55 protein-coding genes, 1 tRNA gene and 3 pseudogenes are annotated in these 57671 nt (G+C 57.0%); 23 read left to right on the top strand and 36 right to left on the bottom strand.

What is annotated here, in order from left to right; genetic code table 11:
* From C479_RS03860 to C479_RS03875, 4 genes are all read right to left on the bottom strand, one after another.
* Nucleotides 1-589 (bottom strand): RAD55 family ATPase (locus C479_RS03860; protein ID WP_007698131.1); only part of this gene is annotated, 589 nt, incomplete at its 3' end.
* Nucleotides 590-798: 209 nt separating this feature from the next.
* Nucleotides 799-1653, bottom strand: coding sequence for a geranylgeranylglycerol-phosphate geranylgeranyltransferase (locus tag C479_RS03865; RefSeq protein ID WP_007698138.1), 855 nt, complete (start codon nt 1651-1653; stop codon nt 799-801).
* 105 nt (nt 1654-1758) lie between these two features.
* Nucleotides 1759-1941 (bottom strand): DUF7511 domain-containing protein, encoded by a 183-nt coding sequence (locus tag C479_RS03870; RefSeq protein ID WP_007698141.1) that lies wholly within the window; start codon nt 1939-1941, stop codon nt 1759-1761.
* Between the two features lie 180 nt (nt 1942-2121).
* A complete protein-coding gene (locus tag C479_RS03875; protein WP_007698144.1) occupies nt 2122-3018 on the bottom strand; it encodes a universal stress protein in 897 nt (298 codons plus the stop codon).
* A 209-nt stretch (nt 3019-3227) separates the two neighbouring features.
* Between C479_RS03875 and C479_RS03880 the strand changes: the two genes are divergently transcribed.
* A tRNA-Arg gene (locus C479_RS03880) sits at nt 3228-3302 on the top strand.
* A 187-nt stretch (nt 3303-3489) separates the two neighbouring features.
* On the opposite strand, the gene C479_RS03885 is transcribed toward C479_RS03880, so the two are convergent.
* The gene (locus C479_RS03885; RefSeq protein WP_083893792.1) at nt 3490-5988 is read right to left on the bottom strand and encodes an ATP-binding protein; all 2499 of its coding nucleotides are present in this window, start codon (nt 5986-5988) and stop codon (nt 3490-3492) included.
* 118 nt (nt 5989-6106) lie between these two features.
* Between C479_RS03885 and C479_RS03890 the strand changes: the two genes are divergently transcribed.
* From C479_RS03890 to C479_RS15990, 7 genes are all read left to right on the top strand, one after another.
* Entirely contained in the window at nt 6107-8146 is a 2040-nt protein-coding gene (locus C479_RS03890; protein ID WP_007698153.1) for a DEAD/DEAH box helicase family protein, read from the top strand.
* A gap of 74 nt (nt 8147-8220) precedes the next feature.
* On the top strand, nt 8221-8424 hold the full coding sequence (locus tag C479_RS03895) for a hypothetical protein (RefSeq protein ID WP_007698156.1): 204 nt from the start codon (nt 8221-8223) through the stop codon (nt 8422-8424).
* The gene (locus tag C479_RS03900) at nt 8421-10394 is read left to right on the top strand and encodes an AAA family ATPase (protein WP_007698159.1); all 1974 of its coding nucleotides are present in this window, start codon (nt 8421-8423) and stop codon (nt 10392-10394) included. Before C479_RS03895 ends, C479_RS03900 begins: the two co-directional genes overlap by 4 nt.
* Complete coding sequence (locus C479_RS03905) at nt 10391-10831, top strand: hypothetical protein (protein WP_007698163.1); 441 nt, start codon at nt 10391-10393, stop codon at nt 10829-10831. The genes C479_RS03900 and C479_RS03905 overlap by 4 nt, the downstream gene beginning before the upstream one ends.
* A 75-nt stretch (nt 10832-10906) precedes the next feature.
* Nucleotides 10907-12319 carry a DNA-methyltransferase gene (locus C479_RS03910; protein ID WP_241430155.1) on the top strand — a complete coding sequence of 471 codons (1413 nt, stop codon included), beginning with the start codon at nt 10907-10909 and terminating at the stop codon, nt 12317-12319.
* Nucleotides 12319-12921, top strand: coding sequence for a hypothetical protein (locus tag C479_RS03915; RefSeq protein ID WP_007698172.1), 603 nt, complete (start codon nt 12319-12321; stop codon nt 12919-12921). Before C479_RS03910 ends, C479_RS03915 begins: the two co-directional genes overlap by 1 nt.
* Nucleotides 12914-13405: a hypothetical protein gene (locus C479_RS15990; protein ID WP_152415794.1), complete on the top strand. Its 492-nt coding sequence runs from the start codon at nt 12914-12916 to the stop codon at nt 13403-13405. Before C479_RS03915 ends, C479_RS15990 begins: the two co-directional genes overlap by 8 nt.
* 75 nt (nt 13406-13480) lie before the next feature.
* Here C479_RS15990 and C479_RS15730 read toward each other — a convergent pair.
* The 5 genes and pseudogenes from C479_RS15730 to C479_RS16745 form a co-directional block, all read right to left on the bottom strand.
* A pseudogene (locus tag C479_RS15730) lies at nt 13481-13731 on the bottom strand (IS5/IS1182 family transposase); the annotation flags it as partial.
* A gap of 20 nt (nt 13732-13751) precedes the next feature.
* Nucleotides 13752-14047, bottom strand: a pseudogene (locus tag C479_RS16740) (PD-(D/E)XK nuclease family protein); the annotation flags it as partial.
* Between the two features lie 186 nt (nt 14048-14233).
* Nucleotides 14234-17197 (bottom strand): ATP-binding protein, encoded by a 2964-nt coding sequence (locus C479_RS03920; protein ID WP_007698173.1) that lies wholly within the window; start codon nt 17195-17197, stop codon nt 14234-14236.
* Complete coding sequence (locus C479_RS03925; protein WP_007698175.1) at nt 17194-18927, bottom strand: hypothetical protein; 1734 nt, start codon at nt 18925-18927, stop codon at nt 17194-17196. The genes C479_RS03920 and C479_RS03925 overlap by 4 nt, the downstream gene beginning before the upstream one ends.
* Before the next feature lie 1329 nt (nt 18928-20256).
* Nucleotides 20257-20571: a hypothetical protein gene (locus C479_RS16745; protein ID WP_007698184.1), complete on the bottom strand. Its 315-nt coding sequence runs from the start codon at nt 20569-20571 to the stop codon at nt 20257-20259.
* Nucleotides 20572-21933: 1362 nt separating this feature from the next.
* Between C479_RS16745 and C479_RS03935 the strand changes: the two genes are divergently transcribed.
* Both C479_RS03935 and C479_RS03940 read left to right on the top strand, forming a co-directional pair.
* Nucleotides 21934-22092: a hypothetical protein gene (locus C479_RS03935; protein WP_161607158.1), complete on the top strand. Its 159-nt coding sequence runs from the start codon at nt 21934-21936 to the stop codon at nt 22090-22092.
* Nucleotides 22092-23192, top strand: a complete 1101-nt coding sequence (locus C479_RS03940; RefSeq protein WP_007698186.1) for a tyrosine-type recombinase/integrase — start codon at nt 22092-22094, stop codon at nt 23190-23192. The genes C479_RS03935 and C479_RS03940 overlap by 1 nt, the downstream gene beginning before the upstream one ends.
* A gap of 473 nt (nt 23193-23665) precedes the next feature.
* Here C479_RS03940 and C479_RS03945 read toward each other — a convergent pair whose 3' ends face one another.
* Nucleotides 23666-24547 carry a hypothetical protein gene (locus C479_RS03945; RefSeq protein WP_007698187.1) on the bottom strand — a complete coding sequence of 294 codons (882 nt, stop codon included), beginning with the start codon at nt 24545-24547 and terminating at the stop codon, nt 23666-23668.
* A 263-nt stretch (nt 24548-24810) separates the two neighbouring features.
* On the opposite strand from C479_RS03945, the gene C479_RS03950 reads away from it, so the two are divergent.
* The 4 genes from C479_RS03950 to C479_RS03970 all read left to right on the top strand — a co-directional run bounded on the left by C479_RS03950 (nt 24811) and on the right by C479_RS03970 (nt 31007).
* Nucleotides 24811-25551 (top strand): hypothetical protein, encoded by a 741-nt coding sequence (locus C479_RS03950; protein ID WP_152415795.1) that lies wholly within the window; start codon nt 24811-24813, stop codon nt 25549-25551.
* Nucleotides 25552-26294: 743 nt separating this feature from the next.
* Entirely contained in the window at nt 26295-29192 is a 2898-nt protein-coding gene (locus tag C479_RS15740; RefSeq protein WP_083893794.1) for an AAA family ATPase, read from the top strand.
* Nucleotides 29193-29194: 2 nt separating this feature from the next.
* The gene (locus tag C479_RS03965) at nt 29195-30673 is read left to right on the top strand and encodes a hypothetical protein (RefSeq protein WP_049907064.1); all 1479 of its coding nucleotides are present in this window, start codon (nt 29195-29197) and stop codon (nt 30671-30673) included.
* Nucleotides 30674-30797: 124 nt separating this feature from the next.
* Nucleotides 30798-31007 carry a DUF429 domain-containing protein gene (locus C479_RS03970; protein WP_007698202.1) on the top strand — a complete coding sequence of 70 codons (210 nt, stop codon included), beginning with the start codon at nt 30798-30800 and terminating at the stop codon, nt 31005-31007.
* A gap of 171 nt (nt 31008-31178) precedes the next feature.
* Here the strand turns inward: C479_RS03970 and C479_RS03975 are convergent, their stop codons facing one another.
* Complete coding sequence (locus C479_RS03975; protein ID WP_007698204.1) at nt 31179-32189, bottom strand: tyrosine-type recombinase/integrase; 1011 nt, start codon at nt 32187-32189, stop codon at nt 31179-31181.
* Between the two features lie 236 nt (nt 32190-32425).
* Nucleotides 32426-32935 (bottom strand): hypothetical protein, encoded by a 510-nt coding sequence (locus C479_RS03980; RefSeq protein WP_007698206.1) that lies wholly within the window; start codon nt 32933-32935, stop codon nt 32426-32428.
* Nucleotides 32936-33135: 200 nt separating this feature from the next.
* Here C479_RS03980 and C479_RS03985 point away from each other — a divergent pair, with 200 nt between their 5' ends.
* Nucleotides 33136-33975, top strand: a complete 840-nt coding sequence (locus C479_RS03985; protein WP_049907065.1) for a hypothetical protein — start codon at nt 33136-33138, stop codon at nt 33973-33975.
* A gap of 100 nt (nt 33976-34075) precedes the next feature.
* Nucleotides 34076-34825, top strand: a complete 750-nt coding sequence (locus C479_RS03990) for a pirin family protein (protein ID WP_007698211.1) — start codon at nt 34076-34078, stop codon at nt 34823-34825.
* 50 nt (nt 34826-34875) lie between these two features.
* Here C479_RS03990 and C479_RS03995 read toward each other — a convergent pair whose 3' ends face one another.
* A complete protein-coding gene (locus C479_RS03995) occupies nt 34876-35361 on the bottom strand; it encodes an HNH endonuclease (protein ID WP_007698215.1) in 486 nt (161 codons plus the stop codon).
* Nucleotides 35362-35671: 310 nt separating this feature from the next.
* Here C479_RS03995 and C479_RS04000 point away from each other — a divergent pair, with 310 nt between their 5' ends.
* The gene (locus tag C479_RS04000) at nt 35672-36247 is read left to right on the top strand and encodes a hypothetical protein (protein WP_241430156.1); all 576 of its coding nucleotides are present in this window, start codon (nt 35672-35674) and stop codon (nt 36245-36247) included.
* Nucleotides 36244-36900 (top strand): hypothetical protein, encoded by a 657-nt coding sequence (locus tag C479_RS04005; RefSeq protein WP_007698221.1) that lies wholly within the window; start codon nt 36244-36246, stop codon nt 36898-36900. The genes C479_RS04000 and C479_RS04005 overlap by 4 nt, the downstream gene beginning before the upstream one ends.
* 125 nt (nt 36901-37025) lie before the next feature.
* On the opposite strand, the gene C479_RS04010 is transcribed toward C479_RS04005, so the two are convergent.
* The 6 genes from C479_RS04010 to C479_RS04035 form a co-directional block, all read right to left on the bottom strand.
* Nucleotides 37026-38186 (bottom strand): ABC transporter substrate-binding protein, encoded by a 1161-nt coding sequence (locus C479_RS04010; RefSeq protein ID WP_007698224.1) that lies wholly within the window; start codon nt 38184-38186, stop codon nt 37026-37028.
* Nucleotides 38187-38288: 102 nt separating this feature from the next.
* Complete coding sequence (locus C479_RS04015) at nt 38289-39155, bottom strand: ABC transporter ATP-binding protein (protein WP_007698226.1); 867 nt, start codon at nt 39153-39155, stop codon at nt 38289-38291.
* A complete protein-coding gene (locus C479_RS04020; protein WP_007698227.1) occupies nt 39155-40360 on the bottom strand; it encodes a FecCD family ABC transporter permease in 1206 nt (401 codons plus the stop codon). The genes C479_RS04015 and C479_RS04020 overlap by 1 nt, the downstream gene beginning before the upstream one ends.
* A 185-nt stretch (nt 40361-40545) precedes the next feature.
* Nucleotides 40546-41487: a DUF7551 domain-containing protein gene (locus C479_RS04025; protein ID WP_007698231.1), complete on the bottom strand. Its 942-nt coding sequence runs from the start codon at nt 41485-41487 to the stop codon at nt 40546-40548.
* 343 nt (nt 41488-41830) lie between these two features.
* Nucleotides 41831-42298, bottom strand: a complete 468-nt coding sequence (locus C479_RS04030) for an SPW repeat domain-containing protein (RefSeq protein WP_007698234.1) — start codon at nt 42296-42298, stop codon at nt 41831-41833.
* Nucleotides 42299-42510: 212 nt separating this feature from the next.
* Nucleotides 42511-42717 carry a hypothetical protein gene (locus C479_RS04035; protein WP_241430157.1) on the bottom strand — a complete coding sequence of 69 codons (207 nt, stop codon included), beginning with the start codon at nt 42715-42717 and terminating at the stop codon, nt 42511-42513.
* Nucleotides 42718-43148: 431 nt separating this feature from the next.
* Here C479_RS04035 and C479_RS04040 point away from each other — a divergent pair, with 431 nt between their 5' ends.
* Together C479_RS04040 and C479_RS15745 are read left to right on the top strand one after the other, a co-directional pair.
* Nucleotides 43149-43559, top strand: a complete 411-nt coding sequence (locus tag C479_RS04040) for a carboxymuconolactone decarboxylase family protein (RefSeq protein WP_007698239.1) — start codon at nt 43149-43151, stop codon at nt 43557-43559.
* A 16-nt stretch (nt 43560-43575) separates the two neighbouring features.
* Nucleotides 43576-43749: a DUF1059 domain-containing protein gene (locus tag C479_RS15745; RefSeq protein WP_007698251.1), complete on the top strand. Its 174-nt coding sequence runs from the start codon at nt 43576-43578 to the stop codon at nt 43747-43749.
* Between the two features lie 299 nt (nt 43750-44048).
* Here the strand turns inward: C479_RS15745 and C479_RS04045 are convergent, their stop codons facing one another.
* The 5 genes from C479_RS04045 to C479_RS04065 form a co-directional block, all read right to left on the bottom strand.
* Entirely contained in the window at nt 44049-44492 is a 444-nt protein-coding gene (locus C479_RS04045; protein ID WP_152415796.1) for a hypothetical protein, read from the bottom strand.
* Between the two features lie 266 nt (nt 44493-44758).
* A complete protein-coding gene (locus tag C479_RS04050) occupies nt 44759-45424 on the bottom strand; it encodes an SOUL family heme-binding protein (protein WP_007698256.1) in 666 nt (221 codons plus the stop codon).
* A 176-nt stretch (nt 45425-45600) separates the two neighbouring features.
* The gene (locus C479_RS04055; RefSeq protein WP_007698259.1) at nt 45601-46329 is read right to left on the bottom strand and encodes a hypothetical protein; all 729 of its coding nucleotides are present in this window, start codon (nt 46327-46329) and stop codon (nt 45601-45603) included.
* A gap of 6 nt (nt 46330-46335) precedes the next feature.
* Nucleotides 46336-46698: a DUF7344 domain-containing protein gene (locus C479_RS04060; RefSeq protein ID WP_007698261.1), complete on the bottom strand. Its 363-nt coding sequence runs from the start codon at nt 46696-46698 to the stop codon at nt 46336-46338.
* Between the two features lie 112 nt (nt 46699-46810).
* Nucleotides 46811-47272 (bottom strand): SHOCT domain-containing protein, encoded by a 462-nt coding sequence (locus C479_RS04065; protein WP_007698263.1) that lies wholly within the window; start codon nt 47270-47272, stop codon nt 46811-46813.
* A 141-nt stretch (nt 47273-47413) separates the two neighbouring features.
* On the opposite strand from C479_RS04065, the gene C479_RS04070 reads away from it, so the two are divergent.
* Both C479_RS04070 and C479_RS04075 read left to right on the top strand, forming a co-directional pair.
* The gene (locus C479_RS04070; RefSeq protein WP_007698267.1) at nt 47414-48595 is read left to right on the top strand and encodes a thiolase family protein; all 1182 of its coding nucleotides are present in this window, start codon (nt 47414-47416) and stop codon (nt 48593-48595) included.
* Between the two features lie 139 nt (nt 48596-48734).
* Nucleotides 48735-49326: pseudogene (locus C479_RS04075) on the top strand (HdeD family acid-resistance protein).
* Nucleotides 49327-49381: 55 nt separating this feature from the next.
* On the opposite strand, the gene C479_RS04080 reads toward C479_RS04075, so the two are convergent.
* The 9 genes from C479_RS04080 to C479_RS04120 form a co-directional block, all read right to left on the bottom strand.
* Nucleotides 49382-50662: a sulfite exporter TauE/SafE family protein gene (locus C479_RS04080; protein ID WP_007698273.1), complete on the bottom strand. Its 1281-nt coding sequence runs from the start codon at nt 50660-50662 to the stop codon at nt 49382-49384.
* 7 nt (nt 50663-50669) lie between these two features.
* Nucleotides 50670-51329, bottom strand: a complete 660-nt coding sequence (locus C479_RS04085) for a dienelactone hydrolase family protein (protein WP_007698276.1) — start codon at nt 51327-51329, stop codon at nt 50670-50672.
* A 158-nt stretch (nt 51330-51487) separates the two neighbouring features.
* Nucleotides 51488-51922: a hypothetical protein gene (locus C479_RS04090; protein WP_007698279.1), complete on the bottom strand. Its 435-nt coding sequence runs from the start codon at nt 51920-51922 to the stop codon at nt 51488-51490.
* Nucleotides 51923-52027: 105 nt separating this feature from the next.
* Nucleotides 52028-52504: an SMI1/KNR4 family protein gene (locus C479_RS04095; protein ID WP_007698282.1), complete on the bottom strand. Its 477-nt coding sequence runs from the start codon at nt 52502-52504 to the stop codon at nt 52028-52030.
* A gap of 29 nt (nt 52505-52533) precedes the next feature.
* Entirely contained in the window at nt 52534-52827 is a 294-nt protein-coding gene (locus C479_RS04100; RefSeq protein WP_007698284.1) for a colicin immunity domain-containing protein, read from the bottom strand.
* Between the two features lie 62 nt (nt 52828-52889).
* Nucleotides 52890-53228 carry a hypothetical protein gene (locus C479_RS04105; protein ID WP_007698286.1) on the bottom strand — a complete coding sequence of 113 codons (339 nt, stop codon included), beginning with the start codon at nt 53226-53228 and terminating at the stop codon, nt 52890-52892.
* Between the two features lie 38 nt (nt 53229-53266).
* The gene (locus C479_RS04110; RefSeq protein WP_049907066.1) at nt 53267-53605 is read right to left on the bottom strand and encodes a hypothetical protein; all 339 of its coding nucleotides are present in this window, start codon (nt 53603-53605) and stop codon (nt 53267-53269) included.
* A 52-nt stretch (nt 53606-53657) separates the two neighbouring features.
* On the bottom strand, nt 53658-53993 hold the full coding sequence (locus C479_RS04115) for a hypothetical protein (protein ID WP_007698289.1): 336 nt from the start codon (nt 53991-53993) through the stop codon (nt 53658-53660).
* Nucleotides 53990-54961 (bottom strand): hypothetical protein, encoded by a 972-nt coding sequence (locus tag C479_RS04120; RefSeq protein ID WP_007698291.1) that lies wholly within the window; start codon nt 54959-54961, stop codon nt 53990-53992. Before C479_RS04120 ends, C479_RS04115 begins: the two co-directional genes overlap by 4 nt.
* A 733-nt stretch (nt 54962-55694) precedes the next feature.
* On the opposite strand from C479_RS04120, the gene C479_RS04130 reads away from it, so the two are divergent.
* Nucleotides 55695-56528: a DUF6414 family protein gene (locus C479_RS04130; RefSeq protein ID WP_007698296.1), complete on the top strand. Its 834-nt coding sequence runs from the start codon at nt 55695-55697 to the stop codon at nt 56526-56528.
* On the opposite strand, the gene C479_RS15995 is transcribed toward C479_RS04130, so the two are convergent.
* Entirely contained in the window at nt 56515-57117 is a 603-nt protein-coding gene (locus C479_RS15995) for a hypothetical protein (RefSeq protein ID WP_152415797.1), read from the bottom strand. The genes C479_RS04130 and C479_RS15995 overlap by 14 nt on opposite strands.
* Nucleotides 57118-57434: 317 nt before the next feature.
* On the bottom strand, nt 57435-57662 hold the full coding sequence (locus C479_RS04135; RefSeq protein WP_007698299.1) for a hypothetical protein: 228 nt from the start codon (nt 57660-57662) through the stop codon (nt 57435-57437).
* Between the last annotated feature and the right edge of the window lie 9 nt (nt 57663-57671).

The following is a 57671-nucleotide window of genomic DNA, read 5'->3' on the forward strand; positions in this document are numbered from 1 at the left end:
CGCCCTCGCCGTCTTCGATCTCGACGACGACGTCGAAGAGCTGTTTGAGCGTGTTCATCGTCTGGTCGTCGTGGGCGGTCGAGTCGATCACACAGAGACCGAGGGCGTCGGCACTCTGGATACGGCCGGTGAAGACGTGGAGGAATCGGAAGACGGTCTGAAGATCCGAGTACATGAGCAGCGTGGAGATCGAGTGCAAGAGGATGCGATTCTCCGTGAGCGATCGGTTCTCGTAGAACTCCTGGAGGAACTCGGAGAGTTTGATCCCGATCCCGGTCATATCGACCGGCGACGAGGCGTACTTGATGCGCGGATCGTCGTCGACGGTTCCGATCCCGCGCTGTTTCGTCACGCAATCGACGATACCGACGTCCGGGTCGGAGACAGTCACCGCCTCGGTGAGGTCGTCTAACACCTTGTCCGCGCTGTCTTTCGTCGTGACGATGATCGACCCATCACCACGGTCCGCGCCGCTCGCCAACGCCTCGATCGCGAGATCGCGTTTGCCGGTCAGCGGCGGCCCCGCGACGAGAACGTTCGTTCCAGCGTCGAGATCGTCGGCCGATGGGACGTCAGGGAGGTCATACATGGCAGATTACACTTCCTCTCGGCGTCCACCACAGCGAGCGCGTGATTCCACTGGTACCTATCCAGAGTGATACAGTGAACAGGTTATATTCCTTTTGATAACACAGAGGCACTGAATCCCGTTTCTATCGTCAATCACCGTCAGAGAGGGCTAGCGGTGAGTCTGTGGGTTGGCGTTCGCTCGGTTGCCTTCTTCGTGCGAACCGGCGATCACGCCAGGATCGAGGTCGACGCACTCAGTCGACCGATCACGAACGCGAGCGCCGCCAGGAACATGCCGTACTTCAGGTGGTGCTGGCCGCGAGCCGGGTCCGTGAGGCTCGTCCACGCTGCGTAGGTCATGTACGCGATCGCCGGGACGAGTACGAGCAGGTAGGCCAACCCAAACGTGTCGGTCAGGTACGGGATCGGACTCGCGAGAATCGCAATCGCGAGCACCCCGACGGCGATCCAGAGGGCACGTCGCTCACCGATCGCGATCGGAAGCGTGTTGAGCCCTTCGGCGCGGTCGCCCGCGATGTCTTCGACGTCCTTGACGATCTCGCGGCTGACCGTCGAGAGCGCCGCGAGCGCGAAGAGGACCACCGCCGGCCCGATCCGTCCCGCGGCTGCCGCACCGAAGAGGAACGTACTGCCGCCCAGGTAGGCGACGACGACGTTGCCCGCTCCGGGCAGCCCCTTGAACACCTGCGTGTAACTGACCAGGGCGAACAGATTGAACAGGGCGATTCCGATCGCGAGCACCGGGAGCGTCAACGCGAGCACGACGGCCGCGGCGAAGCACGCCAGCGAGTACCACAGCGCCTGGCGTGGCGAGACGGCACCACGTGGAATGGGGCGGTCTGGCTTGTTGTGGGCGTCGATCTCCCGATCGAAGTAATCGTTGATCGCGTTCCCCGCGCCCGTCCCGAAGAACGTCGCCGCCGCGGCCGCGCCGACGGCCAGCGGCGCGTCGACGAGTCCACCCGCCACGAACGCGCCGATCGCCGTGAGGACGGCCGCGGCGATAGCGTTCACTGGACGTAACAGCTCCCACAGTCCCCGTCCGGTCTCGACCGCCGTCATGGGTCTGACTGGCGAGCGGACCGCTAAAAAGGGTCCGATGCCGTGTGGCGGAACCGACGGGTGTGCAACGGATTCGGGATAGTCCCGGCCGCTGGGTCGGCCCCGTTACCGCCAGTCGTCGAGTTCGAAAAGTGTGTCCGCGTCGACGGTGAGCCACTGGGTGAGCCGCTCGTCGCCCTCGGCCGCTACCGGGACGATAGTCCACCGACCGTCCTCGTCGGAGAGGAGTTCGAGGTCATCGCCCGGTGCAGCCATCGACGGATCGACTGCTGCGTCCTTCGCGGACATGGTACCTAGTACCAGACGACGGGAGTACGTAAGGGTCACGGCCTTTCCCACAGTTACCGGAATCCACCACACCCTCAAGTACCAGGGCTGGACCGGCCGTCTGGGATCGGTCGATCGATTCGGATGACACCAATCGAAATCGTACGCGGGTGCTCGGAAACTGTGACCAATGGATTGGAGCTAGGGCGCCCGAGAGACGACGAGCACCGGGACAGAAACCGTGCGCAACACCGTCGAGGCGGCACTGCCCAACAACTGTCGACCGACGGTTGACCGACCACGTGAACCCATGACGACGAGATCGACCGCATTTTCCTCGGCGTACTCGCGGATTCCCGGGGCGACGCCCTGGTGGGACGAGATCCGTTCGACGGCCGTCGTGACGTCGAGGGTCGACTGCTCGGCGTCGAGATCCGCGACCGCGTCGTCGACGATTTCGTGACCACGCGCTTCGAGCCGTTCGAGGAATTCCGACTCGAGGCCACCAGCACTGAACAGACCGCCGGCCGCCTGGACGTCGACGACGTTGAGCACGTGTAACGCGGCGCCCGTTCGCCCTGCAATCGCACTGCCGTAGTCGGCCGCCGCTGCGGCCGGGTCGCTGCCATCGGTTGGCACGAGGACGGTCTGGTAGTCCTCCTCGGCCGGCGTCAGGTCGTCGTCCGCCGGGACGACGAACACCGGGACGTCGCACCCCCGAAGCAGTCGTTCGGTCACGCCGCCCAGCAGCCGTTTCCCCAGCCCCGTCATCCCCTGGCGGCCGACGACGATCGCATCCGCCGCGTTCTCGGTCGCGTACTCGCCGATCGCCGTCGCGGGAGCGCCCTCGACCACCGCGGTCGTGATCGAGCGATCGCGCTCGGCAGCGAGTGCCTCGACGTCTGCAAGCACCTCTTGTCCTCGTGCTCGAAGCCGTTCCCGTTCACTCGACGAGCGCGTGAGGCGGAGCGCCGATTCGTCCACGACGAACAGTGCGTCGACGGCCGCCCCGAACGCCTCGGCGAGATCCAGCCCGCGTGCCGCGGCGTGGCGCGCCTCGTCACTGCCGTCGACGGCGAGGACGATCCGATCGAACATGATACAGCCGACGATTGGTCGCAGAGGACCATGATCGTTTGCACTCCGAACACGACACATTGTCGGAAGCTGAACAAAGATCGACCTGACGAGCAAAGTGCCGTATCGAACCGGCCGGGAATTGTACTCGCGACCGAATCAGAGGCTCGAAAGAGAAACCGTCTTAAAGGTGCGGCGAAAACGTACGTTCGCAACCCAAAACAGACCGAGGGCGCTTAGCTCAGTCTGGACAGAGTACTTGGCTTCGGACCAAGCTGTCGCGGGTTCAAATCCTGCAGCGCCCATTCGTTTTTTGCACGAACCAAATCCAAGGGACGGGAGCGACCCGCTTATAAAGAAGTCGCTCTGCGCGCCGTTGAGTTCGTTCGTTTGCCGAATGGTGGTCGTCGCCATCGTGCGGTTCGCTAGAGCCAACGTTGTTCGCAGTTCACATAAAGTCCCGCTATTGATGATACAGTCCCAGAACGGAACCTAGTCGCTCAAATTAGTATTTTCACGGTCCTGAGGTTCTAATGCCATTTGCTCCAGAATTACGCTTGGCTGTTGGAATAGTTCGAATTCCTGGCTCTGCCGATCGTAATCAATCATTCCTGTCGATACAGCAACTGCTTCGATGACGTTCGCGACTTTATTTTTGGGCACCTCTCTTTCAAGAATGCGTGCATCAGCTAACACCATCCCAATAGAGGGCTTATTAACGCGGTTCTTCTTTTGTGCTTCCCAGCCAATTTGCAATATTTCTCCCATTATTCCTGGCTCAGGCGTCTCTTCCCACTTCTCTTCGACATATTCAACCAAATCATTGGGATGTTCATTGTTTGTGAGGATATCGATGATCTGCTGGTGAGTGAATCGACGACGTTTGTGCCGACGAAGCAGTTTCTCCATGGCCTCATTAGTCATTAGGGAAACATTCTCATCCATCTCACGGAGAAATGCACTATCCTTGTTTCCTTTCCCCTCAAGCTGAAACTCCCTCGCAATCACAACAGCATGGTCACAGCCTGCCTCTTCTTTGTGCCGAGATACCGTTGCTTCCTTCGCATCTTCGTGATCAACAATGCCTTTGGAACCTTTCGCCTCAATAGAGAAGGACATATTTTCCTCACCAGCCTGTGGAATTGTCAGAATCGCATCTGGTTTGTCGGATGCACCTTCGTGTTGAATTGCAACACTGATATGTCGAAACACACCCACAACCACCTTCTCGTATCTAGTCCCACCTTCGAGTGATGCATCATGAATCTCGCTAATGAAGTACTCAATCTCGTCCCTGATGTAGCCCGCAGCACTTCTTAACGAATCGTCAGTGATCGACTTCGAGATATCCAAGAGATTATCTTCAACGCCATGATGTCCAAGATAGCCAGATGCCAGTAGATTGCCTGCAACGGCCTCCCCGAAAACTTGCTTGAGTTCGTCAGACATCTTATTACTTTCTTCAAGAGATTTGAATAGCGGATGTTCTTCATTGATGAATATGGTTTGATCTTCGGAGGAATAGTGGGTGATTTCGTCGGCCTCATCGTAGGAACTGAATTGGACATCGACCGAACCAAGACCTCCATCCGGGAATTGCCCTTTGGAAAGACCTCTGAGCCCTTGAGTAGCATCAAAAGGGGCTAAGGTATTAAGCCGGGTTCCAAAGGATCGTACCGCTTCTCCTGCCTCGGACTCCTCTTCAATCTCTTCCAGTTTCTGTTGGTCTAACCGATTTGCTTTTCTGCGACAGTAGTTGAAGAGACCCTGAATTACTTCCCTTGTGAGTTGAGTTTCAATATGCTCTTCGGACACCTGGTTCCGCTGGACAAGAATGGCATCATCTAGGTCGGGCACCTCAACTTCGGCAAGGAACCTTCCGAAGTGCCCATGGGGAGGATTATCAAGCCCAAATAATGGATCTTCTCGATTGACTAACTTGCCTTTGACAGTGATTCGGAATCCATGGTCTTTTAGCCCCCTTTCTTTCCTTTTCCCTTTCGTCAAAAGATTCTCGTAGTAGGTAGCATTCCCGGTTACAGGCCCTAGCTCCGGAACTTTGAGGCAACGAACTTCTTCGTCAATGTTCTGGTAATCTGCTGTTTTGTCAACTGAGCACTCGTACTTCTCTTTGGGGACATCCTCTAAATCCCCATAATCCTCTTCTTCCCTCCAAAACGATTGGAGTCGGTTTTCGATATCATCTCTAACGTCTTCTTCGATGAGATCTACATTGAAGCGTTCGTCAGTATCCGGTTCCCTCCTCGAGATTTTACTGTTATCTAACGACACTTTAAACTGGGAGGAAAGCGGAATAGAGGTGCGTATCATGTGGTGGAGGTATTGTGGTTTCAATGCACTCCCTGTATACTGTTCCTCGATATGGTCAACGATTGCGAGTGTCCAGGAATTCCATCCCTCCTCCCACGGATTTGGCAAATCCTTTCCTTCTAGGTACTCTCCTACGACATCCTCAGCTTCGTCGAAGCCCAATTTGTAAACATTAAAACGTGGGGGGTTACCCGCACCACGCTCTTTGATCTCCTCTTCCGAGACGGAGATGATTCGAACAACGTTATCCTTTGCAGCAATGTGAGTGAGTTTTCGGCCTAGAGCGAATGCAGCAAGCTTGCCAACGCCAAACTTTCCGATTTGCTTTCGACCGTGCTTTACTCTATCTTCTCCGAGTTCCTCGGCTTTCGGACTTTTTGCTACGCTCCAAAGCCATTCGAAACCATCCATATCCATAGAAGACCCATCATCGAGCACGGCAAGAAAATCAGTTCCTGACTCGGGAGTGTTCACGTAGCACTCGTTCGCACCAGCGTCATAGCTGTTACAAACAAGTTCTTCGACTGCCTTTCGGGGATTGGTGTAGAGCTGTGAAGAAACTTGTCGAATGATTTGGTAGCTAACATCAACCTCGATTTTTTCCTCTTCTTGTTCTCCCTCAGACGCAAAATCTTGTTCCAGATCGCGGGCAGTAGACATATCACCACCAACAAATTCTGGGTAAATCAAACTTTGGAGAAAATGTGGAAATCATTTCAGACCAGTCGGCGTCAAGAACACTCTTATTACGATACCAATAACGTATCTGTTAGTATCGATGGCCTCTGACACCGCGACTTTCAAAGATCTCGACCTCCCTCGCGTACTCAATACCTCAAAAACAGACTTCGTCGACGAGTTCTACGAACCGCTCCTATCCCGCTCTGTCGAATACAAACGCGGTGTCGGATACTTCACCTCCAATTGGATGCAATCCGCCGCACGAGGAATCGCTGAACTAGCCGATAACGGCGGTGCTGCGAAATGGATCACCAGCCCAAAACTCACCGGAGAAGACTGGGAGGCCATCAAGAAAGGGGACGAAGCGCGCAGCGATGAAGTCCTACGGGAAACTCTCGAAGAGACCATCAACGACCTCCGGTACGACTTGGAATACGACACTAGAAACGCCGTCGCTTGGATGATCGCAGACGGCCTCCTTGAAATCAAATTCGCCATCCCCACTGAATCTCTCTCTGGTGGCGACTTCCACGACAAATTCGGAATCTTCTACGACGCAGACGGGAACTGCGTCGGGTTCCACGGCTCACAAAACGACAGCGAGCAAGCTCTTCGAAACTATGAAGCGTACAGTGTTGATTGCGACTGGCTCGGCGAACGGGATGCTGAAGGGGGAGACAGCCACGAACAACGCTTCAAAGACCTCTGGGAAGGTCGAGATTCGAATGTCAGCACGTACTCTATCCCCGATGGCATTGCAGAGGACATCGCAGAACTACGCGACTACGACAACCGTCCATACACACCCTTCGAGGAACCCGACAACTCTACGGTGAAGGCCAGCAACGAAATCACGCTCCGAGACTACCAGCGCGAAGCAGTCGATAACTGGTTCGAAAACGACTGCCATGGGCTCCTTCGGATGGCTACCGGCACCGGAAAGACATTCACCGCGCTTGCTGCGCTCGACGAGTACCTCGAACAGCAAGCCTCGCCGACACTCTGCGTGATTGCTGTACCGGTCACGCACCTTGCCAACCAGTGGGCCGAGGAGATGGAAATCTTCGGGTTCCCTTCCCCACGCTTCCTGTTCGGCACAGCCAACAGCGACTGGAAATCCGACCTGTCCAGAGTCGTTAGCAACATTAGGCTCGAGTTCCGTGATCGGGAGTTCATCATCACCACACACAGGACTCTCAGCGAGGAGTATTTCCGAGAGAAAATCAGCACTGTAGACGAAAATACCGTCCTCGTCGCTGACGAGGTTCACGGTCTCGGCTCCGAGGAACAACGCAAGGGTCTCCTCGACGAATATGATGCCCGCCTCGGGTTGTCGGCCACACCGGAGCGCTACTACGACGAGGAGGGCACTGAGTTCCTGCTGAACTACTTCGGTGACATCGTGTACGAGTACTCCCTCTCAGACGCAGTCCCAGAGTATCTGACGCCATACGATTATGAGCCAATCATTGTTGAGATGACGCAGGAGGAACTGGAGGAATACCGGAAAGAGTCCAAGAAACTCGCGAGTGCCGCAGCGAGCGAAGATATCGAAGAGGAGGTCGTTGAGCATCTCGCCATGAAGCGCGCGTCCATCGTGAAGAGCGCTGAGAACAAATATCGGCACTTACGACGCATCTTGCAGCGTATCGATGATCCGGATCACCTACTGGTGTACACGAACCCGGATCAAATCGATGACGTGCAGCAAATCCTGAACGATGAGGGTGTCTTCCATCATAAATTCACCTACCACGAGGACGAAGACCAGCGTGACGAGCTGTTGGAAGGGTTCGACGCTGGGGACTGGGATGCGCTTGTCGCGATGAAGTGCCTTGACGAGGGCGTAGACGTGCCGGCCACACGCCAAGCAATCCTGATGTCGAACAGCGGCAACCCCATGCAGTTCATCCAGCGACGAGGCCGAGTGCTTCGGCAAGCAGAGGGGAAAGACAAGGCAACCATCTACGATATGGTTGTTGTACCGTCGAAAAACCCATCCGAAGATATCGCAACGTCAGAGCGTAACCTCCTCGAAAAGGAACTAGATCGGTTCGCTGAATTCGCCGAGAATGCCAAAAACCGGCATACGGCGCTGAATGTGATTGACGATATTCGCGTGAAGTACCGCATATAGTCCTTACAGCATCTCGACAAATTTTCGAGGGAATGTATTATCTTACCCTAGTTTCATGTATCGAGTAGTTACCCATGAAGGACTCCGAAGTGCACTCGCTCATTTTGGATAAAACCGATGAGATCGAGGAAGATGAATACCGGTCATTCATTCGTGAAATTTTGAAACACGAACGAACGAAACTCGACCAGGAGCGTCCGAAGTACACCGACAAGTACCACCAGCTTGTGGAGGACTACGCAAACAACGAGTCGCTCGAAGAGTACACTGACGAATGAACAACATCCAAATCTTCAAAATCGAACTCAACAACTACCGGCAGTTTCAGGGCGTCGAAGAAATTCCCCTCGAGACCTCGCCCGATAAGCACATCAACGTCATCGAAGGCCAGAACGGCTCCGGGAAGTCAAACATCCTGAACGCCATCACGCTCTGCTTCTACGACGAAGAGCCACACATCGACGAGAACGACGACCGTGGGCTCGGCGCCGACCCGATAGCCAATCTGAAGGAACTCGAGTCGGTCGACGTCGGAGACAGCGTGCGCGGACACATCGAGATCACGCTCGGGAAAGACGAACCGCAGTACGTCTTCACCCGGAAGTTCCGTACGGCCAAGGTCGGGGAAGACGAGTACAACAGCGTCACCGAGGATCTTCAACTTCGGCAACGGTTCGGAGCCGACTGGCAGAACGTGGAAAACCCGAACACACGTCTTCGCGAAATCCTCCCCACACGAGTACATCAATACTTCCTGTTCGACGGAGAGCAACTCGACAAATTCTTCGAAGAAGGATACACCCAACGCGTAAAAGACGCCGTTCTCGACGTCTCACACATCCAGTTACTCGAACGTGGTATCGACCACCTCAACTCGGTACAAAGCGATCTCGAGAAGGAAGCATCCGACGTAGAGGGCAAACCCCAAGAACTCCACAAGGAGTACGAAGATGCTAAAGACGAACTTGATGAACTCAAAGAGGACGAAAAAGAACTCGAAGAGAACATCGAGGAAGCAAACGAGCAGATCGAGGGCATCGATAAGGAACTAGCCGACAGTACAAACCCTGACGTTCGCGAAAAGCAACAACGACGTCGATACCTTAACGAACGCCTCGAAGACCGGGAAGAGGAACTTCAGAACGCGCGTGAAGACGCAGCTATTTCCCTCTCTCGTGCCGGGCCAGCCGCGTACAACCAAGACGCGCTCGAATACACCATCGAACAGTTCCGTGACCGCGAAGAGAGCGGCCAAGAGCCACCGGACATTCCGGAATGGTGGTTAGACCAACTTCTTGATGACGGCGAGTGCATTTGCGGTACTGACATCGACAGCGAGGAGGAAAAGCGCGAGCACCTCGAGCACTTCAAGGAGAAAATCACCGAGGCCGCATCCAACAGCGTGAATGGCCGACGAAAAGTCCAACGTACGCTCGATCGAGGCGACGACTTGGTGAGTGAAGCCAAGGAACGGAAGCGTCGTGTCGAGGACATCAAAGACGACATCGACGAAATCAACGAGGAATTGAGAGAGATCTCTGCCGAGTTGGAGAGCAAGACCATCCCAGATGACGTGGATGTTTCTGACTTGGAGAAACAACGCAAGCGCATCGACGGTCGCATCAAGGATATGCGGGAAGACCTCGGGCAGCTCCGAGGCAAAATCGAGCAGCAAATAGAGGTTGTGGAGGAGCGTAAGGACGACTGGCAGCGGGAGGTAGAACGGGAGAAGAAACACGAGACTATCCTTCGAAAGATCTCGTTCGTCGAGACCGCACGCGATAAGGTCGAGAGTATTGAGAAGGAGATTCTGGAGCAGGTTCGGACGGAAACTGAGAACTCGCTTCAGACGTTCTTCAACGACCTCATTTGGAAGGAAGAACCGTACGATATCGAACTGACTGACGACTACGAGGTGCACGTGTACGGCCCGAGCGGGGAGAAAAACCTTGGGTCTCTATCCGCAGGAGAACGCCAAGTGTTGGCGCTGTCGTTCATGAGTGCACTCGCACAAATCAGCGGGTTCAGCGCACCAATCCTTATCGACACACCACTGGGTCGTATCTCCAGCAAACCGAAGAAGCGTATCGCACAGAACGTACCGAACTACCTCGAGGATACGCAGGTGACGTTCCTGATGACCGACGAGGAGTACACCGACGAAGTGCGCGCGTTCCTGAAGAACAAGGTCGCGAACGAGTACCATTTGGACTACTCTGACGAAGTGACAGAGGTGCCATCTGCATGAGCGAACAACAGAGCGAGAAGTACGAAGAAACCGACCCACGTCGTGACGTTCACATCGAGAAGGAACGACGGAGTCTGTACGAGGATCTCCGCACCAAGGAAACCTCACCGTTCTACGAGGTGGATCTACACGACCTGTTCACGTTCGCGATGAGTTACGGTCGACGCAAAGCAGGACGAGTAGAACTGGAGGGTGAAGAACATGCGCTGTTCGGTCGTTCCTCGCTCCGAGAGGAACAGGAAGGTGTTATTGAGGCTGTGGCCGTCCGCGAAGAACGGTCTCTTGACGTTCTGCAAGACAAGAGGTTCGTGTACGAGATCGCTGAAGAGTTTGCGAACGGTGGGATTGAGAAGCTCCATGGCAGGGTTTTCGGCCCTGAAGACGACGCGTTGAGCGAATTGACGATAGAAGTTGCGGAGGAATATGACTCAAAATAGACAGTTCTCGGGGAAACTAGCGGCAGCAGAGCAAATACAGAATGTTCACAAGGGTGGAATGAGCCCGATTAGACAATGAGTAAGGATGGATCTGAATCACCGGAGGCTCAATTGACTATGGATCGGCTTGATCCAGGCGTTCGAGAAGTAATCTCGATCATCAGCGAATACCTCGACGACACCAACAATCTCTCGAGCCTCGAAGACTTCACCGATGGGGACTCTCCCTCGGCAAATACGCCCACACCATCTGTCTACAATCACCTTTCAGCAAATCCGGAACTCGCAAAGAAACTTCACGGGGGACTCAAAGATCAACTCAAACACCACGGAGAAGTCAACGTTGAGGACGTTCAAGAGCAACAAGGCCCAATCCCCGAGCCGAACGGAGAACTCCGCGCGGACATCGAGGAAGCGAACGCGACCCAAATCATCCCAAAGGATGCTGACGAGAACGCTAAAACGGAAGACAGCACGCGAATCGATCTCCCCGAGAACTCCGTTGATCTGATCGTCACGTCACCACCATACTGGAAGAAACGTGATTATGGGATAGACGACCAGTTAGGCCAAGAATCAGAGCCTGACGAATACATCGATAATCTGGTTGCTGCACTCGAACAGTGGCGGCCCTTCCTTCGTCCCACAGGGTCGATCTTCCTCAACATTGGCGATACGTACCATAACAAGAGCCGTGTCGGTCTCCCAGGTCGCTTCGTGCCTGCCGCGCAAGAAGCTGGGTGGACAATCCGGAACGACATTATCTGGGCCAAAGACAACGGGATGCCGTCATCAGTGAAGGATCGGCTAGTCCCACGGCATGAACACATCATCCACCTCGTCTGGAACGACGACTACTACTACGACCTTCACGGCTACGCTGACGTCTACGGTAACGGATCGAACCCCGGAGACGTCTGGCGGATGAATCACGACCTCAACTCCGGTGGGCATCTCGCGCCGTTCTCCGACGAACTTGTGCAGCGCGCAATCACACTTGCGTGCCCACCAGCAGTATGCACCAAGTGCGGAGAACCCAGAACTCGTGACCGGAAACGAGGCCTCACCAATCTCGATACTAGTCGTTCACAAGCGAAACGTGCTCTCGAGATTTACGAAGAGTCCGACCTGACAGAAGACCACCTGCGAGCAATCCAGGCAGTCGGTATTTCTGACGCTGGCAAAGCAAAACAGTTCCAGGAGGGCGCTGGTGAAAACTCCAAAGAAGTACAGAAACTCGCAGACGAAGCGAAAGAAGTACTCGGCGGGTACTTCCGTGAATTCACGTTCCCACAGTGGACAACCGCAGGCTGGACTCACTGCGAATGTGAGGAACCGGACTATGAACCCGGTGTTGTGTTCGACCCATTCGCTGGCTCAGGAACCACCATCAGGGCCGCTAATGAACTGCGCTACCACGCATGGGGAACTGACCTTGACACCTCCAACTTCGAAAAGAACCAGTCCTTAGCACGGTATTCCGAATAATGCCAGAATACGTCCTGAAACCCAGCGTCGTCAAAGACTGCTTCTGGCGGCTAGTCGAGGCACCAATACACCGGTTGTTCTCGGGATACCTCTGCCTTCAACAGCAAACTGGGATCGAAGGGCAGACGAACGAACTCTCGTTCCCCTACAACGCCTTCTTCGACACGTATTTCGAGGTTCAAGATGGTGACAAACCATACCTCGTGCCATTCACTCAGGCGAAGAACCCCTCAGATTCGACGCTCTGGAACAACAAGAACGTGTCCGGCACTTATGCTCCATCGTCAATCCGAATGAGCTCGCCACTGATGCAGGTGGCCACGCTCGAGAAAGAGGGGTACCACTCAGAATGGGGCCTGAACGAAGATCACTGGAAACTCGCTCGGTTACATCTTTGTGACGGCGAGCAAATCCCGATCGAATCCCTCGCCGCCTACCTCTTCCGGGATTTCTCGTTCGAGACTGACGAACCGTCAGCGTACACGCTTGTATCGGCTTTCGCAGAAGAGTTCCACTACGACATCGGAGGTAGTGCATTCGCGCATCTGTATGAGACAGGCGACTCAAACATCACAGCGGAGTCCTTCGAACACTATGACTAACCAGAAACAAACGAAACTGGGTGCACAGAACTCGATCCTGTCTGCTGCAAGAGTCCGTCGACTGTCCCCTGAGCAGCTCGGGATCAGCGCTCCGGGCCAGCAGTCCGACCAGATTGATGACTCTGATCAGGGTGAAAAGTTGCATTCTGCGGCGGTTGACGCTGTTGGTGACGATGAGGACGGGATTGGCGCTGCAGTTCTAACGAGTGACGAAACCCTGCATACGGGTATTCCAATAAAAGGGGAGGGGTGGGGAACTCATGCTATTGAACTAGCCGTTTCGAAGGCTGTCTCGAATGGCGCTGACGGAATTTCGAGTGTTGCTGTGTACTCGGTTGATGGCCAGTCCGGGCTTTGCGGTCGATGTCTGCAAGCATTGGCAGACACTCGTGATGGTGAAGTAACAATTGAAGTACTCAGTTCCGAAGGCTTCGAGAACAGTTTCGAATTGACCGACCTCACACCGTGGGTATCACAAAGTTAGTTCCTTATGCGCGACCGCATCCGATCGGCTAGCACGCCACCCTCTACTATTTACGAGCATGTCATAAAGTCCATTTCATAGCTTCTCACAACCCGGATCGTTTCCCTTTTCAAAGTTGGGGACTGAAGCGATGAGCCGGAGGAACAGCGCAAGGAACTCGTGGGTGGACGGGGCCTCAGGCGCGAACATGCCCGAGGCGCGTCCTTAACCGCGTCGTTGGTTCGTTCAGCTCTTGTTCGATGGGTATACGTCTTGTCTAGGATGGATTGCTTCAGCTGAACGACCTCGCTGTGTTCTTCGATACGGTCTTCGACCCAGTACTCGATGAATTAGGTCGTCAGTATTTGGCGTCAGCCGTCCTCTGGTACTCCCAGCACTGGAGTATGTTCCCGACCACATAGGACGTCTACTTCCAGTTGAGGTCAGTCGTCTGAATAATTTCGAGGAACGCGAGTCGATTCTCGGCCTGTTCTCGGCGTCAGGAAGCCAGGCGCCGTGGTGCGATCGCGAACGGTCCAAGTGTGGTTGGTCGAGACGCCGGTTCAGGGCACTCGTCATCGGCGCATCCGGTACGAGCACAAGGTCGAAATTCTTGCATTCTTCGTAGAGAGAATCGATAGACTCCGTTCGTGTAATTGACACGGACTATCGGACCCAGATGGGTTTCAAAAATGTGTCGTCGGAACAGTCCACTCAAACTAGAGTCAGTACAGAAACACCATAGCCTCTAGAAAATGCACAAAACCGGCCCTGTTGAGGTAGTGGGAGTGCGAATCACGTGCGCAGGCACAGTGTCCAGAGGGTGAGAAGGATAATCGATACCGGAGCCTAGCCGTCAATGGGGGTTCGGTCAAATTTTGGCGAGTCACCAATCTTCCGCTCCAACAGGTCTGCAATGTCCTCATTTGCAGTCGCGAAGATCACTTGCCGGTCTTGCTCACCATCTCGGCCTGTTGCCAGCTCAATGAGCAAGTTGAAGAATGAAATCGTGTTAATGTCATCCAGATGTGCGAACGGCTCATCTAGTAGCATCACTGGCGGCGCATGTGCGTGGGTGAGATTGTTCGTCACGAAGATTGCGAGTGCTAAGGCAGCCCGTTGGCCTGAACTCATATCGGTGATCGGCTCTGGCTTCGGGTCGTCCTTCCCCCGGCGAATCACACGAACTTCGTCATCGTCATTGAGTTGCACCTCGTTGAATTGATACGGGCGTTGGAACGCCTGAAATAGCGTCGTTATTGCCGACATGTGTTCCCGGACATATGCTGTGAGGTTCTCGTCACCTCCCGCTTTGTCGAAGACGGTTTGTAATCGCTCAATGCCGTCTTCATAACCTTCCTTCCTGTGTTGATGATGATCCAGATCAGTTTGCTTTTTCTCGATTTGCTCGTTAATCTGCGCGACCGACTCAACTACGACCGCATCGCTTTGGAACTCCGACTTTGCGGTGTGCAGCACTGTTCGATCAGCCGCCACACGAAGCTCGTTCTGTTGGCGTTCTCCGAGTGCGTGATCCTCGAGGATTTGAATGCCAGCTTCAAGCTCTATACGCCGATCTTTTAGTCGCTGAATGGCTTTCGGAACTTCATCAATCGGTCTAGCGAAGTCTTCGACGGATTTCTCCAGTGACTCCAACTTCTCTGTGACTTCCTGATGGCTATTCCCCACTAATTCAATAGCTTCTCCACCGCTAAGATTCCAGAGCGGGTTTTGTCGGATCGCCTCACCAAACCTGGTGACGTGAGCGTCGGACACGCTTGGTAAAGATTCAAAACTTGTTCGTTCAAACACTCCCCAGAAGTCTTCAGCACGACAAACATCACCAAATTGGTTCTCGAATTTGTCAGTTACCAATGCCCAAGTGGGTCGGTCCAGAACTTCGAGTGCATTTTTAATGTGTTCGATATCCGCTTGTAGCTGATCGGGGACGCCCGATTCCGAAGAAAGAAGGTCCTCTGGCTGCTCTCGATTTCGAATCGACGCTTCTGTTTGCTGAACATAACAAGCTGGACAGTGTGCAACCTCGTTAGTAATATCGAGATACTCCTCAGTCTGTGAGCGGATCTCGTCTAAGAGCTCCTCACGCCTCTCCTGTAGGTCAGAAATCTCTCGAATCGCCTCTCTCTTCTCGGAGAGTCTTTCGAGCTCTTCCTTGAGAACAGCGGTTACTCGTGTTCGCCATTTTTTGAGCGACTCCTCTGACTCAGGACCTTCATCAGAGAGTGCCTTCTCTATGGCGTGGAGATCTGAAATATCGAATTTTTCAGTTGAGAGGATAGTTGCAACGAATGCGACAGTTGACGGCGCTTCTCCCCAGCGTGTACTATTGAGTTCTTTCTGAAGCTCTCTTAGCTGCTTCTGCTTATTTTGCCACTCTTCAATATCCTCAAGCTTGTCAATCGCTGTTTCTGTTCGGTTTCTCTCGGTAGCCAGTTCGGATGCTAACGTTTCAGGCATCTTTGGCTCATCGCTGCTCAGGCCCACACTCTTAAGGCTCTCGTCAAGCCTAGCAACTCGTTCACCCCAGGTTGTCCAGGTATGAACCCACTCTTCGTTGGAGTCCCCACTTCCTTCGTCGTCATGGCGGCGCGGCGGAGGATTCGGAATGAGCTCTCTCATCCCTGGCGATAGTTCTTCGCGAGCTGCCCGTGCAGTAGAAAACAAGTTCTCTGCTCGATCAGCCTTATTCTCCAATTCTCTGATTTCGGCAGTCAACTCCGCAATCCGCTTTTCTTCCTGTTCGATCCGGCTATCGGCTTCTTTTACCAACTCTCTTTTTTCACTACGGGCCTTCGACAACTGCTCACCGTACAACGAACGCCGGATTGTTTGTTCAATATCTAGGTCCGTATCGAGTTCTGCGAGTCGCGTAGTCGACCCTGCCTCGTGATAATTCACATGATAGAACTCGGTGTGACGTGTTGCCTTCCTCTCTGGTCGAAAGCCGTACCAAGCGCTGATCCGATCAGCCACGTCGGACGTGTCATTCGAAAGCCGGACCGGTCCGTCTCCGTTGCCTGTGAGGGTTACATTCAAGTCACGATATTTCCAGCTCCGCTGAGTAGTGTCACCTCGGACTTGCCCAACCATTCCAAGCGTGGCCGCATCGAGAAGACTAGTCTTGCCACTCCCATTCCGTCCGTAGAGAAGTGTGAACGGTTTTGCATCCAGCGTTCTCTTGCTAGCCGGCCGGCGGAAGTCTGGCCCCAATTCTACTGAGTCAATAATGCCCTCAGGTCCCGTCGGCAAATTCGGTTTCGTGGGTCCAGCCTCCAAATCGCTTCCTTTACGTAGTTTTTCAAGCCGCTCATCCCGGTTGGTTGAGTCGGTCTCAAAGAGAAGTCCTAGATCTGCTTCGAGAATCTCCTGAATAAGTTCCCCCCGGTTGAACTCGACTTCCATCGATTCGAGATCTCGAATAACTGTTTGGAGCGGTTGCAGAAACGCATCCAACGAGTCGACGGCGACAAACCGTCGTATCGCAAATCGAGTATTAGACTCGAAAGTTGTACGCCTTGATTCGTCTATGTCCATCTCTTCGGGATATGCCCAGAAGAGCTGAATGTTCCACTGATTCGGAATCTCATCATCATAGAACAGGACCTCGAGCTGGCGGTTATCCTCCGTTTCGAGCTCGTCCAAATCATCATCTGGTTGTATAAACCGAATAAGGATCGTCTCGTCATCGTACCCTCTTCGAGGATGTGTGATTTTGTAGAGTTCGTCCGAACCCTCTACCTGTTCTACGTGTTCTTCATCGTATAGCCGTTCAAGGCGATTGTATCCGGTCATAGCGTGATCTCCTCCAATCCATCGGTTGCATCGACTCGCTCTGGATTACGAACCATATTAGAGACGTCTTCATATCCGGCCAGTGTCTTCGCTTTACTGGAGCTGAAATTAGAAGTCAGCGCAACTGGCTTGAAATTGACTCCATCTACTCGCAACCACTCTACGAACCAGCGAGCTCGGTCGATCTCACTGTTAGGTGTTGACTTGGGAAGCGTCGTCAAACAGATGGGAACCTGTTCAACCCGATATTCTGCGTTGACCGGAACGTCGGTTCGGTCGAAGGCGCTCTTGAGGACAATATCGGCTTCATCCTCTGCAAATGAGAGTGCTTCCATTAGCCGTTCGGCAATCGTTTTAGGCGCATCCCTCGTACTTGGCGTGATCTCACCGGCACCGCGTCTGCGTGGGTGATTCTCCAGGAGATGTCCTAATTCTTCAGACATCTCGCCGTTGAGGGATTCAACAGATTTCCAAGAAACTTTCTGGTTGGTGGGAAATTTTTCTGGAAGACTGTCCGCTTCGATTTCTGCGCGAAGGAGTGCGGTCAACAGCTCTCGGTTGAGTGGGGTCGTGTTAAGCTGCTCTCGCCACTCCTTGCAGGGATCCGGTTCAGGCGCCGGATAGACCGGGGTTTTGTGTTGGTACTCATCTGCAGCTGTATCGAAGACAGCTGTCATTGAGACTTTGAGATCCGCCATCATCGCCGACCCACTGGGCGTTCCGTGGTTTGTTTTTCGTCGGAATATGACTGTACTCACGATGTCATCTGGGATGAGGCAGAGATACTCACATCCGATGTCCGGCTGGGTCGCTACCAACCCTCCTCGCTCGTATGAGTCATTGTACTCTGATTCCAGCGTTGTTGAATCATCTGTTGTAGTGTAGACTCCAGAATAGCCAAAGGGGCCGATCGGTGGCACACTCCCCCAGTTTGCGACAATACACGACACCTGGGCTTCGGTCTCAAAGAGTTCCTTTCGATAGTTGACCCACGTTTTGTTGAATGGATCGGGGTTGCATTGGACATGGACAGAATACGAGGGACCGTCTTGGCAGAATGTAAGAACCTCATTCTTGAGTTCTCTATGCATTACATCGGAGCATGTCCACGGAACAACGGCAGCGCCACCGAAAAAGCGGAAGCCCCAGATCTTTGTGCCCTCACAGAGCCTCTTTAGCTCGACATCATTCGCACGGCTGCTCATGTGCTTGTTCTTAAATTGGACGAATAGCGCGTCTTTGTCCTCACCACGCCTCGCATTCGCCGCTATTGGGATGATTGTCGGTGTGACGAATTCCCCCGGTTCGTCTGGCACGGCGGGGCCCATATCAGTTTCACCTTCCGCCGAATAGCAGTCGTACTCCTCATTCAATTCGGCGAGCCGGGTCGCCATTTTGTCTACTTGAACGGGGGCGCATCCAAGGACAAATAGCGGACCCGTATCCGCGAAGAGGAAGTCGTCATGATCCTCGACCCAATCGATATTGTAGGCCCACTCGGGCGCTGCTGCGAGGTGGGCATCTTCTGCGGACGCCCGCTGGAGGAAGGATTTGGCTTTCGAATGCATACCGACTGGTTTCGGAAAGACAGTGATGTCTTCCACCCTGCCGCGTGGCTGCCAAATCGTAACGATATTTTGCGAGTCGTCCTCTGCAAATACCTCATACCGCTCATCATCAAATTCAGTGAGAATTCTTCCAGCTTCGCGGATTCGGTCGGATTCAGACATTGGAGACAGGTGAGTTATGATACCCTATATTATGTTGTGCTAATATAACTTCGCTTTTCTTACCAAAACGCTTACCAAACAATTGGTATCGCCTCGGGCGGGCATCTACAGTGGTATGTCTCCAATTCATTCACGGGATCTACACCGACGCTACGAAAGCTGCTGCAGTCGACAACGAAGATCAGAGCTACGGCTACGATTGGACGATTTCGGTCAATCCCTCCGGTATTGCTCCGCCAACCGTTGAAGCGGCCCGAACAGAGGCGATCGGAGACGAATCTCTTCAACTTCGCCGACATTCTGCACAGGATACCACCCGATACGACTTCATCAAGGACATTGGTCGACTGGAAACCGTAGTAGACGAGCACGACTGTGATTGCGGTGCCGCGATAACGCTTACTAAAGGCCACCTGTTCTGGCAGCCACCGAATAGGGACGACGTCAACGATCGAGAGTTCCGAATCCACGACGGCGATACCTTGCAGGGAAAAGGGAGTGGGACGACGTCGGTTCGAAATCGATTGGGAAGTCACGCCACAAACAAATCGAGTTGGATGGAAATTGCAAACTCACCTGGCGTGACTACGAGTATAAGATCCCATCCAGTCCAGATGATAGTGATGAATTACGCTATTTGTTCGTACGGATAGGTTGACGGACGTTCGTGAGTGTAAACGGTGGCCCCTAACTTCCCCACTTGTCTTCTAGAGTGGACGTGGTAGCGGGACGCTCTCGCAGTGAAAAAGCGGACACGTACCGGTGACCCTGTACGAATGCAACGGTTCGGTCGGATTCTCCGGCGGTATTTTCGTTCGTTATCGGTTTGTCGAGTGGGATTCCCGCCTCCTTATCGAGGAAGACGACCTTCTGATCGCTGTCGTTCGGTCTGAACCCGCTTCCACGAGTTCGTCGACCGCGTTTCGCAGTGCCTCTCGTTGCCCTTCGATGATCGACGTCGCGTTCTACACGCCCCGTTTCAGTTCGACAATCCCGATCGAATCGGTGATTTTGGGCACGATCGGCTTGATCTCCCCGTGGTGTAGAACGCGAGATACCGGGACGGTTTGAACGAGCGATTCGGCTGGCAGAAGTAGAGACCGTGCCCTTCGAACTCCGGCCACGCTTTCCGGGCGCCAAAAACCAGCACCCGGTCCTCCTCCCAGCTTACGAGCTATCCACTTTCGTCATAGTATAGGAATCGGACAGGCTCCCGGAGCAGGAACGCCTCCCGTTCGGTCGGGACGGCGAACGATTGCTCGGTGCTACCCGGATCGCGCGCGGGTTTCAACTCGACCGCATCAATGACGTCGTCGAAATTCGCCCACACTAAGCGGTCGTCGTCGGTTGCGTCGAGCGCCGGCGGTTCCGCATGATCGGGAGTGAGTACGACGAGCCGTTGGTGTCTGCTCCCTCCTCATCAAGATACGTGAGGTGCTCGCACAACTGGTTCACGTCGACCTCGTTCGGCCGCATTTTCGTCTCGAACAACAGCGACGTCGAGCTCCGGATCCCGGCGTCCGGAACCGATCCGTTTCCGACAAGTTGGTTCTCGAAGGTGACCAGTGCGAGGTCAGACTCGTCAAGGACTGCCTCAAGCAAGTCCTCCGTCAGTTGGTTATTGATGTTCTCGAGTACGGCCATTAGCGTGGATGTGACGCGGTTCTCGCCTTAGGTGTACGTCGAGAATAATGGATTTGCCATGTGACTCCCTGTTACGTGCCAAATTCAAGAGTTTTGGCATACCGATGGACCCGGTACCGGACCGGTCGGGAGACCGGCTTCTGGACTCACACCTGGAGTTGATGGTTGGTGATTAATGGCTGATGGGATCCACGGACATTCTGTCGACTCAAAATGCGGTTTTCCGGCATTTCGACCGGCGAATATCCTGGATTTCATGCACAGGGATCCTACTGATCTAATCGACCACACATAGACGGTATTACAAGTCTACCATCGTGAGTTAGACCAACCAATTGACGACCACTCCGACCGACCATTTTACCCGACGTTCAGGACCGACATCTTGGGACAGACATTGACGTCTCTGGCAAGCGCTGATTTTCGGCATTTCGACCGATGAAAATGCCGGTATTTGACGCGAGAGCCGAGCCAAAATGGTCGGGTCCGATGGCCGGGCCTGTGTTCGTCAAGATCTCACGAGTTATCGATCTCGTACTCACCCCATCGTCCCGCCGGCCGAACCGGGATTGCGACCCGCCCTGAGCAACATGAGATTGAAGCAATTTGAAGGGAGAATTCTTCCATTTCAGCCGACTGAAATCCCGGTTCTTTCGACTCACCCTACTAACGAATCCCCGATGGGAGCCTGAACTGCATCACTGGGTCATAGGTTAAGCAATAATCCCGGCACTCCTATCGATCCGATACCCTTCGGCCGGACGGGTACCCGACCTTTGTACCCGGCTCACAAGCCTTCGATAACCATACTATGGAATCTCAGCAACCCTGCCGATTGGGCCGACGAGAATGCCGCTTTTCGACGGAATCGGCATCAAAAGACTGGACCGGTATGGCCGGGACGCAGGGTCGGGTTTGTCGGTGATTGGTTAGAATCTGGAACTAGCGAAAAAGCGCGAACTATCGATCTAGGCGAGTTGACGTAGCAGCGAATGGCGCTAAAACAGACGCACGCCACCAATTAATAGGGCGAATACGGCCGATTTCGCATTTTGAATTGAATCTTCCGCAGCTACCACCGCGCCTGAGCGCGGAAATCTTTGAAATTCTCTTAGAGAAGTAGATTCCACATAATAGACGCCACAACAAACTCTGAGATAACGATGGCCAAATCATCGAATCACCATTTCTTGCCACCTATTATCAACTGCCGTCTGCCGATTTTTGTTTACCCACCAATTCGTGGACGAAGGTGCCTTTACCAACCCCAATTCTAAATGGGAACTTATGTACCAGTAGTTGAACGGCGCTGCTATGGAGCGGATCCAATCGGAGGCAGTTTCCGGCCGTGTTTCGGCAGACGTGGTAGCGCAAATCGAACGAGCAACCGAAGAGACCGATCTCACCAAATCCCAACTCGTGGCTCGGGCCGTCGAGTACTACATAGAAAAGAATCCAGACGACATCAGTTCGTTCTACCCCGACGGATCGCTCGCGGAATTCGTAGAGGGGCTCTGCTGATGGCACGAACAAACGACGCCCCGGCTCTCGCTGAGGACCTGGATGCCGAGACGCTGGTCCGGCAACTCCAGGAGGCAACTGATAGCACGCTCGAACCGATCCATCCTGAAGAGGCGCTCGAGCTCTATCTTGAAGACAAGGCTCGGGAGTGTCGGAAGTCAACCGTCAACTCCCACCGATCCAGACTCGGATTCTTCATTGAGTGGTGTGCGGACCGAGAACTCGACAACCTCAACGACATCAGTGCTCGGGACCTCCACGAGTACCGCGTCTGGCGACGCGAGGGCCTCAGTGTCGCGAGTGAGAAGACCCAGATGGACACGCTCCGAGTCTTTCTGGAATGGTGCGAGACCATCGACGCAGTGCAGCCCGGACTATTCAAAAAGGTCAAGTCGCCGGTTATCCCCGACGGCGGGAACGTCGACGACACGGTCATTCACACCGACGAGGCAAACGAGATTCTCGACCACCTCGAACGGTACGAGTACGCCACGGTAGAGCACGTAGTCTGGGTAATCTTGGCCGAGACAGGTATGCGAATGGGGGCCGCCCACGCGCTCGACGTTAGGGATTATCAGCATGACTCCGAGCAACCCCATTTGACCGTCCGCCACCGACCGGAGACGGACACGCCGATCAAGAACGGACAAAACGGCGAGCGGCCGATTGCGATCGACCCAGACGTTTGTGCAGTCCTTGACGATTACATCAAACATCGAAGACCCGATGTGACCGATGGGCACGGAAGAGAGCCGTTGCTCGCGTCTAGTCAGGGCCGCCTCTCCAAATCAACTATCCGGACGTACGTCTACAAGTGGTCTCGTCCGTGTGTGATCGGCCAGCCGTGTCCAGACGATCGTGAACCCGACGAATGTGAAGCTGTGGCTAATCTCGATCAGGCGTCGAAGTGTCCGGCCAGCGTGACGCCCCATCCAATCCGTCGCGGATACATTACTCGACTGCTCGGGGCCGGTGTACCGATCGACATCGTAAGTGAACGATGCAACGTCTCACCCGGAGTCATTGAAGAACACTACGACGTCCGGTCTGCGGATGAAAAGATGCGACAACGCCAGGACGTGCTTCGCAACGCGCTGTAAGGACATCAACTGATCATCATAACCGGGTCAATAGAAACCGAAGAACACCAACGAGCGGCCAGATCTACTCGATGACTTTAGGCGATCGTCTGCGGAGCGTCACCATACGCCCCATCAATACGACCGATGCCAATGGTTGCAGTGTATCGATGCTCTCACTTCGACAAAACACGCATGGATTTGAGAGGTTGTGCGAAAATGCAGTAATATATTCATCCAAATAGCGCCACTCTTAACTAGATACTCAAGCAGGTATCCCACTAGAAATAGTCTGAAAATGACCTCTCTACACACCCGTTCAATCGGCTCGTTTAGCGGCCCTATTTTACCGGTGGATTTATGGCTCCTAGTGAGCGACCTAGAGGTATGACCCTAGAAGATAACATCCGAGAATTAGAGGAACGTCTCGGAATGAGCCGGAGCGAAGAAGTGGAAGAGACCGGCCGGACTATGGCTCGTCTTCAGGACTAATTTCACCCGAGTTCCTTGAGTTCGTCTGCAAATTCGTGTTTTGAGAGTCCATCAGTGTCGAGCAAGTCGACCATTTCTGCTCGACGGACGGCCCTTTCCGTGAAGTCGATCCACAGTTCTTCGTGCTGTTCTGCATACTTTCTCCACCGCTCACTTCGCTGAAGATCTAACTCGTATTCTTCGAGAGGGATTTCGATATCGTGCTTTCGCACGAGTACGTCACAACCGAACTCCTCGAGATACTTGAACCGACCACCTTTTCGTCGAACCGTCAGCAGTCTCTTTGATTCGTTGATGTAGTCGTTGACCCACTCCATCCAGTCATACTCGTCAGCCCCATCGGGCTGAATTGCTGTCTCTGGCATCGAAAACTCCGGATCCACGCGCTTTAGATAGAGTTGGCTCATCCCGATAGCCGTTCGGTGGTTCGCGTTGGGAAGGGCGTGCTTGAGAATCAAGTTTGATGCCAGTCGCCCGGCTACCTCAACCGCCGTGCCGTTCCAGTCGACCTGATTGAGCGCGGGCTCAATCTCTTCGGCTGCGATGTTCTTGTACGCTTGCACCCGGTTTCCTTCCTCCTGGTAGTTCTCGTCGAGAACGTTTCTGAACACCTCAACCAGCCTGGTCGCGATGACGCCGTTCGCTGGGCCCATCGAATCGATATATTCGACGAGATCGTAGTCTATCTCGTCTGCGGCTCCGCTTGCACCGGACGCAGTATAGACGACGTAGACGGTCCGATCTAACTCGAAAGATTCGACCTTGACCGATTTGTGAGCTTCATACCCGACGATGCGGTCCCCTACAGCTTCCAGTTCAGGGGTGACGAAGTCCACCGAGAACTGCTTGTCCAGGTCGTGGTGGTAGGGAACCCGGTTTGTCATTACGTCTGCAATCCTACGAACCCCGTCATACTAATCACACCGATTTGTAACCGCCAGCAGGGAAGTACAATTCCGATAGCAACAAATATCCTAATATTCCCATCTATGCCCGACGTCCGCTATGGCGATCATTTTGAAACCTTCAATTGATTATGGTTTCAACGGTTCTGGTGAATTCAGGGCGCGCATATAGAGAAGGATAGGGAGCAAGTGACATTTTTTCGATCAAAATGTATGAGTTTGCTAGCTGCACATGGTCTTACATGAGAAATAATGGCCTTCTTGACTTTATATTCGAAGAGCACCGCCCCCTGGTTGGAATAGCCATTATCCTTCTTGGGATAATAGCCATTTCTGCCGGAGTATTCAGACAAGGGCTGCCGGTTCCTACTTATACCGATGTAGCGAACCTGATCGTCGCCTATGTAGCCATAACATCACTCTATTTGGCATGGAGGGAGTTAATCAGAAAAACTCGCCCAAATGTCACTCTTGACTTCACATACGATTATCCAGATAACGATGACGTACAGGAACAAATGATATTGAAATTAACCAATTCTGGAACAAACGTAGTCACACCGAGTAATGTTTGGTACGGCTACGTGAAACGATCTGGGAATGAGTACACCTTCAAGAATGCCGAGATGAGTGAATTTCAGGAGGATGGGTTAGAACCGGGAGAAACAGCCGAAATCAAAATTGGAAACGATATAGTGATGCTGCGAGTCACGAATCTCAATATTCGTGACTGGAGGGGTGAAGGGGTGACGATTAGCCAGTTTCCAATTACCGATACACAAAATCGTATTCACGTAGTTGGAAAAGGAGAAGATATCGAAGTTAAGGTTCAAAAGTTATTTGACGAAGTGATGAAGTCGAATATCGGTTTGGTGAGAAGGTTTTCAAAAGACAGGATTCAATCCTCCGAAGTCGATAAAGTCCTTTCTGAAGCCGGTTTAGCCGGTGATTCGAACGATGAGGAATCAATAATCGTATCATAGGACGGTCTGATAGAAGGCTAAGATTACTATGAGCACGTGCCAACTCCCAAACAACATCTATACCATCTGCATCATTAAATAATACGCTTCTAGATAAAGAAATATGATGGACCAACCCCCTCTATTCAGCAGGCTACTTTTGGAAGCGACGTGGTAAGCCGATTGAGGACTGCTGCATACATAGATAGAATCTGTCACGATGCCAGTGGTAAAATCCACTACTCTATTCTCCAAGATTCGTGATGTAGGTGTAGCCCCGGGTGAGAGTTGCAAAACTTGTTCTCTGAGAGTGCGGAGTGGATACGCAATATCAAGTAGTAAACACCCTCACTCGATCCCTATTGTCCTTCTGAATGTGGCACTCCAAGATATCTAATTGGAAAACAAGTGTCCGGAATTCAGGGAACATTTGATTAAATTCACTCACGATGGTCCCACCTGGTCCCAGTCAAGATTCTCTACCACATCGTTTTTTGACCGTCCGGATTCGCGCCAGGGCAGGTCGTGTCGTCCGTTCTCCTGATGCCAGTCGAGGAGGGTGGAAACGAAGGCGTGACAGCCCTGAAGGGGCATATGACACCCTGCCTCGAAATCACGAAAATACGTATGGAGGCAGAGACCCACCGGCCAGAGCGTTAGTTCCAGACGCAGTCTCCTGCTGTGTAGGTTTGCATGGCATGATTCTGATTTTGCTATCCCCTCATTCGATACTACTTTCTGAGGTCGTGACAATTGGGAAGTAGATGACAGACAACTCGGATTTTTCTCCCTTTGATGTGGTAAACGTCTGGGCCATTGGAACGAATGATAAATGGAGCGAATACCACGACGCGGGCCTTATCGCTCTTGGTTGGGATAGCGATGACCCAAGTATGGCTGGTGTGTCTGATCCTGATGACGTTGCAGAGAGAAGCCCAAGTCGGGATACTCCCGTTAGTGGAAATTCATGGGAGCAGTTCCTCTATCGATTCGTTGACCAAGTTGAGGTTGGCGATATCGTAATCGCCAAATCTGGAATCGACACTCCTGAAGGCATTGGTATTGTTGCCAGCGGGTATGAACATGACCAGAATCTCTCAGTCGGGGATAGCTCTGATTGTCACTTCCGTCGTATCAACTGGCAAGTTAACCTCGCCGGCCTTGATAATGAGCTAACGCTTGAGAACAACCTCTTTGAACAGAACACCGCGGTATCGGAAAAACAGAGTTCGTTCGAGGAACTGCAGAAGCAGCTAAAAGCCGACGATTCATTCGAATATCGAGAACCAAGCAGTCATCTGAGTTCTGTGCCATATCTGGCAGCAGCGAAGAAAACACATTGCGTTAGACCGAGCGAAGCAGTTTCTGTAGCCCAAGGGGTCACACAGCTGTACGAGAACTATGGCTCCAATGATACTTTTCTCAACAATCTGCATGGTTCCGTAGGGTCAACACTTTCAAAGGCAGAACGGAACGAGGTAGCAGAGACAGTCGAGAAGCTTCCAGATGTGCGAAATCAAGTCCAGTGGGCACTTGAAGCAGAACACCTCACCGCTTGGTGTACAAAGAACTCACGAGAGTTCCACTCAATTCGGTCGGGTGATTGGATTGCGCATATTTCTGGTAGAGGAACCTCTTCGGTTGAGTACCTCCAGCGTGCTGATGTCGTTCTCGATGATCTCCCGAAGCCAGTTCGTGAGGAGATCGCAGAATCCCTCCATGGAAGCACCAGTTACAGCGATATTATCCTTTCAACAACCCCGGTTATAGAACCAGATATCATACGGTCGGAATTCGAGGAGGAGATTCGAGAGATTGCTAATGCTGACGATATATCTCCCTACCTGTATGACATTACAGGAATGTTCTGTCAAGTGAATTTTAAAATTTCTCTTAAGGGAGGGGGTGCAAACACCATTCTCGAAAATCTATTCGGAGACCTTGGTCAAACTAGGCCAGCTGTTCTATCATCTTCGGACGCCTCATTGTGGACTCCGGCCGGTCTAAGGGGAACTCAGAACACCTCAAACCTCGAGCCCATACGAGACGCCCTCCAGGAGAGTAGCTCACAGTTTCTCCTCACGATAAATTCTGGCGAGTATAGCGACGAGATATCCAATGAGTACCACTTGAAGGAAGGTATCCCCGGATATGATCAGCTCAAATCAGCCATTGAACGGTCAGAAGAGGTGCCGTTTGCCGCCCTCGAACAGCAAGAAAACTACTGGGCAATCGTTGCAGCCGGTACACTAGGTGATGTCCAGCTTGAGAGTATAAATGAAAATGGCGAGAAGGAATGGGTGGCAAAAACCAGGCGTCTTGAGTGGGTTGAGCCGATAGACCTCGAGGCCGTTAATCCCCTTATCGATAAAGGAGAGATCCGGCGACGTGGCATTAACGAGCTAACGCAGCAGGAACTCACCTTGATCTTCGATTGGCATCACGGTTCTGGTGTTCGGGCAGTGGAAGAAATCACAGAGTCCGAGAGAGCAGATCTTCTCAAGGAGGCATTCGCACATCTCATTGCGGGACGGAACATCGTCTTCTACGGGCCACCAGGTACAGGGAAAACCCATGCGGCAAAGCAGCTGAGCAAAGCCATCTGCGGCGAGCAGGCCCTCACAATCGAGACAGCAAATGCTGAATGGACAAACTACGACATGATTGGGGGCTGGGCACCAGGCCCGGCAGACAGCCCGAGAATAGTCGATAATGAGGCCTCGGATTGGCATGCCGAGCAGGGTATCATCACGAGGGTCGCAGAGGACTGTGCAGAGAGCCTCGATAATTCGGCTCGACCTAGCTGGCTGCTCATCGACGAGCTAAACAGAGCAAACCTCGACCAAGCTTTCGGTGACGTCTTCACACTGCTTGACCTCGAGTACCGCGCCAGCAAAGCTCTCGAGTACGCAAACGAGACGCAACCCCTGCCGTACGCGTTCCGCATTCTGGCGACGCAGAACACCTACGACTTGGCACAGCTGTTCTCACTTGGGTATGCATTCCGTCGGCGATTCGCTTTCCTCGAAGTTCCCTCACAGCTTGGATCGAGTAGCTCGACCTCTGTCAAACCGAGCGAGTACACTGTGCCGCAAATTGATGCCAGTGAGGCTCTTAAATCGGTCTCTGCGTCAGATGTGGAGGCAGTTGCCTCATGGGCATCAGATCGTCTAAACTACGCCGAGCAGGATGAACATCAGGCGGAGGGCGCGCCAGAGATCGATCCACGGGCCCTGTATCCCCAGTTCGCGAACACTCCTCGAATCAACGACACCCTCAAGTCGGTTCAGGAGCGTAACATGGGACTCGAGGGAGACAACTTCATCCATGCTGTCCTAGCGCTGTCCAACGCTGCCACCGAGTATGACGTGATTGAGGTCGGGCGAGCCATCGTTATGGACGTCGTCGCCTACGTTCTTGCGTATGAACTGGCATTCCCTGATGAGGCGGATCAGGAAACCGTTGATCAGGCCTGCTGTGCGTACCTAGTCCCCCAGTTCGAGAACGTGATGAGTGACCTCCGACAGGCAGACGCTCTCAGCCAGGACGACGAGATTGAGAGCGAGTTCAAGAAGATAATTGTTCTCGCGGAGAATTTGGGCCTCTCCGAAACTGCCAACCGACTGGAGGACGCACTCGACTCCCACTCTATCCTGGGCTGACCATGGCCACCTTTGAGACCTACACGTGGAACCGAGTGCAGAGTCGACCGGAGTTAGATAGCGACCAGCAATCCCATCTGAACAAGCGAGTCAGCCTCGTAGTCAGCGCAATTGAAAAATCGCTGGAGGCCAGAGATGATGCTGCTCAGCGGACGGAGCGTACTGGTTCTGAACGATTTGTTGAACCAGCAGATAGCGATGCTCTGACAATTGATGAAGGCCCTCCAGAGTACAACGAGGGCTCGCTGGATCCGAAAAGTTGGGTCGGTGAGCTGACACCCGCTGTGGAGATTCTTCCCCGAGATTACCGGAACAATGGGCAAAAACTTAGCAAGGACCAGTACTTGCAGATAGCGAATGAAGTCCAAGATTGGGCTGAGATTATTGGCCCCAGCACGATCAGCGCGGCACTTCCGTTAAATCCGGACGTGCTGCTCGACCGCTACGCGCAAATTGCACCGATCAGCAACGCGCTGATTGAGCAGACTGAGGCACTCTTGGCTCAGCGTCCACCTGTCGAGGTGGAGCGCATCGAGCGCCATGGCCCGGAGCCACGCGGTCGGATTAAGCCTAACCAGACGATGCGGAAGGCTGCTCAGCGCTCAGGAGAAGTGGTGTCCACAGAAGTCAATTTCACACCAGACACGCTTCAGAACAGGCTCCTGGTTCGATTCCATGCGGAGCTGGCTGGCAAAATGGTCCAGCTCTCCGAAGCGTATCCGCAGTACGGTGAGATGTTCGAGAGCCAGCTCTCCTACCACCAACATCTACTCGAGCAGCGTATCTTCAACAAGCTGCGCGACGTCGCTCTCGAAACTGACTTCGCCGATGCTGCGGTGCTATCTCAGCTGCGAGACCAAGCTGACCAAGCATTCCAAGTCATCGTGGACCTATGGGAGGCATATCTCCAAAATGCTAACCTTGAGCTCGCGCTAGCGAACAATTTCACGTCCGCTCTTAAGCCGCTCAGCAACACCTACGAGCTCTGGTGCTTGCGGCTCTTGCTTGAGGTTCTCTCGGATTTGACTGGCCAGCAACCCTCACAGCGACTGCAAGGGACGTATGATTTCCCCGGCGATATCACCCTTCATTACAACCAATCTGGAGATCGGCCGCGGGGGAGCAAAGACCAATCGGGATTAGTAAGTCAGTACTTCAGGACAGAACTTAACTTGGGCCGCGGGAGTGGGTTCCCTGACTTTGCAATTACACAGGATGGAGATGGGCTCTGGGTGGCAGATGCGAAGTTCAAGCACCAGAAGAAACTTGATGATCACCGGCAGGTGCTGGCATATGCTGTGGATTTGCTCAGACCAAGCAAGGATGCAACTGCCGCCTTGCTGTATGGCAGCACCGAAGTTGACGAGACTGAAGGGGAAGTAAGAGAGTACACGTTCATCCGCCGTAGCATCCATCCTGACGCGCACCTCGACCCGCAGACAGCGTTATCAAAGCAGCTCAAATCCACTCTCAGCCTTTGAAGGTGCATATTCAAGCCGGCTACTGAGTCATGCAGTTCACGGCATTCAATCTTCACTGAATGATACTCCGACAGAAACACCCACATCACGAATTTTCATCCAGCTCGGCTGAGTGCTCTGAGACATGTATGCCGGCGTCGATGGCTGCTCCGGAGGCTGGATTGCAATCAGCTACACGGACGAAGTGTACCGCGGCACTAATTTCTACGAGAAGATAGAAGCGCTCTGGGCGGAACACGACAATGTCGAGCGAATCCTTGTAGATGTTCCAATCGGCCTCCGAGAGCGTACAGGCGCCCGCGACCCTGTGATGCTGCCCTGCGAGAGTTCCTGAAACCAGACCGCTACCGGAGCGTATTCATTCCGCCAATTCGTGCTGCAACGGGAATACATCCTCTGTATTCAGCAGACATACACTATCAACTATTGAGGGTTTTAAGAGAACCGCCAGATGGGCTTTGCCAAATTCTGAGCAAAAGACGGGGTGGTTCTATAGAGCCCAGACTCAGATGTTCTTCAGATACTGCCGTCGTTGTTCCATCTTCTCCTTCTTCGTCCGCTGGTCGTAGTGCTTCTCGATTACCTTCGTGCTCACGTTCGCCCGATCACTGACGGCCGTCTCCGGAACGTCGCTCGTCAGGTGGTGGGTGATGCTTCCCCGACGAATTGCGTGCGGACTGATCGACGATGGACACTTCGAAACGTGGTCAGAACGAGTCGCTTCGCAATCGTCGGGCTCTCGTCCGTGTGGACATTCGTCTCCGTACGCACAGGGCTGCGTGTACCGGTAGGAGTACGTTCGAATGGCTGACTTCGAAGCTCGGCCCTGGGACGTCGCCAGGAGCGGCTCACGACCGTAGTCGTCCGTCACATCCGGCCGACGGTCTCGAAGCCAGTCGTCCAGCAACAGACACAGCTCGCCGGAGAGGCCGACCAGGCGTTCCCCACGAGTGCCGTTCTTGATCGGCGTTCCCTCATCAGGGCGATGGACGACCGACACGCACTGATCCTCTGGAGAGTAGTCACCGATGTCGAGCGCGTGAGCAGCACCCATCCGCATCATCGTATGCCACAGCAGCGCCATCGTCACGTGGGGGAGCGACGCGTACTCGTACCGCTCGAGATAGTCGAGTGCTGCCTCGGCGTCCTCACTGTCGAGCATCACCTCTCGGACGTTGTCACCCGGACGCAGGTTCGGCGACTGGACCTTGACGTGGAGATCCGGATCGACTGCGTCGATTGTCCCGAGCCACCTGACGAACACCCGGAGCGTGTCCATCTGGGTCTTCAGCGACACCTTAGATAGTTCGCCTTCGTTGCGACGCCAGAGTCGGTACTCGTGGATCTTCCGCCCGGTCAGTTCGTTCAGGTTGGTGAGCTCACGATCGTCGCACCATCTGACGAAGTGGCCGAGACGCGATCGGTGTGAGCGCAATGTCGCAACCGATACTTCCGTCTCTTTTTGGTCGAGATACAGTTCGAGCGCGGTCTCCGGATCGATTGGTTCGAGTGTCATGGTTCGCTGGAACGCGAACCTCACGAAGTCGACAAACCCGATTTCTAAACAGGGGTTATAGGGCCCGAATCGGGTGGGATTCGGTGTCTTACCATTGTTCGCTCGAAATGGCCTATCCCCTGCAGCGCCCATCCGTTTTCCGAACGAACTGGATCCAAGTGACGACAGTACCTACTTGTCGAGAATGTGCCCTGCACATCTGCCCACAAGGGTAACAGAACGACGTGAAACCTCGACTACGGCCAGGGGTCGTCGAACTGCGTGAAGATTGGCTCTGTTCGAAGGACAGCGTATTCGCTATTGCACTCCCCCAGATAGTCGTACCAGACGCTCTCGAGTCCGGGGACGGGTGTCAGTTCATCACAACCGCCGACCGCTTCGAGGTGTCGTTCAGCAGCGGCACGAGTCGTGAATAGGCGTCTGGAACGGGTGGTTCGTGGGTTGTGGTCGTCAGCGATGTACGCCAGCCACTGCTGTTGAGGCCTCGCATCGGTGAGTGTCGCCTGCTCGTGTGGATTCTCAGTTGGACGATGGAGACGAACTCGAACGTGCATGTTACTCCCGCTGGTATTGATGTATTCGAGCTCGCCAAACCGAAGGAGATCGCCGATTGCGTCACTGATGTCGTCGGTGTCTGCGTCGACATTCTCGAGGATCCTCGCGCTCGAGACGGCGTGGCCATCCGGCGGTGACAGTTCCTCCAGAATCTTCCGATAGATGGCTCCCGTCCCCTCGTCTGGGTGCATACTAGACAATGGCGAGGTGATACGTAATGAGTCTCACTGACCGCCTCTCGATCGGGCAGTCAGCATACGACAGACAACAGTAAACCGCAAAATTCGGGAGGGGCTACTTGAGAGTTCCAATTTGAGACAGGCTAATCGACCCGGGTTCACAACCACATCCAAACCATAATTTTTACCCCCAAACGCAGCACAGAACCGGTATGAATCGACGACGTGTCCTCCTCTCAGTAGCGACAGTTGGGAGCCTCTCCTTGAGCGGCTGTCTCGAGCAGTTCACGACATCGGACGACGATGACTCGCCCACGAGCGACACGAGTCCGTCCGACGACCACCCCGCACTCTCCGTCCTCGAATCGTACTACGAGGCTGCCCAGTCGGACGATCCGGACGCGATCCGCGAGTACCTGCACTCGGCACACCCGTACAACCGCGTCGAGAGCGACGAGAGCGGATTCACCTACGAACCGGCACCGGAGGCGGACGCCGAACACGAGATCGTCGACGAATCGTTCGATCCGGAGGCCATGAGCGACCGGCCGTCGGTCGCGTTCTGGTTCGAGGGTGAGGACACCTCGTTCGAGGCGGCTATCGAGGGTGAGTCGGCGGTCCTCGCCAGTTCGACGGTCGACACCACCGAGGATGGCCTCCCGGTCGAACGGACGGAAGAGATCGTCCTCCTCACGGAAGACGGCGAGTGGGCCGTCTTCTTCCCGTACGGCCAGTCGATGGAGATCGACGCCGAGCCCGTCGACGACGAGGCCTACGACATCGTCACCGACGTCACGTTCGACGACGAGAGCGAGCAAGCGACGGTCTCCCTGGACGGTGCTGGCGAGGTCGCCGCCGATGAACTCCGGGTGTACGCCGAAAGCGTCGGGGACTACAGCAGATACTGGCAGCAAGACGGCGATACCCTCCCGCCGGTCACCGAAGCGACGACCTCGTTCGACCCCGACGGTGACGAGATCGTCGTCACATTGCTCCTCGAAGCGGACGAGCAGGTTGTTATCCACCGCGAGCAGTACGATCCGGAAAACTAGCCGAAGGCTGTAGCGGTCGAGGTCAATCCGACGTGGAGCGATACCAGCAATCGTTCACCCGATACGCGTGCTTTTCCGCCTCAGCCACGTCTATCCGGGTATGACACCACCGACAGCTGCGGGCGACCGAACGAGTCCGATCGCTGGCCAGCGCGTCCAGCACGGGCCCGGCGTCACCGCCACTCGCGCCTTCCCGACGAACGCGTATCAGTCGAGTCTGGACCCGTTCGTCCTCTTCGAGCGCTTTTTCATCGACGCCGACCGTGGCTTCCCGATGCACCGCCACGAGGGATTCGAGATCGTCTCGTACATGCTCGAAGGTGGGATGGAGCACGAAGATTCCCTCGGCGTCGAACACACGGCCCGCGAGAGCGAAGCGATGCACATCACCGGCGGGCAGGGAATCAGTCACTCGGAGTTTCCGGCCGACGACGCTGCCTGTTCCGGCCTCCAGCTCTGGATCAACCTCCCACCCGAAGCGAAAGACGCCGAGCCCGCGTATGCGGACGCGACCGCAGCCGAGTTACCGACGGAGGAGATGTCCGGTGCGACCGTGACGACCGTCGTCGGCGACGGCTCGCCGTTCGACCTCCACACCCCGATGGAGTACCTAGACGTCCACGTCACCGACACCTGGACCTGGACGCCCGACGAGGAGTGGGCCGGCTTCCTGTTCGGCACCGACGGGACGGGCACCGTCGACGGCCGCTCGTTCGGCGAGGGCGACGTCCTTCCGATCACGAACAGCCGTCCAGTGGAGGTAACGAGCGAAGAGACGCTCCGGGCCGTCGCCGTCTCTGGCCGACCGCACGACGAGCCGATCCGACTGCGCGGGCCGGTCGTGCGATAACTCGGGTCCACCCAACAACAGTTGCGTTCGACGGGAGAATGGAATGTCGACTACAGCATCGTCTTCTCGGGGTGTTCCTGGCGTCGGACCGCGTCCCGGAGTTCGGATCGAGCGTAGACTCCGTCGCCGACTTTTTCGACACACGCGGGGCAGAGTGCGACGAGGTTCGTCCGAACGTTCGCACCCCCGTCGGCCCGCGGCGTGACATGTTCGACTGACAACGAGTCGGACTCGGTCCGGCAGAACTCACAGTTGCCATCCGCTCGCTCGTCCCGGACTTCGCGGCGGAGTGGGTCTGGCAGTGGCGGCGTGGGAATCGGCTGTTCGGGTTCGTCAGTATCGCGTTCGCAAAGGAATCGCCAGCCGAGAGCGCCGATACCGAGTGCGGAGAGTACCACCAGCCCTCCCCAGACGAACGACAGTCCGCTCCCACCCGGGCCGGCGACGAGGCCGTACCCACCCACAAGCAGACCGCCTCCAAGAACGGCCAGTGCGATCGGAGTGGCGGTGTCCGCGATGGAAGATCCGTCAATCATGCACGGGATTCTGGCCGTACCAACAATAAACGTGGCGTGAATTGCCGGCGAGACAACACGAATCCGGCACGCGTGTCTCCACACCGGAGGCCCGCTGATTCCGGGTCGTGAGTCACGTTTGCCTTGCGGACACGGCCCGTGAAAGCCGGGGTGATTTCCGTCGGGCGGTCGGCAGGTACCTATTCATGTACCGGCGACCCGGCGTCCACCGACAACCGACGCGGCGATGGTGGCCGATCCGTGGCCGTCGAACGCCGTCCCGGCAAACACACGTCCGTCTAACGGCATTTCGGACCACACGCGGAGTCGAATGACCGACCGAAACGAGTTGCTGACGACCGAACGCGGGACCGCCCTTCGCAGCTGGATCGTCGTGGCCGGTCTGATCGCGGCCACGATCGCCACACTCGTGCAGGGGGCGTATCTCTGGGCCGGGCTCTCGGGGACGATCGTCGCACTTGCCGTCCTCCCTGCCGTCGCGAGGGGGACTCCACTCGTAGTGGCGCCGTGGGTCGTGTTGCTCGTCGCTGCCGTCCCGATCTGGGTTCGCCTCGTCGGCGCGTTCCCGGCCGCGGGATTTCTCACCGTCGCCGCCATCGCCCTGCTGGTCACCGTCGAGCTCGACGCGTACACGCCCGTCGAGATGACACCGCAGTTCGCAGCGGCGTTCGTCGTGATCGCGACGATGGCCGTCGCCGGCGTCTGGGTGATCGGCCAGTGGCTCTCGGATACGCTCGTCGGGACCACCTTCCTCACGTCGACGGGGGAAGTCATGTGGGACCTGATTCTCGCGACGGCGTTCGGCGGGCTCGGCGGCGTCTTCTTCGTGACGTACGTCGCTCGACGGGACGACGTGGCGCTCGACGGGTCGGGTGAGACCGCGTGACGGTCGCAGACGGGGGTACGAGCGAGGGAGCGGTTTCGTCCCGACGAGGGTGGCAGTTCGTCCACGGGATACAGCTCCTGCTCGGATTGATCGTCGGCTACGCGGTCGTAACGGTGAACCTCACGCTCCTCATCAACGCCGGCATTCCGTTGGTCATCACGACCCTGCCGTGGGTGCTCGATCGTCTCTACGGACACCAGATGGGCGTCGGATTGGCTGCGTGGATTTCGATCGCTTCCGTCCTCCACGCAGTGGGCGCACTCGGTCCGTACACGATGTTCGGCTGGTACGATTCGGTCACGCACACGGTTTCTGCGACGCTCGTCGCCGGAGCGGGCTACGCGATCGTCGACGCGATCGACCGCTCGAGCGAAGCGGTCGACCTCCCCGGCGAGTTCCGGTTCGTGTTCATCCTCGTCTTCGTCCTGGCGTTCGGCGTCCTCTGGGAGATCGCAGAGTTCGCCTCGGCCGGCTTCGCGAGCCTGCTCGGCGGCGAACCCGTCCTGGCGCAATACGGGACCGACGACATCGTCTTCGATCTGATTTACAACGCCGTCGGGGCGGTACTCGTCGCCCTGTGGGCCACTGGGTACTTCGACGGCGTGGCAGGCCTCCTCGATCGTCGCATCGAAGAAGGTGACGATACGTCCTGAGGCCGTCACATTCAACCGTTACGCGGAGATCACTCGACACCCGCCCCGACCCAGACAGAACGTAGCACCAGAAACCGGCGGGGCCGGTCGGATTGGACCGGATTCGCTCGATCCTTACAGGAGCGTTACAACTCCCCGTCGACTATCTCGGCGACTCGCTGCCGATCGAACAGGTTCTCCTCGACACCGTAGAGCTGTCTCGCCGCTCGCTCGGTTACCACGAGGTTCGTGATCGGACCCTGGTAGAGCGGCCCGCCGCGGTAGACGTCGCCGTTCTCCACAGCGGAGAGCTTCCGCGCCGTGTTATCGGATTCCATGGTGGAGACGATCGTGTCCTGGAACTCGGCGGCCGTCTTCGCCTCTTGCCCACGGAAGAGAATCACGTCGGGGTCGATGTCGAGGAGAGTCTCGTAGCCGACCGCGCCACGTGAGTTGTGAAAGTCCCGGACGTCCGTCTCGGCAAAGGCGTCGACGACGCCCAGCTCTCGCCACTGCTTGAAACTCGTCCCCTCGTCGATGAGGTACGGAGAGAACTCGCCCATACTCGCCTCGGTCGCCCACATGATCGCGACGCTCGGGCGCTCTCCCTCGGGCGGAACGACGTCCGAGAGCGTCTCCTGGAACTCGTCGTGAAGGGTCGCGAACGCCTCGTAGCGCTCGGTCTCCTGAAACAGTTCGGCGAGTTTCTCGAACGCCTCGTACAGCGAGAGATACTCGTAATCGTGCCAGTCGTAACCTCTCGAGAAGATACTGTTGGCGAAGAAGGGTGTGCCCGTCTGCTCGATCAGGTCGATATCGCTCTGCTCCCAGCCCGAGGTCCGCCCGAGAATGAAGTTCGGGTCGTTGACGAACACGTCGACGTCCTCGGCGAGCCCCAGGAACTTCTCCGGCGTCAACTCGCCCTCCCAGAGAGACGTCATGTCGCTCTTGTCGACGCTCACACCTGGAATTTCGTCGTAATACTGGGTGTGATAGCGCGAGGCGAGGTACACCGCGTCGGGCGGTGACTGCCCCAGTGCGATCCCCATGTCCGCCCAGCTACCGTTGTTCGCCGCCCACGACTCGGGGACGGCGTCGAACTCGACCTCGCCGACCGGCGGCATCGACACGGTGTATGGACCGCCATCGTACCCGTCGTCGCTATTCCCGTTTTCACCAGTACTGTCGTCACCGGAGTTCCCGTTCTCGTCCTGTTCGGAGAGACACCCCGCCAGTGCGCTTACGCCCGCCGCAGCCACTCCGGTTCGAAGGACGGTTCGTCTGGTCACCCGCGAATCGTCGGTCATCGGTTTTAGGTTGGCCTAAATTTACAAAAGCGTTCCGAAAGCGCCCGGTTCGGTTCAGATTCGTGCCGATCAGCCGGATAGGAAACGATATCCAAACGCCCCTCACCGGTCTGGCAGTGCCCGTCTCGGCAAGACCTGCAGGTCGGGCTCCGTCTTGACCGTCGCCTCGACGCCGAAGACATCGGCGAGTAGCGACTCGGTGACAACCTCCTCGGGTGGTCCCCAGTCGTACAGTTCGCCGTCGCACATCGCGATCAGATAGTCGGCGAAGCGGGCCGCCTGCGAGATGTCGTGGAGGATGACGGCGACGGTGACGCCCTGCTGTTCGTTCAGCTGGCGAATCGTTTCGAGCACGCGGAACTGATGGTGAACGTCCAGGAACGTGGTCGGCTCGTCGAGCAGGAGGACGTCAGTTTCCTGGGCGAGGACCATCGCGATCCAGGCCAGTTGTTTCTGGCCGCCGCTCAGCTGGCCCAGTTCCGTCTCTCGCAAGTGGTCGATCCCGGCGAGTTCGAAGGCCCGGTCGACCGCCTCGTGGTCGGCCGCACTCACCCCCTCGAAGAACCCGCGGTACGGATACCGACCGTGATAGACGAGGTCCTCGACCGAGATGGAGCCGACCGAGTCGTTCTCCTGGGAGAGGACGCCGAGTTCGCGGGCCAGTTCCTTGCCACCGAACGAGTCGAGGTCCTCGCCGTGGATCCTGACCGATCCGGCCGCCGGTTCGAGGTGAGCGGAGAGCGCTTTCAGTAGCGTCGACTTGCCGCTTCCGTTCGGTCCGACCAGGGCGGTGATCGCCCCCTCTGGAACGTCGAGACGGGCACACTCGACGACCGATTCCTCGCTCGTCGGGTATCGGAGGTCGAGATCGTCGCCGACGAGTGCGCTCTGGACGGCGACGCCGTCCTCGTCGGTGAGTCCGATCGACATTTCACCCGGTTCAACCACGTTGGAGTCGGTTTCTGTCATCAGAGTTCACCCATGGACTGGTTTCGCCGCATCAGGTAGAGGAAGTACGGCCCGCCAACGACGCCCGTGACGACGCCCACCGGGAGTTGCGTGCCGGACAGGGCGAGTCGCGCGCCGACGTCGGCGACGACCATCAACGCTGGGCCCGCGAAGACGCATCCGAGGATCACGCGGCGGTAGTCGCCCCCGACCGTGTTTCGCACGATGTGGGGGACGACGAGGCCGAAGAAGCTGACGATACCTGCGACGGCGATGGCGACGCTCGCCGCCACGATCGCGACCACCGACAGCAGAAACCGCGTTCGTTCGACGTTCATGCCAAGCGACTGTGCGGTGCGCTCGCCGAGCACCAGCACGTTGAGTTGGCGCGCACCCGCGAGAGCGAGGACGATCGCCACGATTCCGGGAATCAACGCGATCCTGACTTCCTCCCAGCCTGTGGCCGTGAGCGAGCCAGTCAGCCACGAGACCGCCGTCTGGACGACGCCGAGGTCGTCGGCGAAGAAGAACAGCCCCTGCTGAAGCGACTGAAAGACCATGTTGACGATCACGCCGGCCAGGACGAGCCGGACGGGGCTGGTGCCACCCTTCCAGGCGATCGCGTAGACCGTGAGGAAGGCGACGGCCCCACCGATGGTCGCAAACAGCGGGAGCAAGGTCGCCAGCCCACTGAAGACGATCAACGTCGCGAGCACGGCGAACCCGGCGCCCGAACTCACGCCGAGAACGAACGGGCTCGCCAGTTCGTTGCGCGTCACCGCCTGGAAGATCGCACCGGAAACCGCGAGCGTNCCGGCGCCCGAACTCACGCCGAGAACGAACGGGCTCGCCAGTTCGTTGCGCGTCACCGCCTGGAAGATCGCACCGGAAACCGCGAGCGTCGCCCCGGTGATGATCCCGACGAGGACGCGCGGCACCCGCTGATCCCAGACGACCAGGGTGCCGACATCGTCCATGTGGGCTGGAAGCTCGGACCCGAGCAGGAACGCCTGCCAGACGTCGATGTCGAACCAGATGTCCGGATCGAACACCGCCGACAGTACTTCGAGGCGAGTCATCGAATAATCGCCGTACGTCGTCTGAACGTATCCGGCGACCAGCGTGACTACCGCACCCGCTAGACAGAACGTGACGAGTGTGCCCGTTAGCCAGCCGTCGCGGTCAGGCATCGCGTCACGTTCCCCAACCGACTGTGCCGCTGCCATTATCGTTTAGGATAGCCTAAAAGACCTAAAGGCGTTCCGATTCTTCCCTGTCGGCCCCGGAATCCAACGTATACGATCACAAGGACACGATCCAAGCACATTTCCCGGAGAAATCCCCTTGGATCAGTTCACTTCGAAATAGATTCCAGGAACGACAGATGACCGTGTGCGAGCACAGCCAGTTCTCATCGAGGGATCGGTGTGCTGAGCAATCCACTCGAATCCGCCACGGCCACCCCTCCTGTACGCAACTCGAACGTGAATTCCCAGTCGTCGTCGACCGGCTGCACACGGATCGACGAGGGGACCCACGTTCGACCGTGGCGATACAGTTCGAGGGCGATCGGGAGTGTAGGGAGCCCACCACGACGTGGAGAGAGGGCGTACTCGCCGATTCGGACGACGACGGATCGTGTCCGGGCATCGGCATCGGCCGTCCCGAGTGACCGAACGTACCGCCCGAACAGCCCGCATTCGCGCAACGAGTCGAACGTACACCGCAGTGGATCACCGGCCGTCTCGGGTTCCGGTAATCGAGTCGCAGCGCTCGCGAGTACGGTCCGCGTTTCCTCGGCCGACAGCCGCTCGTCGAGTTCGGTCGCCATGCTTTCGAGCAACCGGAGGCACAGTTCGTCAGGATCGACGACGGTCTCGGCGAGTCGAACGTACTCGTCCATGACGGCCGTTTCGACGGCATCGAACCCGCTGTCGCTGAGCGCCTCGAACACGGTCCCCGCAACCCGATGACAGAACTCCGCGAGGGCCCGGTGGTCGATCGCCGAGTGGGTTCGATTGATCACCGGTTCCGAAAGTGACCACGCCTCGGTGTCCGAGTCCGCGTCACCGGCGCTTGCGTCCGGCTGTACCGGTTGTGGCGAGTCGACCAACGCACCTTGACAGACGATAATATCGGAGTACGGGAGCCGCGGATCGTACCGTCGAAGCGCCGACCGATAGCAGTCTGTTGCACGAGCCGCCCGTCTGGCGATCGCTCGACTCTCGAATCGGTGACCGACCGCTGGAACCGGTCGGTCACCAGTTCGGCAACAGACGAGTGAAAAGTCACCCGCCTCGTTCGCGAGCGACTCGATGTACTGCCGTAACTCGACGAGCGTCGTTCCAACCACGACTACCGCCCCCGGCTACAGCCGTCCGAACAATCGGTCTCTGGCCTCATCAGGCGGTCGTTCGCACGGCTCGACCATATAATTTAGGTTAGCCTAAAACCACCAGGCCGCGGTGGCGCGACGAATCAATGTATCAGCGCCACTCCACGAGCCGACGTGGAACTCCCATTCCAGAGAGGACCGGACAATCCTATACCAGAGGACAGTCTCACTGCCAGAAGCGAAATCACCCAGGCCCCTTGAACCGCTCGTTAGGGGCCGACAGTCCGATAGCGCTCCCAACGGTCGCGACGAATTCGATTGGTGAATCCTCCCTCGACCGGCCCAGCCACGTATCGATCCGTCAGACCCGCGCGCCCGCTCTGTCGGGCACGTCGGCCCGGCTGTTTGCGTAGGCGCTGTAAGCCGAAAGCGCCGCGACGGCGAGGCCGGAAACGATCGTACTCGTCGAGAGGGTCGATCCACCCATGTCGATCAGGTACGGCGAGACGACCGCCCACAGGCCGAGCAGGATGGCCAGCGATGCCACGCCGACGCTCGCCAGGCGGTCTTTCGAGAGGCGGTAAAAGTTGTACCCCGCGAGCGCGAAGATACCGGTTCCGACGAGGGTGTTGTTCCAGTACGCCGCATCCGTCGCTTCGTACAGGAAGGGCGAGGCGACGAGCCACAGGCCCACGATCGCGGCAAGCGCACTCACCCACTGCAGTACGTCCGTATTGAGGACGTTGCGTTCCGCGTCGCCACCGTATCCCGTGTCGCCACCCGCTCGCTCCGCGCCGCCGTCCGCCCGTAGCATGTCAGTGTCTCCCATAACGGGTGTCCTAACCCGTCGGTCGACAAAAGCCGCGTTGCTTGCATCTTCCTGAAACGTCACCTTACGGCGGGCAACGGTCCTGGCAAACAGTCCCCAGTGCGATTTGAGGGAACAGACGACCTGGCAGACTCGCACGTCCGAAAAAATCGGATCGTGCGGGCGAGCGCGACCCGGGCATTCCCCAAATCGGGTCGACCGCACTCGCCGCTTCAGACCAGCCCATCGAGGCGCCGTCGCCGAAAGCGCGCCACGCTGTAGCTCGTGACCAGCCAGGCGTAGCCGACCAGCACGACGGCGAACGCGAGTGCGACCGTGTGGGACAGCCCCGTCACGACACTGCTTAGCAGTTGGACGACTGCAAGGGCCGCCGGTAATACGGTGTACAGTGCGCTTTCTACCGGGTGTGTTCGAAACATCGCCTCGAGCGTGGAGTGGTCGGCCGACATTACTGGATCGTAACCGAGCGTTGGAGCGTCCGGGTGAAGAACGTTTTTCGGCTTCGACGCGACTGTCCTGGCGCCTGAATCGTCCGTGTTTCCTCAGGCGGCCACAACGCTCCACAGACTCCGCGATTGACGGGCACCGATCGCCCGTGAGACGGTCATCCCGATTCGATCAGAAGATGTCAAGGGGCTTTGAGGTTGGTGTGTCGTGTCGCGGCGTCGAAAAGACCCGAGAACGTGCCCCGCGACGATCGCACGAATTGACGACGTCACCCCCAAACTGGACAGCGACGATACTCGTTCGCTTTGTCGGTTAGTTCTAAGTAGACTATTCGCGTATGACCAATGGTGGACGGTACCATATGACGTTCATGTGAACCGGTCACCACTCGGGTGAGAAGACGATGGCGACCAACACGACACCGTACGGCGAGACGAGAGCGGACATCGAGGAAACCCTGGGATTCGTTCCCGGCTTCCTCGACGGACTTCCGGAGCAGGCGCTCGTAAACGAGTGGCCGACGATGAAGCGGTTCCTCTTTGGCGAAAGCGCAATCGACCCGAAGGTCCGCGAGTTCGTGGGCCTCGCGGTTGCCGCCGCGATCGGCTGCGAGTACTGCAGGCACTTCCACAAGGGCGTCGCGAAGCTCCACGGCGCCTCCGAGGCCGAACTATCGGAGCTCGCATTCCTCGCGAGCTACACGCCGCGATACAGCGCCATGATCCAGGCGCAGGATTACGACGTCGACACGTTCTACGAGGAGGCCGAACAGATCGCGGACCACGTCCAGGCCGGCGCGGCCGCGGGGGACTAAGGAAGAGAGAGAACTCATGGCACAAGTACACAAACTCGACTGCGAAGCAGCGGTCAACGACTGCCACTTCATCATCCAATCAGAGGACGAAGACGAAGCGCTCGAACTGGCACGGAACCACATGGAGAACGTCCACGGATCGGCGTTCTCGGACGACGAACTCCGAACGGAGTACTTACAGACGGTCTAAACGGACCCGGAGCGGCCACCGCGCCACTCGGCGATCCGTGACGCGGCCGTCGTTCCGATCAGATCCGAAGCCCATTCGATCCGACGAACGAGACCGACCATCGTGCGAGGGCGAGATCGGCCGATCGTCGACGCAGGCGAACCCACGACTGGTGGCGACGACGATTGCTGTGCGACGCGAACAGTCGACAGCAGGGTAAGCCACACGAGAGAGTCTCCATGCCTGTAGCGTGGTTCGACCTGACTCGGCGCGTGACGACGGGTTGGAAAAAATATTCGACGGTGATGGGAGTCGATTTGTTACCGCCGGAACGTGACGGTGTACGATTCGCACCCGCTCCACGTACACCCTTCGACGGTAACCGTCACTTCCGACAGGTCGGTGGCGGCGCACGCCTCCATACTGACGGAGTTACCGAAGAGACCGAGTTTCCAGCTCCGACAGAGGTTACCATCCTCCAGCGACACGCACTCTTTGACTGTCCCGTCGTTGAGGATCCCACAGACCTTGATCGTGTCTCCCTCGAACGTGACACAGACCTCGACAGAGATCGGGAGGAGTGGGATCGACTCACACTCCGTTCGAGCCGGCCCTACCTCCACGACGTGGGCCTCGTCACCGGCCGCTTTCGAATCTGGCGACGCAGCAGCCGCCTGTGACGCGCCAACGAGGCTGCCGCCGGCAACCATCGCACCTGTCGATTTCAAGACCATTCGCCGGGGGACGCGGTTGTCATCTGACATTGCAAACGGCAATAGACAAGGGAGATATAAATAATTTCGTGACTTTCTCACATTTTTAGTATTGAGACTGGAAATGTGAATATTTTTCTGAGTGCTGCCAAAGTACCGTCTCGATTAATGACTTCGACAAAATTGACGGATGGAGGAACGGTTCCAAACCAACCCATCGAAATTCCAGAAATACCACGTCGAAGACTCGCCAGCATCACCAATCGCATAGTCGGCCGGGACCGCGGCAGCGCTAACAGCGTATATGGCTCCGTTGTTCAGGCGATCGCTCCGATCTCGACGGCGACTTCGTTACGACGCATGAACGGCGGTGTCCACGGATCGTCGTAGCGCAACAGGAATGGGCCGTCGACAGGTTTGTAACCCGCTCGTTCGACCGCTCGCAACAGCGCTCGTTCAAGACTGTTGACACGCCAGGCCGATGCGTACCACGAGAAGCGTTTTACGGCGACCGTCCGTGGTGGGTCGATCGCGAGCGAGACGGCAGGATCTATCGGTTCCGGCGCCGACTCTGGGTCGAGAGACGGAGGAAGGTAGAACGACATGCGCAGTTTGCCGTCGACAGGCGAGGCCGGTCCGTGCGTCTGCAGCTCGGCACCCACCTTCGTGTCCGTTCGAACGGGCGCAGTCATCCCGATCGAATCGCCGCGACGAGATTCGACGGGGCGGGTCATCGAAAGCGTCGAGGCGCCCTCGTTCGCCCCGGTAATGTACCGGTAGAGCCGGCGAAACGCGTCCCGCTGGTTCGACGCCGTCGTCTCGACACGAACCGTTTGCGGATAGGTTCGGATCTCCAGTCCGTCCACCGACCGGCGGTGTGCATACGGGATCGCCTCGGTCGACCGGGTGGTATAGATTCCCCAGGCGATCCAGCCGGAGAGCGCGGCGGCACCAACGAAGATGGCTTTCGAAAGCGATCGCATAGTACTCGTTCGCGACCCAGCCCGATGAAGGGCGGGCACGAGTGAGGGGATTCGTCAGGCCCGCCCAGCCCGAGTACGTGCCGACCGGACTGCCAAATTCCGAAATACAACGCGAACCAAGCCGTCATGTCGGGTGTCGCCGGCGAGACCGTGGACGAACGCGCCCCGAGTCAGTCTCACCGCCGACCGTACGTCGCTTCGAGGTACGCCGCCAGTTCGGTGACACGATCGGGGTCGTCCGTCCAGAACCCCCGGTACTGGCCGGGGTTGCGTTCCTCGGCGACGATCGCGGAGGCGTTCAGAGCGGTCTCACCGCCGTCGAAACAGACGAACCAGAACGCGTCGATCTCGCCGCCAACCTCGTCGGCAAGGTCGATACCCGGCGGCGAGTCGTCGTCCCACTCGTCGGCGACGAGGACGCGAACGGTCAGGTCCGTCTCCGTCGCGAACCGATCGTAGATGCGCAGTTGGTCGGCGAACGCCGCTGCCGTCTGGAAGCCGACGACCAGACGCCCCGCGCCGGTCCGCCACGCCCGCTCCTCGATCTCGCGAGTTACCGCGAGGAGCTGTCCCCGATTTGCAGACGTAAAGAGCGTGTTGTCGAGAAACGAGAAGATGGCCGCGGTATCGACGGATTCGTCGAGTTCCCACGGCGGGTGGTGTTCGGGGGAGAGAAGCGCGTCCAGCCGGTCGAGTCCGATCGCGCCGCGGAAGTCGCCCGCCGCATCCCGGACGAGCAGGAACCCCGGTTCGTCGCTCGCCGGCATCGGCCGGTGTCTGACCCGGACGTTCCGGGTCGAAAACTGCTCCGACAACGCCGTCGCGGTCGATTTCGACGCCGCGTAGACCGAGAGCGTACGCCGACGTGATTCGATCGATGCCACGGCATCGCTGAGTGACTCCACGCCCGCTCACCCGCGGAGTCCGAGCGCCGCGTTCACCGTCTCCTGACGGGGTGCCGCCTCGATCGTCTGGTTCGACCGATCGTAGGTGACGTACCCGGTCGCGTCCAGTTTGGGTAACACGGCGTGGTGAAGGCGAATGCGCACGTTTTCGTGATCCGCGGGTGTCGCGATCGTTCCCGAGCGCATCGCGGTGAACCCGGCGACGAAGTCCGCGAGCTGTGAGAGGGTCCGGTTCGGGTCGTGTGCGAGCGCGTAGACGGCGTACCGGGCATCCTCGGTGGAGAGGATCTCGAACACGTCACTCGGCATCGACTCGTCTCCGGCGAGTTGTTGTCTCGCGATCGTCGTTTCGAATCGGTGCCAGTCCATGCCGTGGTTCACGGTATCGAGGCGCAAAGTCGTATTCCCTGCACGCACGAGTATCACCAACCGCGACCGATCGGACCGATCCGGGCGGACATCATTCGATCGGCAACGAGCCTCACTGCTCGAACTCGCGTGTTCGGTCGCGCTCGTCGACCTCGTCGGCGACGGCCGGCGGATGATCGGCGGTAATCGAACCGCCCGGCTCGTTCGTCGCGGACGGGGATTCGGTTCCCCAATCTGGCCCGTCGAACGAGTCGTCGGCGGCCACCAATCGGTCCAGTCGCCGCTCAAATTCGTCTTCGTCAATCTCGCCCGCGGCGTACCGGCGCTTGAGTTCCTCGTAGGCGTCGGACTCACTGGAGTGTGAATCCGATACCCCTCGGTCGTCGAACAGCGAGGCGATTTCGTCGCCCCAGAAGAGGAAGATCGGCGTCAGGAGAAACCAGCCGACGATCGATACCACCCCAGCGAGCGTACTGAAACCGGCGACACCGGCGAGGCTCACGAGCGCGAACGTCACGACACCGATCAACAACCAGCAGTCGTCGGCCACGAACTCCCGAAGTCGCTCACCCATACCAGCTGAACGAACACGTTCGAGACTACTGGATCTTCCGGACCACCAGCCGGCGTGGCAATAGGAGCCGGTGGCACGCGGGTGCCGGCGACCGACCGCGTCGATCCAAAGAATAACTGCGCCACCCGCCAACTACCGCGTATGCAAGATGCCTACATCGTCGACGCCGTCCGCACGCCCTTCGGTAAGCGAGGTGGATCGTTTCGAGACATCCACGCCCAGGATCTCGCGGCGGCACCGCTCGAAGCCCTCGAGGATCGGAACGACTTCACACAGAGTGGCTACCCCGAGGACGTCGTCTACGGCTGCGTGACGCCGATCGGCGAACAGGGGATGAACGTCGGTCGGCTCGCACCGCTCGTCGCCGGATGGGGCGACGAAATTCCCGGCGTCCAACTGAACCGGATGTGTGGCTCCGGCCAGCAGGCGATCAACTTCGCCGCGGGGCAGATTCGCGGCGGACTGGCCGACGTCCTCGTCGCCGGCGGCGTCGAACACATGACCCGCGTCCCGATGGGAGCCGATTCGGCGGCCGACGCGGACACGTACGCCGCCGAAACGGGCGTGACGGAGACGTACTTCGAGCACGTGGACGAACTCACGACGCAAGGTGAGGGAGCCGAACGCATCGCCGAGCAGTGGGACTGTCCACGCGACGAACTCGACGGACTCGCCGTCGACTCCCAGCGCCGATGGGGCCAGGCGGACGAGGCGGGCCGCTACGACGAGCAGCTGATTTCGGTCGAGGTCACGGTCGACGGCGAGGAGCGCGTCGTCGAACGCGACGAACACCCGCGCCCGGAGACCGACCGCGAGACGCTGGGTGAACTTCCGCTGGCCTTCCGCGAAGCGGGCGAGGGGGTCGTCCACGCCGGCAACGCCTCCGGAATCGTCGACGGCGCCGCGGCCACGCTGATCGCTTCCGGCGAGGCCTGCGAGCGCTACGGCTGGGACCCCCTCGCGCGCATCGTCGACACGCAGGTCGTCGGCGTCGATCCGATCACCATGCTCACGGGGCCGATCCCGGCGACGGCAGAACTCCTCGAACGCAACGACCTCTCGGTCGACGACATCGACCGCTTCGAGGTCAACGAGGCCTTCGCCTCCGTCGTCGCTGCGTGGCTCGCCGAGACTGGCGCCGACTGGGAGCGGACGAACGTCTGGGGCGGCGCCATCGCCCACGGCCACCCGCTCGGCGCGACCGGGGCGGCGCTGGTCGGCAAGCTTCCCTACCAGCTCGAGGCCTGCGACGGCCGGTACGGACTCTCGACGATGTGCATCGGCTTCGGACAGGGCATCGCGACGCTGATCGAACGGGTGTAGGCGCCGTCGAGCCGGCTGCCACCGTCGGGCCAGATACCGATCGTCGGTCCGATCCAACCGGATATTGTCAACTCACAAATATTGTAAGATTGTGTAGGGTATTACGTCCCTCCGACGCGTGCTCACTACTGGGAGAGTCATGAGCACCATCACACCAGGCACCGAAGAATCGATCGAGACGAACTGGCGCCCGCTCGCGGTTGCGGGCGGACTGATCGCCGTACTGGGACTGATCGCGGCCGCGCTGCCGTTCGGTACCGGTATCGCGCTCGCGTACGTCCTCGGCGCCGCGCTCCTCGTCGGCGGCGTCGTCCACGCCGGACACGCGTTCACGACCGACGGGTGGGCGGGGTCGCTCTGGCAAGCGGCACTCGCCGGGATCACGATCGTCGCCGGCCTCCTCATCCTGGGCAACCCGCTGATCGGTCTCGCGAGCCTGACGCTGCTGGCTATTGCCTACCTTCTGGTCGACGGACTGGCGGAGCTCGTGGCGAGCCTCCGCATGGGAAGCGGCTCGGGCCGTGGCTGGGTCGCGGCCAGCGGCGTACTCTCGCTCGTCCTGGCCGGACTTCCTGTGGGCAGGGTTCCCCGTCGACGCTGTCTGGGTCGTCGGCGTGCTTGTGGGCGCGAGCCTGTTCGTGACCGGGGTCTCGATGATCGCCGTCGCGTACGGTACCCGCAGGATGGAGAGACACGTCCCAGAGCCGGGAGAGAAATCTCGCGGCGTGTGAAACCCTGTTCTTTCGCGACGGTAGATGTCCAGTGGGACCCTACGCTCGTCGTCCCTCAAACCCCCAGACCGAACGCCAGCCCCAGGATCCCGATTCCGAACGCGTACAACGGGATCACGTAGCGCCAGACGGTGTTCGGAACGACGCGGACGAGGTAGGGACCGACGATCGCCGCGAGAAACCCACCCGCGAAGATAGAGGGGAGGAGTTGCAGGTCTACCGGAACGCCGTAGTAGATGAGGCCCAGGAACGCGATCGAGCCGACGAACGAGGCGATACCCTCGGCGAGCGTGGTGATCGCGACCGCGCTCTTTTCGTACACGCCGGAGAAGATCTGGCCGAGCGTCACGACTGGGCCGTAGCCGCCGCCACCGATGCCCTTGTTCACGCCGGCCAGCAGGGCGAATCCGACGAGCCGACGGGGGCGATACGTCATTCTCGTCCGTACCTTCACCCGCAGGAGTCCGACCAGGCCCATCAGCACGACCAGGATCGAGACGTACGTTCGGACGAACGAGTCCGGCAGTTCGAGCGCAAAGTACGTCAGGACGGTCGCGCCGGCCACGCCGACGAGGCTCGTCACCGCGAGCAGCGAGAGGAGCTTCGTCTCGTCGTTGGCGGGACACAGCGAAAACGTGACGTTGTCCACGTCGTGGTGGACGAGCCCGGCGACGAGTCCGGCGATCGTTTGCGCCATCACGAGGACGGGGACGACCTGCAGGGGCGTATACCCGAAGACGAACAACAGCGGCGCGATGGCGGTCCCGAATCCCATCCCCGCCGCGGAGTCCGTCGTCTGGAAGACGAACGCGACGACGACGATAGACGGGACGAGCGGCGTTCGGCCCGCTCCGTCCCCGAAAGCGAGAATCAGCCCCGCCGTGAACAGAACGTACAGCACACCAAGCAGCGCGAGACGTCGAAGCACCGGTCGTGGCAACCGCAATCGATCGGCCACCGTCCGCGTCCGGTCCAGCGCCTCCGCCTGCACCCCGATCTGGCGCGGCGGTTCGTCCGAGGGAAGCTCTTCGGCGCGGGGCCCCGTGTCCGGTTCGTACGTCTCGACGCCGAGTCCCTCTGGGGTGACGCCCAGCTCGGCGGCACGCTCGCCCAGTTGCTCCCGCGAGACACCCAGTTCGGTCGCCCGTTCGCCGATCCCGCCGGTCACGCCGTTCGCAGAGCCGTCGTCCACGTCGCGCTCGTCGGTGCTCGCACCGGACTCGTCGAGGAGATGGTCGTCGGTAGCCGGGTCGGGTTCGTCCCTGTCCGTCGCAGAATCGTCTCCCGCTTCCCTCCCGCCGTCTTCGTCCGCTGGGCCGCCGTCGTCTCGGGTCACGGTCGCCTCAGGCGAGGTGCTCGGCGAACCAGTCGGCAGCGTGGTCCGCGACAGTCTCGAGTTGTCCTTCCCCCTCGAAGAGGTGTCCCGCGCCGGGGACCACTTCGAGTGAGCGGTCGCCGCCGAGTTGCTCGAAGGCCGCCTCGTTCCACTCGCGGACGGGGTGGTCGGCCCCGCCCACGACGAACAGCGTCGCCGCCGTGACGTCCCCGAGGACGGCCTCGGCCATGTCGACGCGACCGCCGCGCGAGACGACGGCGCCGACGTCCGTCTCCGGCCGGGCCGCCGCACGGAGAGCGGCCGCCGCCCCGGTGCTCGACCCGAAGTACCCCACGGCGAGGTCGCCGACGTCCGAGCGCTCGCGAACCCACTCGGTAGCGCCGACCAGCCGTTCCGTGAGGAGGTCGATATCGAATCGCGCGTCGGGGTCGCGATCCTCCGCCTCCGTCAGCAGGTCGAACAGGAGCGTGCCGACGCCGCGCTCGCGCAGACGCTCGGCGACGAAGTTGTTCCGCGGGCTGTGCCGACTGCTGCCGCTGCCGTGGGCGAACAGCACGAGGCCGCTCGCCCCCTCGGGCACGCGGAGATCCCCTTCCAGTTCGACGTCGCCGACGTCGATCGCCTGGATCGATTCCGAACCGGTCGTCGACTGATTCGGCTCGTCCATCGCCCGTCGTACACCGTCTGCCGGATTAAACGAGCGGGGTGGCCAAACGGTCCGAGGAAGGTCGTGGCTGCGATATCTGTGCTTCCGAATCCCGGGTCAGTGTCAGGTCACGGTTTCAGCCTCGGTGTGGAGAGACCACCGACAGCCGCCCGGTCGCCTCAAACCAGGTCGGTATAGATCGCGTCCATATCGACGCCGAAGGTGGACGAGAGGTACGCGAAGGCCTCGCTCCGTTGCGAAGGCGTACTCTGCTCGTCTAGCCGTTCGAAGAGCGCCGACAGGAACGGCTGCATCGCCCGGTGCAGGGTTTCGGTGTCACCAGCGATCGTGATGTCCTCGGAGAAGACGCGACCACCGAGCTGGACGGTGTCGTCCGATTCGTGCAGTTCGTACGCCGCGAGTTCCCTAACATCAGCGTCGGACCCGTCTTCTGCAGCGAGATAGAGACCGAGCAGTGCCGTCAGTGAGTCCTGTTGCTGGATCGTCTGCTCATCGGTCCTGATGGTGTACTGGATCTCGTCGGGAGCCATCCCACCGGTCACCTCGTACCAGTCTGTACCGGAGGAGAGGTCCCGAAGCGTGAACTCGATCATACGCTATCGGACTGTCCTGTCATCGGACACGACTTTAGTTGACCGTTCGTTGGGTTCGGTTTCGGTTAGGCAGAGGGGTTTACAGAGCTTAGGGAGCCACAAAATTTACTCGTCACCTGCGTTCGTCCCGCGCTTTCGGATTTCGTCGAACAACCATTCGGAGAAGGTATCCGACACCAGCTCGGGTTCCTCGTCTTCCATATATCGATAGACCGGCGGATCGGCTCCCGCCTCTGTGTCAAAGAACCAGAAGGCTGACCCCTGAAGACCCCGGAAGACGAAATCCGAGTGGTCGAACGAGAAGTCGAGGTGCTCCCACTCGTCGAGACTGTCTTCGGCGAACTGACGCTGATATTTCGGCGCCGGATACGTGAATTCGCTTCCGCGGAAAAAGCCGTTCGTGTCCGCTCTAATGTGACGCATGCACGACCGGTATGCTGCCGGGAGTTCGAGATCGAACTGTTCTTCCAGGCTGTCCAGTTCCTCGTCAGTACAGCCACGAATCTCCGAGCGCGGGCCGTAACCGTGTTCGACGAGATGGGCGACTGCCTGCTCGCCAATGGACGAGTCAGTTGCTGTCATGGATATCTAGCCCCCATCTGGAGCGAGGGTTACCTGTCGTTTTCGTCCAGGAGTTCGTTCAGTTCTTCTAATACTTCCGTTGCAGACGCTTCGAGTTCCGCTTCCCCGATGCCACCGATAACATCGTCTCTGAGTTCCGGCCCGCAATACGCATCAGCCTCCACAAAGAGATAGTCGAGAGATTCGAATACCTCATCGTCAGGTATCTCGTCGTCATCCAAGAATTCGTTCATGTATTTCGTAGAGAACTCCGTGGCAGTGACCTCTCCACGCACGAACTCTCTGATCAAGTCCGTATACTTTCGGACGTATTCTTCGTTCATCGGTTCTCCCCTAGTTCTCCTCCTACTCGACAGAAACACGAGTAGCAGGCTCACCTGTGTGGTTATTTCCCCGACCGGCCGAGGTCCGTCAGGGCACCCGTATCGAGATCTATTCTGTATTCGTGTTTATTCCAACTCCACCCGATCGCTTCACCATCTCGGGCCCGTATTCCGGCGAACATGTGCCGGTCATCATTCTCGGGAATCTCTGACTCCCAGCACTTCTCTCCGGTCGTGTCGAATGCGAGCACGTTTCTTCTATCGTGGTTCCCCTCACCGGGATACAGAAGCACGAGGATTTTGTCCCCGACCTCCAGCGTCTCCTCGATCCGGTGGCGGAGTGTGATAGTCGTCTCGCCGTCGATGCGGAGTTCGGTACCGCTGTAGTCTATCGTGGTCATTGGGTGGTGTTCAGGAGTGCGGCGAGGACAGTCGGTGTCTACTTTCCTCGAAAGCCTCGATCTTCCAGTTCGCCTGTCTCAGGGTCGATTCGATATTCGTGCTTGTTCCAACTCCAGCCGATGATATCGCCATCTTCCGTCGTCAAACTGCCAAACATATGTCTGTCTGATTTTTCAGGGATCCCCGACTTCCAAAGCAGGTCCCCATCGTACGAGAAGGCGAGGACGTTTTGCCGGTCTCGACCAGCGTCCTGACTGGGAGAGAGCAAGACGAGGACTCGGTCTTCCATCTCGAGCACCTGTCCAATAGGATGATCAACTTCGATATCGGTGCCACCGATCGTCAGTACGTTCCCGTCGGACAGTACCGCTGGCACGGAACACTCACCTCGTACAGGCTCTATATCGGGAACAGTTCATCGTGGAAGGTTATTTCCCACCGTAGCCGAGGTTCTCTAGTTCACCGGTGGTGGGATCGATTTTGTACTCGTTGTGGTTCCAGCTCCAACCGATCACGTCATCGCCCTCCTTGTACAATTCTCCGAACATGTGCTTTTCCGAGTTTTCTGGTATTTTCGACTCCCAGAGTTTGTTTCCAGATTTGTCGAAACCAAGCACGTTCCGGCGATCTCGATTCCCTTCTTCCGGATACAATAAGACCAGAAGAGTACCCTCTGCCTCGATAACGTCGTCAATTTCGTGACGAAGCATCGTGCTTTGTTCCCCGATCGTTAACTCCCGGCCGTTGTAGTCTACTCGAGTCATTGGTTTTCGTTTTGGACTTCTGAAAGTGGCCCGACCATGTTGAAACTGTCCTTCGGGAAGAAGTCGGTGAGCCAAAATTGCTCCTCGCCCCCCGGCCGTTCGACGGGCGCCGTTTCGCGTTCAACAACCGCCGGCGAGTCATCTTCCATCGGGGCAATAATGGTCGAGAGAATCGATGTGTTTTCGTCCCCCGTGATCGTGAGTTTCGCGACCATATCATACCCCGGTTCCCCATCCTCGTACTTGCTCCACTCCTCTTTCAGGCCGAGAGCGTTCAAAATGTCCTCCCGGCTGCTTTGAGATTGGATCGTTTCGAGTCGGGCGAAGAACGGACCGCGCTCTTTGCCTTCCTTGGTCATCCTGTATAGTTGATCCGCGTCACTCGGTTTGAACTCTAGCGCGATACAGCCAGGTTTGTGAGGAGCGTCGGCATCTTCGTTGGTTTCAAAGTACCACTCGTTCGCTTCGTCGCCGGTCATGAACGCGACCGGTTCGTGGCCCTGCTGGACGATGTTCCGATGGTACCGGTCGAGCGCATCCTCGATCACGCCCCACCCGTTGGCTTCGATTTCGCGCTGGATCACGTCGGACTCGATCGTCGACTGCCAGGAGGCCCACAGCTCGTCGTCCGCCCTGATCTGATCGAGCGCCTCGAGCCTGGACCCGTCGAGTGAGTCGTACAGCGACTCCAGCGAAGATCGTTCACCGGCCTCGCCGTCCAGCGATGCCTGCCCTGGTTCCTCGGATTGCGGGTGGCGCTGGATCGGCGCTCCTGGCATCCCCATATCGGGAACGCCCGCGTCCGGCATAGGCGAGTCGGGCATCGGGGAATCCGGGATCGGCGCGTCCGGCATGCCCATCGGCGTCCCGAGGGCCGAGTCTGCGTCGCGCTCCGCCTCGTCGTCGGCGTTGTCGCGCTCGCTCGCGCGCTCCCGGTCCGCGCGCTTCCGGCGCTTCTTCCGGCCCATCTACTCGCCCTCCGTGGGGATAGTGCGGGTTTTGGGAAGGGGAGAATCCCTGAAAGTCATCGATATCCACGCCTTCAATTTAGTCCACTATAATTGTTTTCTCTACAGGTTCGGGGGAGGAATGTAGGAGGGAGTACGGTTATCTGGGTGGTTGTTGCCACGGATCAATAGTGGACGGAAAAGAAAGTTCAGGAGATAGTGTGGACTTTGGAACGTGCTGGAATGGGCCGTGAACCACAGCACAGTGTGTGGCTACGGCCAAGATCCAAAACTAACCGTAGCGCCTCAGCACAGCTCCACCCCCAGTGGTGCGCGAAAATTTCGGAAGTTCCGAGACGGTTACTCCCACGCATATCCAGACCGCGCCAGTCTCCCTTGATGTGTGAAAGACAAATCCCACCTATCGCGATACAGTTCGAAAACGAGCGGTCGCGATACTACCGAGCGCTTCGAATCGAGTATCAGGATCACTTCGACCGCCTATTCGATCAGGCTCGGAATTTCGTCGGCGCCGGTAGAATTCTGAACCACTCTGATCCGTTGACGACACACCTCATTTCGATCTTACTGTCTCACGAGTTTCGACTGACAGAGATCGAAAAGCAACTGGAAGACCTTGAGTCCCAGACCAACACTACCGTTCAAAGTAGCTAAGAAGATCTGGGAATTCATTATGTGCCGGACTTAAAACCCTCTCCAAGGGATTATATACGACAGGTGGTTTACCAAACATATGGTTGGTATCAACGAATTGCCTGATTTTGTCTACATCGATGAGGCGCGTGTCAAGCAGAAACTTCAGTTTGTGAACGAGGGACAGGTTGCTGAGCTGGTCGAAACCCATACTGAAAACGAATCAAAGACGAGTGGAGGAGGACTCAATTTATACAAAATTTTAAAATATAATAGGCAGAAGTCATCGGGAGAGACTGAAGAGGTTGTTCGTACTATTCAGAGCACTCCTGTTGGTCAGCTAGCCGTATTCTTCGGTATGATGGATGATGAGATGGGAGTGGAGGAGCTTGAATCTTTGAGCAAGAAAAAGCGGGCACAATTAGATGACAATGACTATATTTCTGTTACTGGTAGAATCCGAGAGTCACCCGTTGCTAAACTTATGAGAATCAGTGACAAATATAATTTTGACATTTCTGATTATGTGGATTTCTCTGAGGAAGAAATTGATCCAGTGGCGTTCAAGAATGAATTGGATGACGCTCGTGACTACTATGAGATTGAGATGTCCGGTGAAGTTGATGGCCGCTATGTCTTCAAACTTTCACAGAATGACTTGACCGATGTTGCTGATGAATTTCCGAGTAAATACAGAGAGTATACTGTTTTCGGCCGTATTGAGCATATTTTTGAGGGCTCTGAAAGAGAGCATCACTTTTCCATATTCGATGAGATGAATACTCGTGACAGAAGTGAGCGGCAAGAAAGAAGGCGAAAAATGAAAAAAATGGCAGATGAGATGTCTGGTTTATACGACGAAGAAACCAACGAATCAATGTTCTACATTGAGTCTCCAGATATTCGACTCACACCAATCGCTATATTTTCGTAAACAGCGTCGAAGCTATTTCCTGATATCGGCTTTTTGAGAGCCTATTTAACACAATGTCTGATATTAGAAGGACGGTGACAAATGCCACTCCATTCCCGATATCACCTTGAAAGTAATTCCACGGAACGATTTCTCCCGGTAGAGCATTTACTGCTGCAAAGATCTGGACTGTAAACCCAATTGTGAGGCCTACTACCCCAATATTTGTTTTCACAGATCGTTCTGCATTTAGTCGAATAGATTGTTGGAGGTCCCTAGACCGCTCGACTACCTCGCTGGTTAGTGATCCGGGCGTATGCAGCGCTGGCATGGCCAATAAAAGACTCCCATATGCGCTTATAGCTAAACCGTAAGCAAATGTTGGGAATAAAAACATAATGTCGTAGAAAAGCAGTATAATTCCTATTTTCAGTATCCCATTTATGTGCCCATGTTCTACATACTCCTGAGCTAGTATTGATTTAGCAGCTTTAACGTCTTCATCGTGGAGATCGTCATAATCAGATAGATTATTCGGTAGAAGTTTCAGAATTACATCACGGGTCACCCTTTCCTTCCAATCTAACTCTGGTACTTCGAGTTTCGACATACCAAACATACCATTTACAGGAAATTAAGACTATTCCTAAAATTACCATTTCTCATTCAATTGCCTGACCCCCAGGAGTCACGCGCTAAGGAAATCCGGTTCCAATTATGCACACGCAACCAAGTTCATCGTGTTCACGGAAGACGGCAGGACACGCTACTCCCGAGGAAGAATCATGGAACTCCACTAGTCACAGAGGCGTCTCAAAAGTAATCGACCAACGGACAACAACAGAAAACTCAGCTCAACCGCTCGTGTTCACGACTGTCGATGGAACGATACTAGATGGCTCCCCGCCCCAGCCGTCCCCGCTCTCCTTACACCGGTTCCGATCCACCTCCAGACACACCGTTCATCTCGAACTCCAGCATCCCCAGCGCTGCCAAACAGTCGACACAGACGCGCTTCTCCGACTCTCGATATCCGCTGGCGGACGGACCGTCGGGAATCGCTCGCAGTTTGGCCCAGTGCGTCTCCTCCAAATCTGCACAACACCGTTCACACGGCTCGTCCGGCACCGGCTCGTCGTACTCGTAGCGACCCATCTCAGTTCA

This window comes from Halovivax asiaticus JCM 14624 (assembly GCF_000337515.1).
In the GTDB taxonomy this organism is placed as follows: domain Archaea; phylum Halobacteriota; class Halobacteria; order Halobacteriales; family Natrialbaceae; genus Halovivax; species Halovivax asiaticus.

Coding starts and splice junctions, on each gene's coding strand:
- C479_RS03865 (WP_007698138.1), bottom strand. CDS start 1,653: ATGACGGCGGTCGAGACCGGACGGGGACTGTGGGAGCTGTTACGTCCA.
- C479_RS03870 (WP_007698141.1), bottom strand. CDS start 1,941: ATGTCCGCGAAGGACGCAGCAGTCGATCCGTCGATGGCTGCACCGGGC.
- C479_RS03875 (WP_007698144.1), bottom strand. CDS start 3,018: ATGTTCGATCGGATCGTCCTCGCCGTCGACGGCAGTGACGAGGCGCGC.
- C479_RS03885 (WP_083893792.1), bottom strand. CDS start 5,988: ATGTCTACTGCCCGCGATCTGGAACAAGATTTTGCGTCTGAGGGAGAA.
- C479_RS03890 (WP_007698153.1), top strand. CDS start 6,107: ATGGCCTCTGACACCGCGACTTTCAAAGATCTCGACCTCCCTCGCGTA.
- C479_RS03895 (WP_007698156.1), top strand. CDS start 8,221: ATGAAGGACTCCGAAGTGCACTCGCTCATTTTGGATAAAACCGATGAG.
- C479_RS03900 (WP_007698159.1), top strand. CDS start 8,421: ATGAACAACATCCAAATCTTCAAAATCGAACTCAACAACTACCGGCAG.
- C479_RS03905 (WP_007698163.1), top strand. CDS start 10,391: ATGAGCGAACAACAGAGCGAGAAGTACGAAGAAACCGACCCACGTCGT.
- C479_RS03910 (WP_241430155.1), top strand. CDS start 10,907: ATGAGTAAGGATGGATCTGAATCACCGGAGGCTCAATTGACTATGGAT.
- C479_RS03915 (WP_007698172.1), top strand. CDS start 12,319: ATGCCAGAATACGTCCTGAAACCCAGCGTCGTCAAAGACTGCTTCTGG.
- C479_RS15990 (WP_152415794.1), top strand. CDS start 12,914: ATGACTAACCAGAAACAAACGAAACTGGGTGCACAGAACTCGATCCTG.
- C479_RS03920 (WP_007698173.1), bottom strand. CDS start 17,197: ATGACCGGATACAATCGCCTTGAACGGCTATACGATGAAGAACACGTA.
- C479_RS03925 (WP_007698175.1), bottom strand. CDS start 18,927: ATGTCTGAATCCGACCGAATCCGCGAAGCTGGAAGAATTCTCACTGAA.
- C479_RS16745 (WP_007698184.1), bottom strand. CDS start 20,571: ATGGCCGTACTCGAGAACATCAATAACCAACTGACGGAGGACTTGCTT.
- C479_RS03940 (WP_007698186.1), top strand. CDS start 22,092: ATGGCACGAACAAACGACGCCCCGGCTCTCGCTGAGGACCTGGATGCC.
- C479_RS03945 (WP_007698187.1), bottom strand. CDS start 24,547: ATGACAAACCGGGTTCCCTACCACCACGACCTGGACAAGCAGTTCTCG.
- C479_RS03950 (WP_152415795.1), top strand. CDS start 24,811: ATGAGAAATAATGGCCTTCTTGACTTTATATTCGAAGAGCACCGCCCC.
- C479_RS15740 (WP_083893794.1), top strand. CDS start 26,295: ATGACAGACAACTCGGATTTTTCTCCCTTTGATGTGGTAAACGTCTGG.
- C479_RS03965 (WP_049907064.1), top strand. CDS start 29,195: ATGGCCACCTTTGAGACCTACACGTGGAACCGAGTGCAGAGTCGACCG.
- C479_RS03970 (WP_007698202.1), top strand. CDS start 30,798: ATGTATGCCGGCGTCGATGGCTGCTCCGGAGGCTGGATTGCAATCAGC.
- C479_RS03975 (WP_007698204.1), bottom strand. CDS start 32,189: ATGACACTCGAACCAATCGATCCGGAGACCGCGCTCGAACTGTATCTC.
- C479_RS03980 (WP_007698206.1), bottom strand. CDS start 32,935: ATGCACCCAGACGAGGGGACGGGAGCCATCTATCGGAAGATTCTGGAG.
- C479_RS03985 (WP_049907065.1), top strand. CDS start 33,136: ATGAATCGACGACGTGTCCTCCTCTCAGTAGCGACAGTTGGGAGCCTC.
- C479_RS03990 (WP_007698211.1), top strand. CDS start 34,076: ATGACACCACCGACAGCTGCGGGCGACCGAACGAGTCCGATCGCTGGC.
- C479_RS03995 (WP_007698215.1), bottom strand. CDS start 35,361: ATGATTGACGGATCTTCCATCGCGGACACCGCCACTCCGATCGCACTG.
- C479_RS04000 (WP_241430156.1), top strand. CDS start 35,672: ATGACCGACCGAAACGAGTTGCTGACGACCGAACGCGGGACCGCCCTT.
- C479_RS04010 (WP_007698224.1), bottom strand. CDS start 38,186: ATGACCGACGATTCGCGGGTGACCAGACGAACCGTCCTTCGAACCGGA.
- C479_RS04015 (WP_007698226.1), bottom strand. CDS start 39,155: ATGACAGAAACCGACTCCAACGTGGTTGAACCGGGTGAAATGTCGATC.
- C479_RS04030 (WP_007698234.1), bottom strand. CDS start 42,298: ATGGGAGACACTGACATGCTACGGGCGGACGGCGGCGCGGAGCGAGCG.
- C479_RS04035 (WP_241430157.1), bottom strand. CDS start 42,717: ATGTTTCGAACACACCCGGTAGAAAGCGCACTGTACACCGTATTACCG.
- C479_RS04040 (WP_007698239.1), top strand. CDS start 43,149: ATGGCGACCAACACGACACCGTACGGCGAGACGAGAGCGGACATCGAG.
- C479_RS15745 (WP_007698251.1), top strand. CDS start 43,576: ATGGCACAAGTACACAAACTCGACTGCGAAGCAGCGGTCAACGACTGC.
- C479_RS04045 (WP_152415796.1), bottom strand. CDS start 44,492: ATGTCAGATGACAACCGCGTCCCCCGGCGAATGGTCTTGAAATCGACA.
- C479_RS04050 (WP_007698256.1), bottom strand. CDS start 45,424: ATGCGATCGCTTTCGAAAGCCATCTTCGTTGGTGCCGCCGCGCTCTCC.
- C479_RS04060 (WP_007698261.1), bottom strand. CDS start 46,698: ATGGACTGGCACCGATTCGAAACGACGATCGCGAGACAACAACTCGCC.
- C479_RS04065 (WP_007698263.1), bottom strand. CDS start 47,272: ATGGGTGAGCGACTTCGGGAGTTCGTGGCCGACGACTGCTGGTTGTTG.
- C479_RS04070 (WP_007698267.1), top strand. CDS start 47,414: ATGCAAGATGCCTACATCGTCGACGCCGTCCGCACGCCCTTCGGTAAG.
- C479_RS04085 (WP_007698276.1), bottom strand. CDS start 51,329: ATGGACGAGCCGAATCAGTCGACGACCGGTTCGGAATCGATCCAGGCG.
- C479_RS04090 (WP_007698279.1), bottom strand. CDS start 51,922: ATGATCGAGTTCACGCTTCGGGACCTCTCCTCCGGTACAGACTGGTAC.
- C479_RS04095 (WP_007698282.1), bottom strand. CDS start 52,504: ATGACAGCAACTGACTCGTCCATTGGCGAGCAGGCAGTCGCCCATCTC.
- C479_RS04100 (WP_007698284.1), bottom strand. CDS start 52,827: ATGAACGAAGAATACGTCCGAAAGTATACGGACTTGATCAGAGAGTTC.
- C479_RS04105 (WP_007698286.1), bottom strand. CDS start 53,228: ATGACCACGATAGACTACAGCGGTACCGAACTCCGCATCGACGGCGAG.
- C479_RS04115 (WP_007698289.1), bottom strand. CDS start 53,993: ATGACTCGAGTAGACTACAACGGCCGGGAGTTAACGATCGGGGAACAA.
- C479_RS04120 (WP_007698291.1), bottom strand. CDS start 54,961: ATGGGCCGGAAGAAGCGCCGGAAGCGCGCGGACCGGGAGCGCGCGAGC.
- C479_RS04130 (WP_007698296.1), top strand. CDS start 55,695: ATGGTTGGTATCAACGAATTGCCTGATTTTGTCTACATCGATGAGGCG.
- C479_RS15995 (WP_152415797.1), bottom strand. CDS start 57,117: ATGTCGAAACTCGAAGTACCAGAGTTAGATTGGAAGGAAAGGGTGACC.
- C479_RS04135 (WP_007698299.1), bottom strand. CDS start 57,662: ATGGGTCGCTACGAGTACGACGAGCCGGTGCCGGACGAGCCGTGTGAA.